57 protein-coding genes and 2 pseudogenes (2 of these 59 cut by a window edge) are annotated in these 54,253 nt (G+C 62.4%); 23 read left to right on the top strand and 36 right to left on the bottom strand.

All coding sequences use genetic code 11. The features are described from left to right. Positions 1–1,055 carry the 3' portion of a DUF2252 family protein gene (locus tag EFB14_RS13180; RefSeq protein ID WP_126825831.1) on the top strand. It extends 22 nt beyond the left edge of the window, so only the last 1,055 of its 1,077 coding nucleotides appear in the window; the start codon falls outside the window, past its left edge; it ends in the stop codon at positions 1,053–1,055. On the opposite strand, the gene EFB14_RS13175 is transcribed toward EFB14_RS13180, so the two are convergent. The 6 genes from EFB14_RS13175 to EFB14_RS13150 form a co-directional block, all read right to left on the bottom strand. After that, positions 1,037–2,134 carry a DUF1513 domain-containing protein gene (locus EFB14_RS13175; protein ID WP_125841795.1) on the bottom strand — a complete coding sequence of 366 codons (1,098 nt, stop codon included), beginning with the start codon at positions 2,132–2,134 and terminating at the stop codon, positions 1,037–1,039. The two genes, EFB14_RS13180 and EFB14_RS13175, sit on opposite strands and share 19 nt — an antisense overlap. A gap of 4 nt (positions 2,135–2,138) precedes the next feature. After that, positions 2,139–3,239: an imelysin family protein gene (locus EFB14_RS13170; RefSeq protein WP_125841797.1), complete on the bottom strand. Its 1,101-nt coding sequence runs from the start codon at positions 3,237–3,239 to the stop codon at positions 2,139–2,141. Continuing rightward, positions 3,239–4,777: a di-heme oxidoreductase family protein gene (locus tag EFB14_RS13165; RefSeq protein ID WP_126825828.1), complete on the bottom strand. Its 1,539-nt coding sequence runs from the start codon at positions 4,775–4,777 to the stop codon at positions 3,239–3,241. The genes EFB14_RS13170 and EFB14_RS13165 overlap by 1 nt, the downstream gene beginning before the upstream one ends. A gap of 45 nt (positions 4,778–4,822) precedes the next feature. Next, entirely contained in the window at positions 4,823–6,097 is a 1,275-nt protein-coding gene (locus tag EFB14_RS13160; protein ID WP_125841801.1) for an imelysin family protein, read from the bottom strand. Between the two features lie 212 nt (positions 6,098–6,309). Further along, positions 6,310–7,599: an RsmB/NOP family class I SAM-dependent RNA methyltransferase gene (locus tag EFB14_RS13155; protein WP_126825824.1), complete on the bottom strand. Its 1,290-nt coding sequence runs from the start codon at positions 7,597–7,599 to the stop codon at positions 6,310–6,312. 148 nt (positions 7,600–7,747) lie between these two features. Next, entirely contained in the window at positions 7,748–8,053 is a 306-nt protein-coding gene (locus EFB14_RS13150) for a septal ring lytic transglycosylase RlpA family protein (protein ID WP_245438239.1), read from the bottom strand. Between EFB14_RS13150 and EFB14_RS33410 the strand changes: the two genes are divergently transcribed. After that, entirely contained in the window at positions 7,986–8,333 is a 348-nt protein-coding gene (locus tag EFB14_RS33410; protein WP_245438242.1) for a hypothetical protein, read from the top strand. The two genes, EFB14_RS13150 and EFB14_RS33410, sit on opposite strands and share 68 nt — an antisense overlap. Positions 8,334–8,507: 174 nt before the next feature. Here the strand turns inward: EFB14_RS33410 and EFB14_RS13145 are convergent, their stop codons facing one another. Genes EFB14_RS13145 through EFB14_RS13135 form a run of 3 tightly spaced genes read right to left on the bottom strand, consistent with a single transcriptional unit; the run spans position 8,508 to position 11,233 of the window. After that, positions 8,508–9,377 carry an SDR family oxidoreductase gene (locus EFB14_RS13145; RefSeq protein WP_125841805.1) on the bottom strand — a complete coding sequence of 290 codons (870 nt, stop codon included), beginning with the start codon at positions 9,375–9,377 and terminating at the stop codon, positions 8,508–8,510. Beyond that, a complete protein-coding gene (gene queG, locus EFB14_RS13140; protein ID WP_125841807.1) occupies positions 9,377–10,528 on the bottom strand; it encodes a tRNA epoxyqueuosine(34) reductase QueG in 1,152 nt (383 codons plus the stop codon). The genes EFB14_RS13145 and queG overlap by 1 nt, the downstream gene beginning before the upstream one ends. Positions 10,529–10,540: 12 nt before the next feature. Then, the gene (locus tag EFB14_RS13135; protein ID WP_125841809.1) at positions 10,541–11,233 is read right to left on the bottom strand and encodes a glutathione S-transferase family protein; all 693 of its coding nucleotides are present in this window, start codon (positions 11,231–11,233) and stop codon (positions 10,541–10,543) included. A 235-nt stretch (positions 11,234–11,468) separates the two neighbouring features. Between EFB14_RS13135 and EFB14_RS13130 the strand changes: the two genes are divergently transcribed. Then, positions 11,469–12,266, top strand: a complete 798-nt coding sequence (locus EFB14_RS13130) for an undecaprenyl-diphosphate phosphatase (RefSeq protein WP_125841811.1) — start codon at positions 11,469–11,471, stop codon at positions 12,264–12,266. 233 nt (positions 12,267–12,499) lie between these two features. On the opposite strand, the gene EFB14_RS32875 is transcribed toward EFB14_RS13130, so the two are convergent. The 7 genes from EFB14_RS32875 to dnaN all read right to left on the bottom strand — a co-directional run bounded on the left by EFB14_RS32875 (position 12,500) and on the right by dnaN (position 17,545). Further along, a complete protein-coding gene (locus tag EFB14_RS32875) occupies positions 12,500–12,652 on the bottom strand; it encodes a hypothetical protein (RefSeq protein WP_008524876.1) in 153 nt (50 codons plus the stop codon). A gap of 281 nt (positions 12,653–12,933) precedes the next feature. Continuing rightward, the gene (locus tag EFB14_RS13125; RefSeq protein WP_125841813.1) at positions 12,934–13,914 is read right to left on the bottom strand and encodes a complex I NDUFA9 subunit family protein; all 981 of its coding nucleotides are present in this window, start codon (positions 13,912–13,914) and stop codon (positions 12,934–12,936) included. 112 nt (positions 13,915–14,026) lie between these two features. Beyond that, positions 14,027–14,314 carry a DUF1330 domain-containing protein gene (locus EFB14_RS13120; RefSeq protein WP_126825821.1) on the bottom strand — a complete coding sequence of 96 codons (288 nt, stop codon included), beginning with the start codon at positions 14,312–14,314 and terminating at the stop codon, positions 14,027–14,029. Between the two features lie 24 nt (positions 14,315–14,338). Further along, positions 14,339–15,046, bottom strand: coding sequence for an orotidine-5'-phosphate decarboxylase (gene pyrF / locus EFB14_RS13115; RefSeq protein ID WP_125841817.1), 708 nt, complete (start codon positions 15,044–15,046; stop codon positions 14,339–14,341). A 6-nt stretch (positions 15,047–15,052) separates the two neighbouring features. Next, complete coding sequence (locus EFB14_RS13110; protein WP_126825818.1) at positions 15,053–15,634, bottom strand: histidine phosphatase family protein; 582 nt, start codon at positions 15,632–15,634, stop codon at positions 15,053–15,055. A gap of 1 nt (position 15,635) precedes the next feature. Continuing rightward, positions 15,636–16,235 (bottom strand): phospholipid N-methyltransferase PmtA, encoded by a 600-nt coding sequence (gene pmtA, locus EFB14_RS13105; RefSeq protein WP_125841821.1) that lies wholly within the window; start codon positions 16,233–16,235, stop codon positions 15,636–15,638. Between the two features lie 191 nt (positions 16,236–16,426). Continuing rightward, positions 16,427–17,545 carry a DNA polymerase III subunit beta gene (gene dnaN / locus EFB14_RS13100; RefSeq protein ID WP_125841872.1) on the bottom strand — a complete coding sequence of 373 codons (1,119 nt, stop codon included), beginning with the start codon at positions 17,543–17,545 and terminating at the stop codon, positions 16,427–16,429. A gap of 261 nt (positions 17,546–17,806) precedes the next feature. Here dnaN and rsmI point away from each other — a divergent pair, with 261 nt between their 5' ends. The 3 genes and pseudogenes from rsmI to EFB14_RS13080 all read left to right on the top strand — a co-directional run bounded on the left by rsmI (position 17,807) and on the right by EFB14_RS13080 (position 19,702). Next, positions 17,807–18,724: a 16S rRNA (cytidine(1402)-2'-O)-methyltransferase gene (rsmI, locus tag EFB14_RS13090; RefSeq protein ID WP_125841876.1), complete on the top strand. Its 918-nt coding sequence runs from the start codon at positions 17,807–17,809 to the stop codon at positions 18,722–18,724. Beyond that, a pseudogene (locus EFB14_RS13085) lies at positions 18,714–19,081 on the top strand (YraN family protein). The gene rsmI and the pseudogene EFB14_RS13085 overlap by 11 nt, the downstream one beginning before the upstream one ends. A 117-nt stretch (positions 19,082–19,198) precedes the next feature. Beyond that, positions 19,199–19,702, top strand: a complete 504-nt coding sequence (locus tag EFB14_RS13080; protein ID WP_125841879.1) for a cupin domain-containing protein — start codon at positions 19,199–19,201, stop codon at positions 19,700–19,702. Between the two features lie 29 nt (positions 19,703–19,731). On the opposite strand, the gene EFB14_RS13075 is transcribed toward EFB14_RS13080, so the two are convergent. Continuing rightward, positions 19,732–20,742 carry a LacI family DNA-binding transcriptional regulator gene (locus EFB14_RS13075; RefSeq protein ID WP_125841881.1) on the bottom strand — a complete coding sequence of 337 codons (1,011 nt, stop codon included), beginning with the start codon at positions 20,740–20,742 and terminating at the stop codon, positions 19,732–19,734. Between the two features lie 338 nt (positions 20,743–21,080). Between EFB14_RS13075 and EFB14_RS13070 the strand changes: the two genes are divergently transcribed. From EFB14_RS13070 to EFB14_RS13050, 5 genes are all read left to right on the top strand, one after another. Next, entirely contained in the window at positions 21,081–22,067 is a 987-nt protein-coding gene (locus tag EFB14_RS13070; protein ID WP_125841883.1) for a sugar ABC transporter substrate-binding protein, read from the top strand. Between the two features lie 167 nt (positions 22,068–22,234). Next, a complete protein-coding gene (locus EFB14_RS13065) occupies positions 22,235–23,770 on the top strand; it encodes a sugar ABC transporter ATP-binding protein (protein WP_126825814.1) in 1,536 nt (511 codons plus the stop codon). Then, positions 23,754–24,776 (top strand): ABC transporter permease, encoded by a 1,023-nt coding sequence (locus EFB14_RS13060; protein WP_126825811.1) that lies wholly within the window; start codon positions 23,754–23,756, stop codon positions 24,774–24,776. The genes EFB14_RS13065 and EFB14_RS13060 overlap by 17 nt, the downstream gene beginning before the upstream one ends. A gap of 154 nt (positions 24,777–24,930) precedes the next feature. Then, the gene (gene gshB / locus EFB14_RS13055) at positions 24,931–25,875 is read left to right on the top strand and encodes a glutathione synthase (RefSeq protein WP_126825808.1); all 945 of its coding nucleotides are present in this window, start codon (positions 24,931–24,933) and stop codon (positions 25,873–25,875) included. Positions 25,876–26,043: 168 nt separating this feature from the next. Beyond that, positions 26,044–27,576, top strand: a complete 1,533-nt coding sequence (locus tag EFB14_RS13050; protein ID WP_126825806.1) for a YifB family Mg chelatase-like AAA ATPase — start codon at positions 26,044–26,046, stop codon at positions 27,574–27,576. Between the two features lie 200 nt (positions 27,577–27,776). Here the strand turns inward: EFB14_RS13050 and cysK are convergent, their stop codons facing one another. Then, positions 27,777–28,739 (bottom strand): cysteine synthase A, encoded by a 963-nt coding sequence (gene cysK / locus EFB14_RS13045; protein ID WP_125841891.1) that lies wholly within the window; start codon positions 28,737–28,739, stop codon positions 27,777–27,779. Positions 28,740–28,883: 144 nt separating this feature from the next. Next, entirely contained in the window at positions 28,884–29,501 is a 618-nt protein-coding gene (locus EFB14_RS13040; RefSeq protein ID WP_125841893.1) for a LysE family translocator, read from the bottom strand. 227 nt (positions 29,502–29,728) lie between these two features. On the opposite strand from EFB14_RS13040, the gene EFB14_RS13035 reads away from it, so the two are divergent. After that, positions 29,729–30,247: a Dps family protein gene (locus EFB14_RS13035; RefSeq protein WP_125841895.1), complete on the top strand. Its 519-nt coding sequence runs from the start codon at positions 29,729–29,731 to the stop codon at positions 30,245–30,247. Positions 30,248–30,281: 34 nt separating this feature from the next. On the opposite strand, the gene EFB14_RS13030 is transcribed toward EFB14_RS13035, so the two are convergent. After that, positions 30,282–31,181, bottom strand: a complete 900-nt coding sequence (locus tag EFB14_RS13030; protein ID WP_126825801.1) for a DMT family transporter — start codon at positions 31,179–31,181, stop codon at positions 30,282–30,284. A gap of 112 nt (positions 31,182–31,293) precedes the next feature. On the opposite strand from EFB14_RS13030, the gene EFB14_RS13025 reads away from it, so the two are divergent. Beyond that, the gene (locus EFB14_RS13025; RefSeq protein ID WP_126825799.1) at positions 31,294–31,758 is read left to right on the top strand and encodes an Lrp/AsnC family transcriptional regulator; all 465 of its coding nucleotides are present in this window, start codon (positions 31,294–31,296) and stop codon (positions 31,756–31,758) included. 95 nt (positions 31,759–31,853) lie between these two features. On the opposite strand, the gene dut is transcribed toward EFB14_RS13025, so the two are convergent. Further along, entirely contained in the window at positions 31,854–32,324 is a 471-nt protein-coding gene (gene dut, locus EFB14_RS13020) for a dUTP diphosphatase (protein ID WP_125841901.1), read from the bottom strand. Positions 32,325–32,414: 90 nt separating this feature from the next. On the opposite strand from dut, the gene EFB14_RS13015 reads away from it, so the two are divergent. Beyond that, on the top strand, positions 32,415–33,998 hold the full coding sequence (locus tag EFB14_RS13015) for a peptide chain release factor 3 (RefSeq protein ID WP_125841903.1): 1,584 nt from the start codon (positions 32,415–32,417) through the stop codon (positions 33,996–33,998). Here EFB14_RS13015 and EFB14_RS13010 read toward each other — a convergent pair whose 3' ends face one another. Then, positions 33,999–34,895 carry a LysR substrate-binding domain-containing protein gene (locus EFB14_RS13010; RefSeq protein WP_125841905.1) on the bottom strand — a complete coding sequence of 299 codons (897 nt, stop codon included), beginning with the start codon at positions 34,893–34,895 and terminating at the stop codon, positions 33,999–34,001. Positions 34,896–35,009: 114 nt separating this feature from the next. Between EFB14_RS13010 and EFB14_RS13005 the strand changes: the two genes are divergently transcribed. Further along, a complete protein-coding gene (locus tag EFB14_RS13005; protein WP_126825796.1) occupies positions 35,010–35,717 on the top strand; it encodes a glutathione S-transferase family protein in 708 nt (235 codons plus the stop codon). A gap of 46 nt (positions 35,718–35,763) precedes the next feature. Here the strand turns inward: EFB14_RS13005 and EFB14_RS13000 are convergent, their stop codons facing one another. Continuing rightward, complete coding sequence (locus EFB14_RS13000; protein ID WP_126825793.1) at positions 35,764–36,150, bottom strand: RidA family protein; 387 nt, start codon at positions 36,148–36,150, stop codon at positions 35,764–35,766. An 83-nt stretch (positions 36,151–36,233) separates the two neighbouring features. On the opposite strand from EFB14_RS13000, the gene EFB14_RS12995 reads away from it, so the two are divergent. Then, a complete protein-coding gene (locus EFB14_RS12995) occupies positions 36,234–36,761 on the top strand; it encodes an Lrp/AsnC family transcriptional regulator (RefSeq protein WP_125841909.1) in 528 nt (175 codons plus the stop codon). Between the two features lie 47 nt (positions 36,762–36,808). Here the strand turns inward: EFB14_RS12995 and EFB14_RS12990 are convergent, their stop codons facing one another. The 5 genes from EFB14_RS12990 to EFB14_RS12970 all read right to left on the bottom strand — a co-directional run bounded on the left by EFB14_RS12990 (position 36,809) and on the right by EFB14_RS12970 (position 42,074). Next, complete coding sequence (locus EFB14_RS12990) at positions 36,809–37,210, bottom strand: GFA family protein (RefSeq protein WP_125841911.1); 402 nt, start codon at positions 37,208–37,210, stop codon at positions 36,809–36,811. Between the two features lie 10 nt (positions 37,211–37,220). Beyond that, positions 37,221–38,753, bottom strand: coding sequence for a S10 family peptidase (locus tag EFB14_RS12985; protein ID WP_126825790.1), 1,533 nt, complete (start codon positions 38,751–38,753; stop codon positions 37,221–37,223). A gap of 134 nt (positions 38,754–38,887) precedes the next feature. Then, positions 38,888–40,171, bottom strand: coding sequence for a CynX/NimT family MFS transporter (locus EFB14_RS12980; protein ID WP_126825787.1), 1,284 nt, complete (start codon positions 40,169–40,171; stop codon positions 38,888–38,890). After that, positions 40,168–40,845, bottom strand: a complete 678-nt coding sequence (locus EFB14_RS12975) for a FadR/GntR family transcriptional regulator (RefSeq protein ID WP_125841916.1) — start codon at positions 40,843–40,845, stop codon at positions 40,168–40,170. Before EFB14_RS12975 ends, EFB14_RS12980 begins: the two co-directional genes overlap by 4 nt. Before the next feature lie 317 nt (positions 40,846–41,162). Then, a complete protein-coding gene (locus EFB14_RS12970) occupies positions 41,163–42,074 on the bottom strand; it encodes a pirin family protein (RefSeq protein ID WP_126825784.1) in 912 nt (303 codons plus the stop codon). Positions 42,075–42,324: 250 nt separating this feature from the next. Between EFB14_RS12970 and EFB14_RS12965 the strand changes: the two genes are divergently transcribed. Continuing rightward, the gene (locus tag EFB14_RS12965) at positions 42,325–43,137 is read left to right on the top strand and encodes a class II glutamine amidotransferase (RefSeq protein ID WP_126825781.1); all 813 of its coding nucleotides are present in this window, start codon (positions 42,325–42,327) and stop codon (positions 43,135–43,137) included. Positions 43,138–43,168: 31 nt separating this feature from the next. Here the strand turns inward: EFB14_RS12965 and coaBC are convergent, their stop codons facing one another. The 3 genes from coaBC to EFB14_RS12950 all read right to left on the bottom strand — a co-directional run bounded on the left by coaBC (position 43,169) and on the right by EFB14_RS12950 (position 46,100). Then, on the bottom strand, positions 43,169–44,374 hold the full coding sequence (coaBC, locus tag EFB14_RS12960; protein ID WP_126825778.1) for a bifunctional phosphopantothenoylcysteine decarboxylase/phosphopantothenate--cysteine ligase CoaBC: 1,206 nt from the start codon (positions 44,372–44,374) through the stop codon (positions 43,169–43,171). Positions 44,375–44,510: 136 nt separating this feature from the next. Continuing rightward, positions 44,511–45,260, bottom strand: coding sequence for an SDR family oxidoreductase (locus EFB14_RS12955; protein WP_126825775.1), 750 nt, complete (start codon positions 45,258–45,260; stop codon positions 44,511–44,513). A gap of 75 nt (positions 45,261–45,335) precedes the next feature. Beyond that, positions 45,336–46,100, bottom strand: coding sequence for an SDR family oxidoreductase (locus tag EFB14_RS12950; RefSeq protein WP_125841926.1), 765 nt, complete (start codon positions 46,098–46,100; stop codon positions 45,336–45,338). Positions 46,101–46,226: 126 nt separating this feature from the next. Here EFB14_RS12950 and EFB14_RS12945 point away from each other — a divergent pair, with 126 nt between their 5' ends. From EFB14_RS12945 to EFB14_RS12920, 6 genes and pseudogenes are all read left to right on the top strand, one after another. Then, positions 46,227–47,132, top strand: coding sequence for a LysR family transcriptional regulator (locus tag EFB14_RS12945; RefSeq protein WP_126825772.1), 906 nt, complete (start codon positions 46,227–46,229; stop codon positions 47,130–47,132). Between the two features lie 70 nt (positions 47,133–47,202). Continuing rightward, positions 47,203–47,343 (top strand): annotated as a pseudogene (locus tag EFB14_RS12940) (MFS transporter); the annotation flags it as partial. Further along, complete coding sequence (locus tag EFB14_RS12935) at positions 47,340–47,726, top strand: VOC family protein (RefSeq protein ID WP_125841930.1); 387 nt, start codon at positions 47,340–47,342, stop codon at positions 47,724–47,726. The pseudogene EFB14_RS12940 and the gene EFB14_RS12935, both read left to right, overlap by 4 nt. Before the next feature lie 91 nt (positions 47,727–47,817). Further along, positions 47,818–48,168, top strand: coding sequence for an ArsR/SmtB family transcription factor (locus EFB14_RS12930; protein WP_126825768.1), 351 nt, complete (start codon positions 47,818–47,820; stop codon positions 48,166–48,168). A 44-nt stretch (positions 48,169–48,212) separates the two neighbouring features. After that, positions 48,213–48,635, top strand: coding sequence for an SRPBCC family protein (locus EFB14_RS12925; protein WP_312894104.1), 423 nt, complete (start codon positions 48,213–48,215; stop codon positions 48,633–48,635). Next, on the top strand, positions 48,635–49,036 hold the full coding sequence (locus EFB14_RS12920) for a GFA family protein (RefSeq protein WP_125841936.1): 402 nt from the start codon (positions 48,635–48,637) through the stop codon (positions 49,034–49,036). The genes EFB14_RS12925 and EFB14_RS12920 overlap by 1 nt, the downstream gene beginning before the upstream one ends. 24 nt (positions 49,037–49,060) lie before the next feature. Here EFB14_RS12920 and EFB14_RS12915 read toward each other — a convergent pair whose 3' ends face one another. The 5 genes in view from EFB14_RS12915 to EFB14_RS12895 are tightly spaced (at most 23 nt apart) and all read right to left on the bottom strand, a layout consistent with a single transcriptional unit that may run on beyond the window. Then, on the bottom strand, positions 49,061–50,722 hold the full coding sequence (locus EFB14_RS12915; RefSeq protein ID WP_126825765.1) for a thiourocanate hydratase: 1,662 nt from the start codon (positions 50,720–50,722) through the stop codon (positions 49,061–49,063). Between the two features lie 23 nt (positions 50,723–50,745). Beyond that, positions 50,746–51,075: a TfoX/Sxy family protein gene (locus EFB14_RS12910; protein ID WP_125841940.1), complete on the bottom strand. Its 330-nt coding sequence runs from the start codon at positions 51,073–51,075 to the stop codon at positions 50,746–50,748. Between the two features lie 3 nt (positions 51,076–51,078). Next, entirely contained in the window at positions 51,079–52,176 is a 1,098-nt protein-coding gene (locus EFB14_RS12905; RefSeq protein ID WP_126825763.1) for a thiohydantoin desulfurase, read from the bottom strand. Further along, positions 52,157–53,437, bottom strand: coding sequence for a Zn-dependent hydrolase (locus EFB14_RS12900; RefSeq protein ID WP_126825760.1), 1,281 nt, complete (start codon positions 53,435–53,437; stop codon positions 52,157–52,159). Before EFB14_RS12900 ends, EFB14_RS12905 begins: the two co-directional genes overlap by 20 nt. Beyond that, positions 53,434–54,253, bottom strand: the 3' portion of a protein-coding gene (locus tag EFB14_RS12895; protein ID WP_125841946.1) for a dihydroorotase. 560 nt of this gene lie beyond the right edge of the window; 820 of the gene's 1,380 nt are visible here — the last part of the coding sequence; its start codon lies off the right edge, out of view; the stop codon is at positions 53,434–53,436. Before EFB14_RS12895 ends, EFB14_RS12900 begins: the two co-directional genes overlap by 4 nt.

The raw sequence follows: 54,253 nt of genomic DNA, 5'->3' as shown, positions 1-54,253 counted from the left end.
TCCTGGAATATGAGAACTGGCTCGCCGACCAGCTCGGCGATGATCTCGTCAAGGAGGATCTGCGCAAGAAGCACGAGAAGATGCGAAGCGACGATTTCGTCTTCCTGCGCGCCACCTATTGGCGTTGGTCCGAGACCATCCTTGATATCTGCCCGGATCTCAGCGGCGCGCCCGAGGTGCTGGCAATCGGCGATACGCATCTGGAGAATTTCGGCACCTGGCGCGATGTCGAAGGCCGGCTCGTCTGGGGCGCCAATGATTTCGACGATGCGGCGGTGATGCCCTATGCGCTCGATCTCGTTCGCCTGGCGGCAAGCGCCATCCTGGCGCGCGGCGATGATGGTCCCCCGGTCCGAATGATCTGTGAACTGATTCTGGGCGGCTATCGCAGGGGCCTTGAAAATCCGCTCCCCGTCATCCTCGAGCGCGACTACAAGTGGCTGCGCAAGGCGTTGGTCCTGCCGAATCCCGAGCGCCGCGAATTCTGGGAGAAATACGAAACGCTGCCTCCAGGCAAGAAGCCGGCGCCATCAGCCTATATCAAGGCACTGGCCGGCGCATTGCCGCCAGGGTCCGGCTCCTTCGTAGCAAAGCCGCGCACCGCCGGCACAGGCAGCCTCGGCCGGCCGCGTTTCGTCGCCTATGCCGAATGGCAGGGGGGGCCGGTGCTGCGGGAGGCGAAGGCGCTGGTGCCGTCCGCCTGGTCGCTTTGCCACAGGCCGCAGGATGTGGCCATCCATGCGGGCAAAATCGCCGCGGGGCGGGCGCGATCGGCCGATCCCCACTACAGCGTCTCAGGCCGCATCCTCCTTCGCCGGCTCTCTCCGAACAGCCGCAAAATCGAGATCGACAAGCACCCGGAAATCTTGCTTGCGCCGACGATGCTCGAGCTGATGGGCTTCGAAATCGCCAATTGCCATTCCGACGATCCGGAGGCGGTTGCGGCTATCCTGGAGGATCTGCGGGTGCGCGGAAGCGAATGGCTGCATGAGTCGGCAAGGGCGGCGGCAGCGAGCATCAGTGCCGAGCAGAAGGCCTATTCACGCGCCGGCTGAGAAATGCGCACGATATGCTGATCCCAGGCGACATCGCTGCGGGTCGACAGAAAATCGCCGTCATAGGAGGAGACGGCAAAGCCGTCTCTTGCCGGCGCGATGCCCGCAGCATCCGGAACTGTTGTCTCGGCCAGCACCTTGCCCGTCCTTGCATCGATGGTCACCGAGGCGCCGCCCTTCGGCGAGGTGACGCCGACGAGGCCATCGCGGCGATTGACGGCGATCGCTCCGACGTAATTGGCAAGTCTGCGCGTCGTCTCCTCCGGCAGGTCGACGAAGGAAAGATCCTCGCCCTTGGCGAAATGCCCAACAAGCGGCGGCAGATCCCTGCGGTGGCCTTCATACTGGCAGGCGAACCAGATGCGGCCGTTCCCGTCGAGATCGACATGTCGGGTGGAGAGTTCCGACCATTCGGCGGGCAGCACATGTTTTTCGATCAGCGCGCCGGTTGCCGCATCGATCAGAACAAGCGACGGCTGCATCGCTCCGAGATTGAGCTTGGTGCGGCCGAAATCCGGATGTGTCTCGATGCCGCCATTGGCGACGATCAGGAGGCGTCCGTCATCGGACACCGTCATATCGTGCGGACCGATGCCGTATGTCTCGAATTCGCCGATGCGCCTGAAGCGGTCGCTGGCGTCGTAGAGACCGATCATGCCGCGATTGCCGTCGAAGTCGTTCTCGCTGGCATACAGGATGCGGCCATCGGGCGAGAAGGCGCCGTGACCGTAGAAATGCCGGTCCTCCCGGGAGCTGATGACGATCGGTTCGCCCTTGTTCCGGGGATCGAAGATCATCGCATAGGTGCCGGGCCTGCGCGCGAAGGCGACCGTCTTGCCGCTGGCGGCGCTGAAAGCCATGCCGTGCGCCCGCGCGGGAAGGGCGACCTGATCGACGATCTCGCCGCGCTCCGTCACGGTCGCGACGGCAAAGGAGCCGTCCGCTGCGCGAATGCCCGAAGCATAGACCGCATCGGCCCGTTCGAGCGCCATCAGCGACTTTGGCGCCAAGGCCGCAAGGAAGCCGAGCCCCGCCGCCTTGACGAAGCTGCGTCGGTCGATCGCGGCACTTTGCATCATTGTTTCAGTCTCCGTCCGAAAAGGAAAAGCCGGCCGAAAGGCCGATGGCTGCGCCATATTCGTCGCTGATCTTGGTGATCAGGTCGCGGCTCTCGGCAAGAAGCGTATCGAGCTTGGCCTTCTCCGCATCGCTGGTTGCGACGTCGATGTCGGGGTTGAGCTTCGGCACGCTGTCGAGCAGCGATTTGAATTCCTCGTCGATCAAGGCGGCGACCGCCTGTTTGTCCGCCGGCAAAAGCTCGGCCATGCCGGCCTTCTGCCAGAGCGTGCGCAGGCCTTCGAGATTGGCGGCCATCGACTTCCAGGTGTTTTTCGAACGCCAGTAGATCGCCATGCGTGGGCGCGGCGGAGTGTCCTTGCCCTTGTAGAACTGTTCCAGCCGCTGGTCGCGGATATTCTCCGTGCCGTGGACGAGAATGCCGAGCAGCGCGGTGACGGCTTCCTTGTTGTCCATGAAATCGTTGCTCTGCGAGCCCGGATGTTTCCAGCTCGCCTGTATGCCGTCGGGCTTTTCCCAGGCGGCGACGACTTCGCCGGCCTCACGCTGGATATTGCCGGCGACGGCCTGGCCGTAAAGGCAGCGGAAGCCGCCCTTCTGCTTGATCAGATCGTCCGAACCATTGCCGTAAAGCACATATTCCAGCGCGGTCAGGCCCTGCAGCGCCACGCTCTTGCCGGCGATCGCATCGACCGTCGCATCCTTGGGATCGGCCTTGGCGATCAGCGCCTGTACCTGCTTGAGGCCAACGCCCTTGCGGTCGGGATAGAACAGGATGTGCTCGAAGAGATTGTCCTGGATGACGGGGCCGGTTTGGACGATCTCGATGATCGACCAGTAGCGGATCGTATCGTCGAAAGCGGATTTCGCCTTGTCGAGCGTCTGTTGTGTGCCGCCGTCACAAAGATCCTTCATCGCCGTCGTCAGCCGGGCGGCCGATTGTTGCATGTTGCGATAGCCGGGACGGATCACCTCGTCGACAGCGCGCTGCATGACGGCGGGAACGGCATCCTCGTTCAGCCCTGCCGGAGGAGCGGCGGTCTGGGCGGTCGCCGACGTGGCGAAGCCGATCAGAGTGAGGCAGAGCAAAGGGTGCCAAAGGCGCATCAAAGTGACTCCAGGAATGTAATCAGGGCCTCCCTGTCGTCTTTGGACAGGGAGGAGAAAGCGTTGCGGGCCTTTTCAGCTTCGCCGCCATGCCAGAGGATCGCTTCGGTGAGATCACGCGCACGGCCGTCATGCAGGAAAAAGCTGTGTCCGCTGACTGTCCGGGTCAGTCCTATACCCCATAGCGGCGGCGTGCGCCATTCACGTCCGCTTGCGAGGCCGACCTGTTGGCCGTCGGCGAGACCGTCGCCCATGTCGTGCAGAAGGAAGTCGGAATAAGGCCAGATCAGCTGGAAGGACTGCGCCTTGTCCGGCGTATCCCGGCGGGTGACGAATTTCGGCACATGGCAGGAAATGCAGCCGGTTTCGTAGAAGATCCGCTTGCCCCGCAGCGTTTCGGGGAAGCTCGCCTTGCGCCGCGCCGGAACGGCGAGATTTTCGGAATAGAAGGTCACGAGGTCAAGGATGGGCCCCGGCGCTTCTTCCGCGCCCAGCCGCTTCTGCACGCCGGTCGGCATATCGAGGCATTTTTCTTCCGCCTTGGTGCAGTCGCCCTGCGCATTCGGCTGATCGGGCGTCGAGATGCCGATATCGTTGGCGAAGGCGTCGGCGCTCTGGTCGCGCACCGTGGCGTTCTGCGTCTTCCAGCCGAAGCGCCCGAGCGCGATCTTTCCGCTGCGATGGTCGCGCACGATTGCCGCCTTGCCGGAGATGCCGTCGCCGTCGGCATCGTCGGGATCGGCATGGGCAAGGATATCGGCTTCCGGAATGGCCTCGATCAGCCCAAGACCGATCATGGCGGAGGCAACGCGGGGTGAAATCGTGGTGGCGGGATCGAGCGGACCGTAGGCGGGGTTCTCAACCGTATAGCTCGGCCGGCGCAGCGACACCGTCTCGCCGTCGCCGAGTGTCACCGGTTCCTCGCTGTAGCTGATAGCCATCTTTCCTTCGGCGGCAAGGCCGGGAACGGCGAGGTCCTGCAGCTGGTGTCCGTAGACCGGATCGGGGAAATTGACGACATCCGCCTGTGCTATCGCCTTTTCCTCCTCCGCTGTCTTGGCCGCGCGCGCCAGCCGCAGCAGCATCGAAGTGGCGCTCGGCCCCCCTTCCGGCGGCTTGCCACGGCCGTCATTGACATGACAGCTCATGCAGGAGCGGGCGTTGAAGAGCGGCCCTAGGCCGTCAGAGGCCCGCGTCGAAGACGGAGCGGAAACCCAGAGCTTGCGGAAGAGCGCGTTGCCGAGCCTGAATTGCTGCTCCTCTTCGAAGGGGATATTGGCCGAAATATGCGAAAAGCTGTCCTCGGTGACTGGATTGATCGAGGTCGCCGCACCCGCCTGCATCGCTTCGTATTGTTCAGCTTTGGAAAAATCCGCCGTCGGCCGCGTCACGTCGGCGACGCGTTTGAGATCGGCCTCGGAAAGATCCGCGCGTTTCGTCGGCAGATCGAAACCGGCGGCGATTGCTGCCGAAAAACCGGCAAGCATGGCGCAGAGCGCTGCGCTGGCGATCAATCGGCGAACCGGGGTATGCGACATTTCAGGGGTTCGGGCCGCTCCGGTGGGAGCGGCCCGCCTTTGTGCTTATTTGAAGACGGCGTTAGGATTATCCAAGCTGTCGGAACCTTCAAGCTGAACCGTGCCGAGATCGAGTGCGGCAATAACGCGCTGGATCGATTTCGTCTGGTCGATCAGCCCGTCGATGGCGGCCTGGACGATGGCGTTGCCTTCCTTGTTGCCCTCGGCGATCATCTGGTCGTACTTCTCGACCGTCTCGCCGCGCTTTGCCATGGCATTCATCGCATCGAGCGTCTTGTTGAGCTTGCCTTCCATCTCGGCATCGAGTGCCTTGTCCTTGGCAGCAACAAGATCGTGCAGCGACGGGCCGGCGAGCTTGGTGCCGTCGACGCGGGTATAGTCGCCCGTGTAGGCGGCGGCGATGCCGATCGCGTCGTTGAGATGCGAGTTGTAGGTATTGTCCGAGAAGCAGTCATGCTCTTCTTCCGGATCGTGCAGCAAAAGGCCGAGCTTCATGCGCTCACCAGCAAGCTCGCCGTAGGAGAGCGAACCCATGCCCGTCAGGATCGCGACGAGGCCGGCTTTCGGATCGGCTTCGACGTTCTTTGTCGCAGCGCCGTCCGGCTTCCAGTTGTCGGTCATTTCCTGCAGATCGGAAACGAGCAGGGTGGACGCGGACTTCAGATATTCGGCGCGACGATCGCAATTGCCGTGCGTGCAATTCTTGAGGTCGTAATCGGTTGCCGGGCGGTTGCCTGCGCCAGGCCCCGTGCCGTTCAGATCCTGTCCCCAGAGCAGGAATTCGATGGCGTGGTAGCCTGTCGCGACATTGGCCTCGATGCCGCCAGCTTCGGCAAGCGTGCCGGAGAGGAATTCCGGCGTCAGCTTGGAGGCGTCGACATCCTTGCCGTCGATCTTGATCGTCTTGTTGGCGATGACATTCGCCACATAGAGAGAATTTTCGTCGCTCTCGGTGCCGTAGGAGGAGTCGACGTAGTCGATCAGGCCTTCATCGAGAGGCCATGAATTGATCTTGCCTTCCCAGTCGTCGACGATCGGATTGCCGAAGCGATAGACTTCCGTCTGCTGGTAGGGGACGCGCGCCTTGATCCAGGCGTCCCTGGCGGCTTTCAGCGTCTCATCGGTCGGCGCTTTCAGGAAGGCATCGATGGCGGCGTCGAGCGCCTTGGCCGTCGTCAGCGAGTCCTCGTATTTGGCGTGCGCCACGTCGGCATAGTGTTTCACCACGGCGGCAGCATCGGTCTCGGCATGCGCGGGAAGGGCGAGCAGGGCTGCGGGGGCGATCGCCAGCACGGCCGCGCGGAATGTGTTGAGCTTCATGATCCTCTCCTGTGACGGATTTTCCGTCTAATCGGGCCTCGTCTCTTCGCCCAAAAGCAAACTGGTGTCAAATACTCTAGTTTGGAATAATTTTAAGATCGGACAGGGCATTGCAAACCAGCCTCTTTGAAGGGCATCTGTTTGAAAAGATGGCAGCAAGCGCGCCGCACTTGGCGCTCAGCGTCACCACTGCGCGGCATCACTATCCCGCGTCAGCCCTTGCGCTGCATGCGGCAGAAGAAGAAGCCGTCCGTATCGGTGGAGGCGGGCGTCAGCGTCACCGTCAGGCCGTCGGAAGAATGCGGACGCGGGGCGTCCTTGCCGAACAGGCCATCCCAGGCGGGCAGGGCGTTGACGATCTCGAAGTCGGGATTGTCGGCCGTGAAGCGGCGCACCTGTTCCTCGTTTTCTTGGGGCAGCACCGAACAGGTGACGTAGATCAGCTCGCCGCCTGATTTGACGAAGCCGCTTGCCTGTGCCAGCGCGTCTTGCTGCTGGGCGGTACGCTCGTCGAGATTCTTCGCCGTCAACCGCCATTTCGTATCGGGGCGGCGGCGCCACGTGCCGGTGCCGGTGCAGGGCGCGTCGACCAGTACCTTGTCGCAGCGTCCGGCAAGGCCGGAGAGCCCCTTGGCGTCGTCATGGACCTGGACATTGCGGGTGCCCGCCCGCTTCAGCCGCTCGATGATCGGCGCCAGCCGCTTGCGGTCGGCATCATAGGCGTGAACCTGGCCCTTATTGTGCATGGCCGCCGCCATGGCGAGCGTCTTGCCGCCGCCGCCGGCGCAATAGTCGAGGATCTGTTCGCCATCCCGCGCGAGCACCAGGTCGGCGACGATCTGCGACCCCTCGTCCTGAACCTCGAACCAGCCTTTCTGGAACGAAAGCTCGGCTGTCACGTTGGGGAGACGCGAGGCGCCTTCGCCGGCGGCAATCCGGATGCCGTAGCGGGCGATCTTCGCGGCATGCGCGCCGGCTCTTTCGAGCGCCTTGACGGCCTTGTCGCGGGAGGCCTTCAGGATGTTGGCGCGCAGATCGAGCGTCGGGCGGGCGGCAAGCGCTTGTGCCTCGGCGAGCCACTCGGCACCGAAGGCCTGTTCGAAGGAGGGTTGGACCCATACGGGAATATCGCCGCGGATATGCAGCGGGGCATCGTCGAGCGAGCGGCTTTCGAAGGCCGAGGCGGCATCGGCCGAAAGCGGCGGCGGCGCGAACTTGTCATCCGCCAGTTCGGCGGCAAGGCTCTCGGGTGTGAAACCCCATTGGCGGAACATGACGGCGTGGGCAACGGCGGCAGCACTGTCGTCATCCATCAGCCAGGCATGGGAAAGACGCATGCGCAATGCGTCATAAACGATGTTGCCGATCGCGGCGCGATCGCCGGAGCCGGCAAAGCGATGCGCAAGGCCCCAGTCCTTCAGCGCGTCGGCGACGGGCCGCTTGCGGGCATCGATGTCCGCGAGCACAGAAATCGCCCCTTCGAGGCGGCCGCCCAGACGCATTCACATGTCTCCTGTTGCCATGGCATGTGAACGATCGCGCGATTGGTCGCGGGCGGAGTGTTCACAAGTCTCAACCGCGTGGTAACCGCGATTGACGGCAAGAGCAAGCGCCGTAGAGGCGCGGGCCGGATGTAAGAGGCGCGTGGCCTCAGCTGATGACCTGGTAGCAGACCTTCGCCGTGCCGGAGCTTACCATGCCGATATTCTGCGCGGCGGCACGCGACAGATCGAGCACGCGGCCGCGGATGAACGGACCGCGATCGTTGATGCGAACGACGACGGTGCGGCCATTGTGGCTGTTGGTGACCTTCACCTTGGTGCCGAATGCGAGCGAACGATGTGCGGCAGTCAAGACGGCAGGGTTCATACGTTCCCCGGAAGCAGTTTTGGAGCGAAGTGCGTACCATGAAGCACCGCCACAGCCATTTGCAGCAAAACCTTCCGCCGGAAGCAAGGAAGAACAGGCTGCAATAGTTGCGGCAGCGATAATAGAACGGCTTATTTTCTTCAAAACGGAGTGTCCCTCAACTATTGAACTCATGCCCTTGCAGGCGGCGGGGCTTAAATCCGTCGAAAAATGGCAAAAAAGTGCCACGGTCGATCACGGAATGTTACATTATGTAATACTCGTGATATCGTTGATTAAATATAGGAAATCGGCGCCGATGGCAGGACGTGGAAAAAACGTAATAGAATCAGCTAAAATTCGAATGAATTTTCCGAACGAATGGTAAACATCTCGGGCGTCACAAATATCACGAAATTTTTTTGCGGAACTTGCCATATTTGCTGCCACATTTCAGCAAATTCAGAGGCCGTTAACTATATTCGAGGCGAAAATCGCTCGCATAAGCCGGAAAAGTAGGAATTTCCTACTCTTTTATGTGGGGGTCGATGGCTTCTCGCCTTCAGCCGCGCCAGCGTTCGTCCCGCCACAATTGGGCAAGCGACATCAGATAGTCAGGGAAGGAGAATTTGAAGCCGGCGGCTTTGAGTTTCGCATTCGAAACCCGCTTGTTCTCGCCGTAGAAGGAGCGCGCCATCGGTGTCAGCTCGGCAGTTTCGAAGGCCTGTTCCAGCGGCGGCTCGACGTCCATCAGGCGCGCCGCCTCCACGATCACATCCTGCGGCGGGCCGGGTCGGTCGTCGGTGACATTATAGATGCCGCCAAGGCGATGCTCCGACAGGAAGCGTGTCGCCGCGCCGATATCCTCGACGCGGATGCGGTTGAACACCTGGTCCTTCTTGATCAGGCGACGTGCCGTGCCCTTTTCCAGATTGCAGAAGGCATTGCGCCCAGGCCCGTAAATGCCGGAAAGGCGGAGTACCGCGGCCGGCACGCCGCGCTTTTCTCCCATTGCCAGCCAGCCGTCCTCGGCCTCGAGCCGTTCCTTCGACCGTCCGGAAACGGGCACGCAGGGCGTTTCCTCAGTGACCCATGTGCCCTTATGGTCGCCGTAGACGCCGACGGTCGAGAGGTAACCGATCCATTCGAGCCTGGGCAGCAGGGCTGCGCCGTCTTCGCCGAGCAACCGCAGCAGCGGGTCGGCCTTTCCCGGTGCGATCGATTGCACGAGATGGGTGACGTCAGCCAAAGCCTCGCGCAACCTGTTTTCCAAGGTCTCGCCGTCGAAAAGGAATGCCTCGATGCCGTCACGGCTCAGCGTTTCCATCTTCTCTGCCGAGCGCGTCGTGCCGGAAACGCGCACGCCGTCGTCGGTGAAGGCCTTTGCGATCGCCGTTCCGGAAAAACCGCAGCCAAAGATCATCACATGCATCAGCCCACTCCCGCCAGCCGCCATTCGTTCAACACGCCGTCATCGCGCTCATCGGCCCTTTGTGCGGCAAAGGCCACGAATTCGCCAGCCTCCATCAGCCGCGAAAGCGCCCACACCGCCATGCCGCGCACCACGGGCGAGGGGTCGGCGGCGAGCAGCCGACATTGCGCGATCAATTCCGGCATGCCGGAATTGCCGGCGGCGATCAGCAAATTGCGGATAAAACGGTCGCGGCCGATCCGCTTGACCGGCGAGCCGCTGAAAAAGGCGCGGAAGGCGGCATCGTCAAGTGTCAGCAGAAAGGCGATCGACGGTTCCTTCAGGTCTTCCCGCGCCTTCAGCTTCATCTCCGAGGCGGAGCTTGCGAACTTGTTCCAGGGGCAGACGGCAAGACAGTCGTCGCAGCCATAGATGCGATTGCCGATCAACGGCCGCAGGTCGGGATCGATCGGCCCTTTGTGCTCGATGGTGAGATAGGAGATGCAGCGTCGCGCATCGATCTGATAGGGCGCGGGGAAGGCGGCCGTCGGGCAAATGTCGAGGCAGGCGCGGCAGGAGCCGCAATGATCCGTCTCCGGCGCGTCGACGGCAAGATCGGCCGTGGTGAACATGCTCCCGAGAAACAGCCACGAGCCGTGCAGGCGGCTGACGAGATTGGTGTGTTTTCCCTGCCAGCCGAGGCCGGCTGCCACGGCCAGAGGCTTTTCCATGACGGGTGCAGTATCGACGAAGACTTTCACGTCGGCGCTCGCGCGCGCCGCAAAGCGTGTGGCGATCTCCTTCAGCCGGCCTTTGATGACGTCATGATAGTCGCGGTTGCGGGCATAGACCGAGATCGCGGCTTTGTCGGGCTTGTCGAGAATGCCGCGCGGATCTTCCTCCGGGGCGTAATTGAGGCCGAAGACGACGACGGATTTCACGTCGCTCCAGAGCGTGCGAGGATCTCCGCGCCTGTCGCGCGTCTCCGCCATCCACTCCATCGTCCCGTGGCGGCCGGCATCGATAAACTCGCCGAGCCGTTGCCCTGCCTCAGGGATCGCATCGGCGCGCGTAATGCGGCAGAGATCGAAGCCGTGAGCGGCGGATTCTGCCTTTACGAAGGCGGACAAATTGTCGCGGCGCTTGCTCTCTTTGTCATTCGGTTCGGGCATGAAGAGCCCTCGTCAGAAATCCAGATCGGCGTAATGGGAAACCGGCGTCAGGCCGCGCACGCGCTCGGTCAGCATCGGCCGGAAGGAGGGGCGCGATTTCAGCCGCTGGTACCAGTCCTTGACGACAGGCGCATCCGCCCATTCGATCTCCCCGAGGTAATCGAGGATCGAGATCGAGGCGGCGGCGGCAAGGTCGGCATAGCTCATCCGCTCGCCTGCCAGCCACTGCCGTGAGCCGGCAAGCCAGGTGAGGTAGCGCATATGCTGGCGGATATTCGCGCGGGCCGTGCGCAAAATCTTCGAATCCGGTGCTCCACCGCCCTGATCGGCAGTCATCTGCAACTTATAGACACGCTCGCGGGCAAGCGGCTTCGTCACGTCGTTTTCCATCTTCTGCATGAACCATTCGGTCAACCGGCGGATTTCCGCCCGCTGGAAAGGGTCCTCTGCAAGCAGCCGCCGGTCGCGCTTCAGGACGCCATGCGTCTCGTCCAGATATTCGGAAATGACGCTCGCGCCGCAGAGCGCGCGCATGCTGTCGTCGACATAGACCGGCAACGTGCCGGCGGGATTGAGCGCCAGGAAATCCCGGCGTTTCTCCCATGTCTGCTCTTCGATCATGTCCGCGTGGTAGCCGTATTCCGCCAGGATCAGCCGGACGAAGCGAGATGCGGATGACATGGGATGATGATAAAGGGTGGGCATCGATACTCGGGCTTTGTGATTGCTGTTACAGGACTGTGTGGCAGCTCAGTTATAGCGCCCTAGTCATGACTCATTGGTTGAAGCTATAGGAGCTTGGCCGGGCCAACACAAGCGAATCGGGTCTCACACCATCTGACAGGGACGAAACACGCTTCTTGCGCACGAGGATAAACGCAGCGCCTGATCGGCTCAAGCGCTGTTCAAATCCGACCGACTTTTAAACCGGAGACAATTTATGGACTATATAAATGCTGCAATCCTCGGTGTCGTCGAGGGGATTACCGAGTTTCTGCCGATCTCGAGCACCGGCCACCTTATCATTGTCGAGCAATGGCTCGGACACCGGTCGGACATGTTCAACATCGTCATTCAGGCCGGCGCCATCCTTGCCGTCACCATCATTTACTGGCGTCGCCTGCTGGATCTGGTGCTTGGCTGGCGCGAGCCTCAGAATCGAGATTATGCCGCCAAGCTGATCGTCGCATTTCTTATCACCGCAATTCTGGGTCTTATCGTCAAGAAGCTCGGCTTCGAACTTCCGGAGACCGCGACGCCGATCGCCTGGGCGCTCATCATCGGCGGTATCTGGATGATCTTCGCCGAATGGGCTGCCGCCCGCAGGCCGCCGCATAAGGAGATCACCTGGCTCGTCGCCATCCTGGTCGGCATCGCCCAGATCGTCGCCGGCATCTTCCCGGGAACCTCGCGGTCCGGCGCCACGATTTTCGTTGCCATGCTGGCGGGCACCGGCAACCGCGCAGCGGCGACCGAATTCGCCTTTCTCGTCGGGATACCGACCATGTATGCCGCAAGCGGCTATGAATTGCTGAAGACCTTCAAGGACGGCGGAGCGGCAGGCGAAGACTGGACCGCGCTCGGTATCGCCTTCGTCGTTTCCACCGTGGTCGCTTTCATTGCGGTCAAATGGCTGCTCGCCTACATCAGAAGCAACCGGTTCACCCTGTTTGCCATTTACCGCATCATTCTCGGTGTCCTGCTGCTCGGTATGGCCGCAACCGGCTTGATCGCCTGAGACATCCCCGCCACATTGCATTCGCGCAACTCCCGGCGCGAATGCAATTGTCCGGCCGGACGCCGCGCACAGACACGCGATGAGCGGCAAGCCGATTTTCAGATAGGCATATTTGAGAAAATACGCATCGCCGTTTTTCAAGCAGGCTGAGCGTTGATGAAGCACCTTGTTTCAGGTGTTTCTAAAGACTGTTCGTCTCAGGCAAAACGCCGGCGCAGACGGCCGGCCTTTTTTCAGTGGCTGATCGAAGCCGTCGAGCAAGGATCGACGCCGTAGGCCGGCGAGCAATCGCCCTTCACCGCCGCGACCGAGCCGGGCGCAACGAAGGAGCCTGCAAGGATAACCAGCGCCGCACACGCAAATAAAAGCGCGATTGACTTGCCCATCGAGAAATGCCTTTCACAGTGATTGCCGCACGCTATCGCAGGCGTTGAGTCCAGCCGAAGACGCGCGGGTTTGGTAGTCAGTGGAATGGCAAATAGCAATAAACGTTCCTGCTAAATTTGGCGTTAATTCCACAAAATTTCCGATGCGTCTTTTATGCAACGCCGCCTCAAGGTGGGGGCAGAAAATCATGCCGAACTTGCGCCGGCGTTGCGTGATGCCACACGAAAAAAAACGCCGCCCGCGTTTCCGCGAGCGGCGTGTTTCGTTGTCTGAAATTTGGTCACGCAGCCTTTCCGGTACCGGTATACTGGCCGTGCGGGCGATAATGCACGAGGTAGGAGCCGAGCACCGATGCCGGCATTGTGGGCGTGATGCCGAGGCCCTGCAGCGTGCGGCCTTCCGCCTCGGCTTCCCTGGAAACGATATTGTCGTGCTTGAGCAGGCGCACCTGGTCCGGCGTGATCGGGGGCGTGATGAAGGGGATCATCGAGGCGATGCTGCCGATCAGCGAAGCGATGCCGAAGGGCAGGGACACCAGCGGGTTCTTGCGGCTCGTCACCTTCAGCATCGTCTCGAGACATTCGCGGAAGCTCAGCACTTCAGGCCCGCCAAGCTCGTAGACCTTGCCGACGGCGACTTTGCCATCGACGGCACGGCCGACGGCCTCGGCAATATCCTCGACATAGACAGGCTGGAATTTCGTCTTGCCGCCGCCGACCAGGGGCAGGACCGGCGACATGCGCGCCATGTCGGCGAACTTGTTGAAGAAGCTGTCTTCCGGTCCGAAGACGATCGATGGGCGGAAGATCACCGCATCGGGCTTGATGGAGAAGATGGCGGTTTCGGCGCGGCCCTTGGTGCGACCATAGTCCGAAGCGGATTTGGGGTCGGCGCCGATCGCCGAAATATGGACGAGCCCTGCGCCGGCGTTGCGTGCCGCCTCGGCGACCGCGCGGCCGCCAAATTCCTGCACGGCGTCGAAGGTGTTGCGGCCGGTTTCGTGCAAAATACCGACGCAGTTGACGACGTAGCTTGCACCCTCGACGGCGCGGTCGATCGAATTGCGGTAGCGCAGGTTCGCCTGCACGAAGGAGATCTGGCCGACATTGCCGAGCGGCTGCAGGAAGCCTGCGAGATCGGGACGGCGCACGGCGACGCGGATGCTATAGCCGCGCTTGGCAAGGGCGCGAACCACGTGCCTGCCCACGAAGCCCGACCCTCCGAACACGGTGACGAGCGGCGGCAGGTTGGCAAGGGTCATGGCAGGCTCCTCGAAAGGCTTTGGGGGATGCTGTATCGGCACTCGTCTTAGCCCAATCACGGCGCGACGGGAAGGCCCATCGCGCCGTCAGTTTTGTCGGACGTGAGACCGTTCAGGCGCCTTCGACGACGACCATTTCCGCATCCGCCACTTCCTGACGGATTTTAGCGGCGATCTGGTATTCCGGCGAATTGTAGCAGTCGACGGCGTGCTGCATCGAAGGAAATTCGATCACGACGTTGCGGGCGCGCGCCTTGCCCTCGAGCTGGGTGAAGGCGCCGCCGCGAGCCAGGAAATTAGCGCCGTATTTTTCGAAGGCCGGCTTGGCCGCCGCCACGTAATCCTTGTAGCGTTCGGCATCGTGAACGTCGACGCGGGCGATCCAGTATCCCTTGGCCATGCTCTTCTCCCTGTTGAATTCTTGTCAGCGGTTTGCCGGCCAGAGCGCCGTCACCATCTCGTTGAGGACCGCGCGGGCGGCATCCCGCGGCTCGGGCGCCTTGACGATCGGCCGGGCAACGACGAGATGCGTTGCTCCCGCCTTCAGCGCGTCGAAAGGGGTCATCACCCGCTTCTGGTCGCCCTTGTCACTGCCGGCCGGACGAATGCCGGGCGTGACGATCGCCATGTCGGGTCCGATGATGTCGCGCACCTCGGCCGCTTCGGCCGCCGAGCAGACGATGCCGCCCATGCCGGCAGCGCGCGCCTGTTCGGCGCGGCGCAGCACCAGGCTGTGCGGATCTTGGCTATAGCCGGCGTCGATGAGGTCGTCGGCATCCATCGAGGTGAGCACGGTGACGCCGAGCAGGCAGAGACCGGAGCCGGCCGCCGCCGCGACCGCCGCCTTCATCGCCTTCGGATAGGCATGCAGCGTCAGCATCGACATGCCCATCTTGGCGATGTTCTCGACACCCGATGCAACGGTATTGTCGATGTCGAGCAGCTTCATGTCGAGAAAGATTTTCTTGCCGCTTGCGGCAAGATCGCGGGCGAATTCCAGCCCGCCAGCAAAGACCAGCTGATAGCCGATTTTATAGAAGAGAATGTCGTCGCCGAGCGTGGAAACCAGTCTTTCCGCTTCGCCGATCGTTGGAACATCCAGGCCGACGATCAACCGCTCGCGTGCGTCCATCTCAAGTCACCCCTGCCAGTCTTCGATGGGTGTCCAGTCGCACGATAGACGGCGATCCGCAAGGCCGAAGGCATAAAGATTGCCGCCGCCGCCAGGCTGGTCGCGGTCGCGGGTGATCGGCCCGCTCGCCAGATGGCATTTGAGCAGCGTACCGACGCCGCCATGGCCGACGAAAGCGATCGGCGCTGCCGGATCATGCGTGGCAAGAACTGTGTTGACGGCCTCGACGATACGGCGTTGCGCGTCGATGGCGCGCTCCCAGCCCCTGAAGCTTTCCTCCGGATGGGCAAAGAACCAGTTGGCGGCCTCCTCGAACTGCGGCGGCGGCAGGAAGCCGGTGGCCGAGCGGTCGTTTTCATGCATGCCGTGCACGATCTCGATCGCCACGCCGGAAGCGTCCGCCAGGATTTCGGCCGTTTCGATCGCTTTCGTCTCGTCGCTGGAGACGATACGCCGCAACTGCCTGGCCCAGCCGCTCTCGGCCGCCTTGCGGGCGCGTACCGCGCCGATATCGGAAAGCCCCCATTTCGGCACGGGCACGTTGGCGTCGATCTTGACCTGCGGATGGGTGATATAGAGCCCGAACATCTCAACCGCGCCTGTAGATCCAGAGCTGCGCCGGCGGAATGTTGCGCATGACGAAGTCGTAGTGCTGAATATGGTAGCGATCGGGATTGGCGGCGATCGGTGAGATCGCGCCATAGGAGATCTGCATCACCGGCCGGCCGGCCGGCAGACGATCGAGCAGGCTTTCGAGCAGCGAGACGCGCTTCGCCATCGGGAAATTCAAAAGCGGAATGCCCGAGACGACAGAATCGAACATGAGATCGCTGAAGCTGCCAAGAGTAGTCTGAAGATCGAAGGCATCGCCGTTGATGAAATGGACGCCGGGATAGGTCCGCTTGAGATGTTCGTGGAAATCCGTCGAATATTCGATCGCGACGAGATTTTCCGGCCGAACACCGCGGCCGAGGATCGCCTTGGTGATGGCGCCCGTACCCGGTCCGAGTTCGAGCACCGGCAGCCCGGAATGGAGGTCGATGACGCTTGCCATGCGCTTGGCGGTGATCGAGGAGGTCGGTACGATGGAGCCCACCGTCTTCGGCCCCTGCATCATACCCCTGAAGAAGCGGATCTCGTCGTCGAACCTCTTGCCCAGACGTTCCTTTACCTTGACACGTAAGCTCATTCTCCACCCATCCGCATATTGACCGAATGTCTTAATATGCGCGTTGTCGCTCCCGGGACAAGGTTTTTCGCAATAAGAACATCGACATCAACAGCTCATGCAGCCGCGGGCGGAACGCGGCCTGAGATCGCGGTCGATGGGCGTGTGCGGTTTTTTCGCTGAAAAATGGAAAGCAGGAGCATTCGCTCCCGCTAGACTCGCATCGGCATCAGTACGTAGAGCGCATCGTCGCCGGCGGTGTCGCGGATCAGTGTGGGCGAACCGGCATCGGCAAGCAGGAAGATCGCTTCTTCGCCGGAAAGCTGCGCCGTGATGTCGAGCAGGTATTTGGCGTTGAAGCCGATTTCCATTGAATCAGTGTCGTAGCCGACGGCGACTTCTTCCGTCGCGCTGCCGGAATCGGGATTGTTGACGGTCAGCATCAACTGGCCCTCGGAAAGCGCCAGCTTCACGGCGCGGCCGCGCTCGGAGGAGATTGTAGAGACGCGGTCGACGGCCTGGGCGAAAGTCGTGCAGTCGACGCGCATTTCCTTGTCGTTGCCTGTGGGGATGACGCGCTGGTAATCGGGGAAAGTGCCGTCGATCAGCTTGGAAGTCAGGACGATCGAGCCGATCGTCATGCGGATCTTGGCGTCGGAAACCTCGAGGGTGACAGTCGCTTCCGGATTGTCGACCAGCTTCTGCAACTCCCCGACCGTCTTGCGCGGAATGATGATGCCGGGCATGCCTTCGGAGCCGGAGGGCGCATCGACATCGGCGCGCGCCAGACGGTGGCCGTCGGTGGCGACCGCTCTGAGTTTCAGGTCGCCCTTGCTCTCGATCGTATGGAAGAAGATGCCGTTCAGATAATAACGCGTCTCTTCGGTCGAGATCGCAAACTGCGTTCGGTCGATCAGCATCTTCAGATCGGTCGCCTTCAGCTTGAAGGAATGCGTGAAGGTGCCGGCGGTCAGATCAGGGAAGTCCGATTCCGGCAGGCACTGCAGCGAGAATTTCGAGCGGCCGGACTGCACGGTCATCGAGCCGCCGTCGGTGCTGGTGGCAAGCAGCACTTCCGAACCGTCGGGCAGCTTGCGCACGATATCGTAGAGAAGATGGGCAGGAACAGTGGTGGCGCCGGCCTGCTCGACGCTGGCAGGCGTCGCCTCGGTGATTTCGAGGTCGAGGTCGGTGGCCTTCATGTCGAGGTTCTGGCCGTCGGCCTTGAGCAGTACGTTGGACAGGATCGGGATCGTGTTACGACGTTCGACCACGCGGTGGACGTGGTTCAGCGATTTCAACAGGTTTGACCGCTCAATAGTAATACGCATGGGATGCTACCGCTTTCGACCGTGACTATCCGGGCGCATCGAGCACCCGAAGAATGCGTTCCCGACCCTGAGATCGGAGGAGTGGACGGGCAAAATGGCAGACTTCAGCATTGGATTGCAAGAGGCATGGATGGCCGAGTGTCCGCATTTGCGGTTTTCCGGAGCAATCCTCACAGAAATCCGAACCCTTGCCGAAGCAGCATCGCTCGCCCATAAAGGCCGATGAACCGGCGAGGCGCCGGCGGGACGAAAGCAAATGGCATGAATGAGGAAACGACAGCGGAAACCGCCGGCCGGCGAAGCTTTCGCCTGCACAATGCAACGATACCGGCACGGCCGCTCGAGCCGGCGCTCTATCTTGTCGCAACCCCCATCGGCAATCTCGGCGACATCACGCTGCGTGCGCTCGAAACGCTCGCCGGCGCCGACGTGCTCGCCTGCGAGGATACGCGCGTCACCCGTGTCCTGCTCGATCGCTACGGCATCCAGAATCGCCCGTTTTCCTATCACGAATACAATGCCGACGAAGCCGGTCCGCGGCTGATACAGGCGCTGGAGGCAGGCCGGTCGGTGGCGCTGGTTTCCGATGCCGGTACGCCGCTTGTCTCAGATCCGGGCTATCGTCTGGCGCAGCAGGCGATCGTGGCGGGTTATCGCGTCGTTCCCATTCCCGGCGCCTCGGCGCCGCTCGCAGCCCTGGTCGGATCCGGCCTGCCGAATGATGCCTTTCTTTTCGCCGGCTTCCTGCCGGTCAAGGACAAGGCCCGCCGCGACCGTCTCGGTGAAATGGCCGCCGCGCCCGCGACGCTGATCTTCTTTGAATCGCCGCATCGCATCGGCGCAACACTTCTCGCCGCGGCCGATGTGCTCGGGGCCACGCGCCAGGCTTCCGTCTGCCGTGAGCTGACCAAGACCTATGAGGAATTCCGCCGCGGCACACTGGCGGAGCTTGCCGCGCATTATCAGCAAGTGGAAAACGTCAAGGGCGAGATCGTCCTCGTCGTCGGTCCGCCGGAGCCGGTGGAGACTGATGAGGCCGATGTCGAAGCCGTGCTGGCCGATCTGTCGAAATCAATGCCGACGGCCAAGGCAGCAACGGAGGCAGCCCGCCTTACAGGCCTGCCACGCAAAGTGCTCTATCAGCGTCTGCTGGAGATGAAGGGCGCCGATGGGCGATAGCGATCTTACAGCCGTCAGGAGAAAGGCGCAGCGCCGGGGTCGCATATCGGAATATGTCGCGGCCGTCTTCCTGATGCTGAAGGGCTATCGCATCCTGGCGCTGCGTCACCGCACCCGGCTCGGCGAGATCGATATCGTTGCCCGCAAAGGCGATCTTGCTGTCTTCGTCGAGGTCAAGGCCCGCCATGGCGAGGCTGCGGCCGTTGATGCCGTGTCCGCCATGGCACAGAAGCGGATACGGGCGGCAGCGATCTGTGGCTCGCCCGCCAGGCGGATCGGGCACGCCTTTCCCAGCGCTACGATATCGTGGCGATCATGCCCGGCCGTTTGCCGCGGCATTTTCCGGATGCCTTCTGATATATTTGCGATCTGGCCCGTTTCGGATCGTTAAGATTTTAGTTCCGGCTTGAACGAGCTCCTTACGACTCTCTGTTATCCACCGGCTTGGTAGGGATAGAAATTGGGGGTTGTTTCATGGCCTGGAAGCTGATGCTTGCAAGCGCGGTCGCCATGGCTGCGCGCTCTGTGCCTTATGTCGCGCTGAAGCCGGCCGGAAAATCCTTCGTCGCGCATGCAAGCGACCGCCTACCGCTCAAATCCACGCCCATCAATCCGGATTGGATCATCAGCGGCAATCCGCAGGCGCGCACTGCCGAACATTCGCGCGGTCATGACGAGGCATCGCTGACGGCGATCTGGGATTGCACGGCTGGCGAATTTCGCTGGTACTTCGGCTGGGACGAGACGGTGATGATCCTCGAAGGCGAGGTGCATATTACCGCCGAGGACGGCACGAAACGAACCCTCGGCGTCGGTGACGTCGCCTTTTTCGCCGGCGGAACCTGGGCGAGCTGGCGGGTCGACAACTACGTCCGCAAGGTTGCTTTCCTGCGCAAGCCTTTCCCCAAGCCCTTGGCGATCGCCTATCGTCTCCGAAACATGCTGCGCAACGGCGGCAACCAGGGCATCGCCGCCTGAAAATTGCCGCCGATATCGATCGTCATCTGCTAATCGGGCTGGGGCGGAGCGGTTGTTTCCCCCGTTAAAAACTCGCAGGCGAACAGGATTGGCTTGTCGAGTTCGGGCGCAGTCTGCTTGTTCAACAGGATCGCCACTGCAGCCGCGGCCATCTCCTCAATCGGCTGCTTTACCGTCGCCAGGCGTGGCGTTGTCATGCTTGCAAGCGGGATACCATCGAAGCCGACGATGGAAAGGGCCGCGGGGATGGGGATTCCCAGATCATGCGCCGCCCGCATGCAGCCGATCGCCTGCTGGTCCGAACTTGCAAATATCGCCGTCGGCCGCTCGCTGCGCGCCCGCGCCAGAAGATAATTTCCCGCGGAGCGGCCGCTCTCGTAATCGAAAGCCGCCTCGGCAATCAGCGGCGCTTCCGCCGCTCGGGTGCCGCCGTCCGTCTGCTCCATGGCGTCGAGGTAGCCCCTCAGGCGATCATTGGCGGGGACGGAGTGTTTGGGCCCCGAAATGAAGCCGATGCGGCGATGGCCGAGCTTCAGAAGATGCTCGACGCCAAGACGAACGCCGCGGCGGTGATCGGCGGCAATGCCGGAATATCCCGGCATAAGGCGGTCGACGACGACGATCGGCAATCCTTTCGGCAGCTTCAGTGTATGGAAATCGTTGCTGGGAACGAGAATGATGCCGTCCACCTTCCGGCTTGTCAGCTGTCTGATTCGGTCAGCCTCCTTGGCCGCATGATCGAAGGAAGTCATGACGATGATGTTGCAGCCGTGATTTGCCGCCGCCTGTTCCGCGGATTGGACCAGTTCCGCAAAGAACGGATTGGTCAGATCGGGAATGACAATGCCTATGAGGCGGCTGACTTTGCTGCGCATGCTTCTCGCGGAGGGATCCGGCATATAGCCGAGTTCCGTGATGATCCCGCCGACGCGCGCCCTCAATTCCTTCGTCACGGAGGGATGATCGTTCAGAACCCTTGAAACGGTTCCTGTGGAAACTCCCGCAAGCTTGGCAACGTCTCTAATTCCGACCTTCGACATAACAGAAACATATGCCCTTCATTTTTGCCTTCGGAAGACACCCTAGGGGGGGTGCCTTGTCCAAGCTCCAGCTAACGGCCTCCGCAGCCCTAGTCAAAGGGTCGCATTCAATTTGGCCGCCGGTCTTTCATAGCATGAGCACGGCAGGAGGCTCAATGGAAACGGTTCATCGAGCATCTTTTCCGTACATGCCGGATATGGCGATTTCGGCGGCGGTTTGGCGCTTCATCGCCAGCTTGACAATTTTTGAAGGCGTGCTACCCAGATGGTGTTGGAAACGGTTCATTGCCGAGGGCAACTCAGATGAAACTGAGCCCAGAGCCGTTCGGGAGGAAAAAATGTCCAATTCTATGAAGCATGAATCCGTCTTGATCAGCGCGCCGCGTCGCGCGGCACTGAAGCTCGGGCTTGCCGGCACTTTGGTGCTTGCGCTCTCCTGCGGCGTGTCGCCCGCCTTTGCAGCCAGCAAGCCGAAGGTCGGCCTTATCATGAAGTCTCTGTCCAATGAGTTCTTCAAGCAGATGAAGGCGGGTGCCGACAAATATGCGGCCGAAAACAAGGACAAGTTCGACTTCAAGGCCGTCGGCATGAAGGATGAACGTGACTTCGCTTCGCAGGTCGATGCTGTCGAAAACTTCGTGACGCAGAAATACGATATCATCGTCGTAGCACCCGCCGATTCCAAGGCGATGGCAACGCCTCTGGCAAAGGCTGTGAAGGCCGGCGTCAAGGTCATCAATATCGACGTGCCGCTCGATGCCGATGCGAAGAAGAAGGCCGGGATCGATCTCGCTTTCTTCGGTCCTGATAATAAGGAAGGTGCGAAGCTTGCGGGCGATGCGCTGGCCAAGGATCTCGGACCTGGCGCCAAGGTCGTCATCCTCGAGGGCAACCCCGAGGCTGACAACGCCAAGGAGCGCAAGGAAGGCTTCGTGGATTCCGTCAAGGCAGGCAAGCTTGAGCTTCTCGACAGCAAGACCGCCCATTGGGAGACGGAAGAAGCCAATACCGTCATGACGAACTTCCTGACGAAGTATAAGGATATTCAGGGCGTTATGGCCGCCAACGACTCTATGGCCCTCGGCGTCGTCAAGGCTCTCGATGCGGCCGGCCAGGCCGGCAAGATCAAGGTTGTCGGCTTCGACAACATCCCGCCGGTGCAGCCGCTGATCAAGGACGGCAAGATGCTGGCGACAGTCGAGCAGTATGGCGCGCAGATGGCGGTCATGGGCATCGACTATGGCATGCGCGAACTGGCCGGCGAAAAATTCACCGGCTGGGTCAAGACCGACGTCAAGCTCGTCACGAAAGCCGACCTCAAGTAGTCGATATTGCCGACAGCAAGGCAAAGGAGGCGCCGGCCATGGGCCGGCGCCAACCGCGGCAACCGATTCAGGCGTTGATCGCTCCGGATGAGGCTCGTTCTCGCGGGTCCGGGATGCGCGCTTTCAGGCGCGCAAAGAACGCTGCAATATTTCGAATTGAATAGATCATGCATGAGGTCGACGTGTCAGACGCACCAGATGACGACATCCTGAGACTGGAAGGGATCGGCAAGCGCTTCCCTGGCGTCGTGGCGCTCAAGGATGTTTCGATACGGATTGGCCGCGGCAAGGGGCACGTCCTTCTTGGCGAGAACGGTGCCGGAAAGTCGACCCTGATCAATCTGCTCGGCGGCGTCTTCAGGCCGGATGATGGTCACATCCTATTTGATGGCCAGCCTTACCATCCGGGCTCGCCGTTGGAGGCCTTCAAGGCCGGCATCCGTGTCATTCACCAGGAGTTGCATCCGCTTTCCAACCTGACGGTTGCCGAAAACCTGCTCTTCGAACATCTGCCCCGCCGATATGGCCTGGTGAACTACAAGGAAATGAACAAGAGGGCGGCCGAACTCCTGGAAGAGGTCGGCCTTGACGTGCTTCCGACAATGCTGGCGAGCCGCCTCAGCGTCGCGCAGCTTCAGTTGGTCGAAATCGCCAAGGCGCTCTGCTACGAAAGCAAACTTCTCGTTCTCGACGAACCGACAGCCACCCTGACCTCCAAGGAGGTCGATCGACTCTTCGAAATTCTGAAGCGCCTGAAGCAGCGTGGCGTCACCACGCTCTATATCTCTCACAGGCTGGAGGAGATCTTCGAAGTCGGCGACGATGTGACGGTGCTGCGCGACGGCCAGCATGTGATAACGCGGCCGCTATCCGGTCTTGGTATTCCTGATATCGTCGAACTTATGGTCGGGCGCAAACTTTCGGATCATGGCCACTTCCGCGGCGACAGCGCGGTGTCAGGAGAGGCGCTCGGCGTTTCCGGCCTGAAGGTAACGCGCAATAGCGCGGAACTGTCATTTTCCGTTGCAAAGGGGGAGATTGTCGGCATTGCCGGCCTTGTGGGCAGCGGCCGAACGGAGGCGGTGCGCGCCATATTCGGCGCCGATGCCAAGGTTGCCGGCGAAATCCGCCTGAATGGCGAGCCGGTCGAGATCAATTCGCCCAAAGATGCCGTTGCCGCCGGCCTGTGCCTGGCAACCGAAGACCGCAAGATGCAGGGCTTGATGCTCGACATGAGCTGCGCTGAAAACACCACCATAACCGATCTCGCCAAGATTTCCCGCAACGGTCTGATCATGGGGAAGGCGGAGGATGATCATGCACAGCGCCTCGTGCGTGAGCTGCGGATCAAGACTCCCTCCATCCGTCAGGCCGTCAGGACCTTTTCCGGCGGCAACCAGCAGAAGGTCGTCATTGCAAAATGGCTGTTCCGCGGTCCAAAGGTCTTGATTTTCGACGAGCCGACCCGTGGGATCGACGTGGGTGCGAAGGCCGAGATTTACGAGCTTCTGTGGAAGTTTGCGGCCGAGGGAAAAGGCGTTCTGGTCGTCTCTTCGGATCTGCCGGAGCTCATGGGCATTTGCCATCGCATCATCGTTTTTTCCGACGGCAAGATAGCCGGCGAAATAACTCGGGAACAATTTGACGAGAGCAGGATCCTTTCGCTCGCCTACAAGGAGTACAGCCGTGTCCGCCAACATTGAAAAACAGACCGAGGCGAAAGCGTTGAGCTTCTGGGACAAGCTGATCCGGATCTCGATGAAGGAAGCGGGCGTCGCCATCGCGCTTGTTCTGATCCTCGCATTTTTCTCGGCGACGGCGCCGTATTTCGCGACGCCGGAGAACTTCCTGAAGATCTTCGTGCAGATCGCCATCAACACCGTGCTTGCTGCGGGCATGACCTTCGTCATCCTCATCGGCGGCATTGATCTTTCCGTCGGGTCTCTGCTTGCCCTTTGCACTGTCATTGGTGCGACGATCATGATCGATCCGCAGTTTTCTCCGTGGCAGGCGATTGTTCTGGCATGTCTGGCGTCGATGGGCACGGGCGCCGCCCTCGGCGCCATCAACGGCTGGATTTGCGAGAAGTGGAAGCTTCCGTCCTTTATCGTCACCCTCGGCATGCTGAACGTCGCAAGCGGCCTGGCGCGCGTGGTGAGCGACAATTCCACGATAACAGGACTGCCTCAGCCTTTCGTCGATTTCGGCAACCTGATCTTTTGGGGCATCTTCCCCTCGATCTTTATGATCGCGATCGTCGTCGTCCTCATCGGCTGGTTCGTGCTGCGCTACACCGTCTTCGGGCGCTTCGTCTTCGCAATCGGCACCAATGAAGAGGCTGTCCGCCTGTCGGGTCATCAGCCGAAGAGATACAAGATCGCGGTCTTCACGATCTCCGGGCTGACGGCCGGTATCGCCGCCATGGTCTATTTGCTCCGCCTCAATGTCGGCAGCCCGGTCGCCGGCATCGGCTATGAGCTGAACGCCATCGCCGCCGTCATTATCGGCGGAACCAGCCTCTCCGGCGGCAAGGGCTCGATTGTCGGCACACTGGTCGGCGCCTGCATTCTGCAGGTTCTGTCGACGGGATTGCAGCTCCTGGGCGCCGACGACAATATCAAGCCGATCGTTATCGGCGCCGTCATCGTACTCGCCGTCATTCTCGACAGCTATCGTGGCCGGTTGATGCGGATCCTCGAAACACGTTGATCGGTGAATGCATGTTCCGGGGCGCCGACATGCATGAAACAAAGAGCTAAAGCGCGTCGCACGAGCCAATTTCGATGCGACGCGGCCCTTGATTGGCCGTTGCGTTTGACGCCTGCCCGACCTACATCTGTCCGGCACTCAGCGAGGGACGGAAATGGCCAAGATCACCAATGTAGCGGTCCAGATGGACCATGTCGCAGGCATCAATATCTCAGGCGATTCCACCTTCGCCATGAGCCTGGAAGCCCAGGCGCGCGGCTACAGGCTTTTCCATTACACCCCCGATCGCCTGAGCTTCCGTGACGACAAGCTCTTTGCCAGCGTCGAGCCGATGGTGCTGCGCGACGTCAAGGGCGATCACTACGAACTCGGGGCCCCCGAGCGTGTCGACCTCTCGACCATGGACGTCGTGCTGCTGCGCCAGGACCCGCCCTTCGACATGGCCTATATCACCTCGACGCATCTGCTCGAGCGCATCCATCCGAAGACGCTCGTCGTCAACGATCCGGCCTGGGTACGCAATTCGCCGGAGAAGATCTTCGTCACCGAATTTGCCGACCTGATGCCGAAGACGCTGATCACCAAGGATGCCGCCGAGATCCGCCGCTTCCGCGACGAGATGGGGGATATCATTCTGAAGCCGCTCTACGGCAATGGCGGCGCCGGCGTCTTCCATTCGACCCGCGACGACCGCAACCTCTCTTCGCTGCTGGAGATGTTCGGCCAGCTCTTCCGCGAGCCCTTCATCGCCCAGCAATATCTGCCTGACGTGCGCAAGGGCGACAAGCGCATCATCCTCGTCGACGGCGAATTCGCCGGCGCCATCAACCGCGTGCCGGCCGAGCACGACAGCCGCTCCAACATGCATGTCGGCGGCCGCGCCGAGGCGACCGAGGTGACGGCGCGGGAACAGGAAATCTGCAACCGCATCGGCCCGGCACTGAGGGAGCGCGGCTTCCTGCTCGTCGGCATCGATGTGATCGGTGATTACATGACGGAGATCAACGTCACATCGCCGACGGGTATCCGCGAGGTCAAGAAGTTCGGGGGCGCCGACATCGCGAGCCTGCTTTGGGATGCGATCGAGCGCAAGCGCTGAGCCTGCCGCCATGCGTCGCTTCGCCTGTGACCGGGTACAACCTGGTCGCGGCGAATGTCCGAATACGTTCCTTGATCGTTCTTGTTTTATTCTTTTTTCCATGCCAGATTGCAACCGCTGGCCCGAGGGCCGGGGGCGGTATAAGAGTTTGCGGGACAAGGGGGCGATATGGTCGCGCGTGTCAGTACGGTGGCATTCCAGGGCATCGAAGGTGTGCCGGTTGAAGTCCAGGTCATGGTCGCGCCCGGCAAGGTCGGAATGCAGATCGTCGGCCTGCCCGACAAGGCGGTTGCCGAAAGCCGTGAGCGCGTGCAGGCGGCCCTTCACGCTTCCGGTCTGGCACTGCCGGCCAAGCGCGTGACCGTCAATCTGGCGCCGGCCGACCTGCCGAAAGAGGGCTCGCACTTCGATCTCCCGATCGCGCTCGCTTTGATGGCAGCCCTCGGCGCCATTCCCGCCGATGCGCTGTCGGATTTTGTCGTCGTCGGCGAGCTCAACCTCGATGGAACGATCGCCGCCATATCAGGCGCGCTGCCAGCTGCGATCGGCGCCAATGCGCTCGGCAAGGGGCTGATCTGCCCGGCCGAAAGCGGCGCCGAAGCCGCCTGGGCGGGCGCCGGCGTTGACATCCTCGCACCCCGCAGCCTGATCGCCCTTGCCAATCATTTCCGCGGCACGCAGGTGCTGTCGCGGCCGGAGGCGTCGATCCGCGCCAATGCCGCAAACCTGCCGGATCTTGCCGAAATCAAGGGCCAGGAAAGCGCCAAGCGCGCGCTCGAGGTCGCGGCCGCCGGCGGCCATAATCTTTTGATGGTCGGCCCTCCGGGCTCCGGCAAGTCGATGCTGGCGGCCAGGCTGCCGTCGATCCTGCCGCCGCTTTCGGCCGCCGAGCTGCTGGAAGTGTCGATGGTTCATTCCATTGCCGGCCAGCTCACCGGCGGCAAGCTTTCCGACCGCCGGCCCTTCCGCACCCCGCATCATTCCGCCACCATGGCCGCCCTCGTCGGCGGCGGCCTGCGCGCCCGTCCAGGCGAAGCCTCGCTTGCCCATCACGGCGTGCTTTTTCTCGACGAGTTTCCCGAATTCACGCCGCAGGCGCTGGACGCGCTGCGCCAGCCGCTCGAAGGCGGAGAATGCGTCATCGCCCGCGCCAATCACCGCGTCTCCTATCCGGCGAAGTTCCAGCTGATCGCGGCGATGAACCCCTGCCGCTGCGGCATGGCCGGCGAGCCGGGCCATACCTGCGCCCGCGGCCCGCGCTGCATGAGCGATTACCAGGCCCGCATCTCCGGCCCGCTGATGGACCGCATCGATATCCGCATCGACGTGCCGGCCGTCTCCGCTGCCGATCTCATCCGGCCGATGGCCGCGGAGGCTAGCGTCGACGTCGCCCGCCGCGTTGCCCGCGCCCGCGAGATCCAGCAGGAGCGCTTCGAGAGCGCTGGCGCAAAAGGCATCGGCACCAATGCGCGCTGCTCCACCGCGATGATCGAGAAGATGGCCGAACCCGACGCCAGCGGCCTGCAGCTGCTACGCGACGCCGCCGAAAAGATGAAATTCTCCGCCCACGGCTATCACCGCGTCCTCAAGGTCGCCCGCACGCTGGCCGATCTCGACGACAAACCGACCGTCGGCCGAATGCATCTCGCCGAAGCGATTTCCTATCGCATCGCCGGTGAAAGGCTGACGGCGGCGGCGTAGGAGATGGGGGTGTCGAAGCGCCTCCTCTAGCGTCATGCTCGGGCTTGTCCCGAGTATCTGCATCAGGTGCAGCAGATCCTCGGCACAAGGCCGAGGATGACGCCGAATGAGGAGCGAGGTTCGTCAACAAACTGGGGCGCCGAAGCGCCCCAATACCCTACGGAGATGAGCGACCGAGAGACACCCGGCCAAACCCTACCTTAGCTCCCCAGCCCCTCGAACAGCGCCGTCGAAAGATAGCGCTCGGCGAAGGACGGAATGATGATGACGATATTCTTGCCGGCATTTTCGGGGCGGCTGCCGACCTTGATCGCGGCGGTCAGCGCCGCACCCGAGGAGATGCCGACCGGCACGCCTTCGAGCCGGGCGACGAGGCGCGCCTGTTCGAAGGCCTCGTCGTTGGTCACGGTGACGACTTCGTCATAGATGCCGGTGTCGAGGATCTTCGGTGCGAAGCCGGCGCCGATGCCCTGGATCTTGTGCGGGCCGGGATTGCCGCCGGACAGGATCGGCGAGTCGGCGGGTTCGACGGCGATGATCTTGATCTCGGGCTTGCGGCTCTTCAGCACCTGGCCGACGCCGGTGATCGTGCCGCCGGTGCCGATGCCGGAGACGACGATGTCGACCGTGCCGTCGGTGTCGTTCCAGATTTCCTCGGCCGTCGTCTTGCGGTGGATTTCGGGATTGGCCGGGTTTTCGAACTGCTGCGGAATGACGGCATCGGGAAGGGAGGATGCCAGTTCCTCGGCCTTGGCGATGGCGCCCTTCATGCCCTTTGGTCCCTCGGTCAGCACCAGCTCGGCGCCGAGCAGCGCCAGCATCTTGCGGCGTTCGACCGACATGGTTTCCGGCATGGTGAGGATCAGCCGATAACCCTTGGCGGCAGCCGCAAAGGCGAGCGCGATGCCGGTATTGCCGGAGGTCGGCTCGATCAGCACCGTCTTGCCGGGCGTGATCTTGCCCTGCGCTTCAAGGCTTTCGATCATCGCGACACCGATGCGGTCCTTGACGGAGGCGATCGGGTTGAAGAATTCGAGCTTGCCGATCAGGTTCGCCACCACGCCCTTTTCCCGCGCCAGCTTGTCGAAGCGTACGAGCGGCGTGTCGCCGATGGTCTCGGTGATCGAGGAATAGATGCGGCCGCGGCCGGGCTTGTGCGACATGGGTGTTCTCCCTTTGAAATCCTGACCCTGAATCGGGGAGGAGAATAGGGTCAAAGGTTGAAGGAGACCAGTCCGCGTTCATCCCGGCAAAGCGGTTCGGGGAGAAAATAAGCTTTGAAAACCGGTTCTTGCCGAATGTTTATTTCAGGCCGCCCGCGTGGCGATGAAGGCCGCCGTGCCAGCGAGGATGCCGGCCGCAACCCGGTTCAGCGCCTGTAGGGCGCGCGGCTGCTTCAGCATCGTGCGAGCCCGAGAGGCAAGCAGCATGTAAGGCACCAGCACGACGATCAGCACCACGAAGGTCACGGCGAGCAGGAGCGCATAGTCTCGCAGGCCGATATTGCCGATATCGATCAGTGTCGGCGCCAGGGCGACATAGAAGAGCATCGTCTTCGGATTGCCGAGCGTCACCAGCAGGCCGGAGAGGAAGGACATGCCGATATTGGTGGATTTGCGCGCCGCGATATCCTGCGGCAGCAGCCCCGCTGTCCAGAGTTTCCAGGCGATGTAGGCGAGATACAGAGCGCCGGCGATCTTGATGACGATGAAGACCTCGGTGAAGGTCTGCGCCACGAAGGCAAGGCCGAGAATGACCGCTGTGAGATAGGTCATGTCGCCGAGCACCAGGCCGAGGCCCATGAAGAAGGTCTCGCGGAAATTTGAGCCGAGCGCGCGTGCGACGATCGCGGTGATCCCGGGGCCTGGAATGGCCGCGGCGATGAATAGCGCTCCGGCATAGGTGATCAGGGCGGTGAGGCTCATCTTCATATCCATAAGGTCTGCACGACCTTTCTATAGGCGCGAGCCGCGGCCTCATCAATGCGCCGGCGCTGATCGGTCCATAACCATAAAGAATAGGTCCGCTGAACCATGATCCAGTTGGAAAGCGAGCCGGCCCCACTATCTCTCTTACGCGTGCCATCAGTGCGGCGCGTCGCGGCTTCCCGGCCGGCGGCATTAAAGATTTTTCATCGCCAAGGAGCAAATGAATGTCCCATACCCCAGCCGAAACCCGCAGGCTTTCGCCGCTCAAGACGCCTTCCAGCCTGTCGACCAACGCCGTCACCGATATTTCGGCGGCGCTGACCGCGCTGCTCGCCGATGTCTTCGCGCTTTATATAAAAACCAAGAATTTCCACTGGCACATGTCCGGCCCGCATTTCCGCGATTATCATCTGCTGCTCGACGAACAGGCTGAGCAGATCTTCGCTATGACCGACGACATTGCCGAGCGTGCCCGCAAGATCGGCGGCACGACGCTGCGCTCCATCGGCCATATCGCCCGCCAGCAGCGCATTCTGGACAATGACGCGGACTTCGTCACACCGGAGGACATGTTGTCCGAACTGCGCGAGGACAATGTTCAGCTCGTTTCGCTGCTCCGCGAAGTGCACGGTCTCTGCGACGAGCACAACGATGTCGCGACCGCCAGCCTGATCGAGAACTGGATCGACGAAGGCGAGCGCCGCACCTGGTTCCTGTTCGAAATGACGCGCCCGCAGAGGTAGTGTCGGCAACCGGGCGCTTCAGAACGCCCGGTTCTCAGCTCTCCAGCGCCCGCGGACGCAGCCAGCGCGGTGTCCAGCCGAGATTCATGCCGGCTGCGGCAAACAGGATGATAACAGCACCTGCGATCTGCATCGGCTGCAGCGCGTGGCCGAAGGCCAGCCGGTCGACGAGGAATGCGGCGATCGGATAGATGAAGGACAGGGCGCCGGTCAGATGTGTCGGCAGCCTCTGGATCGCGCCGTAGAGCAGCACATACATCAGCCCGGTATGGACGACGCCGACGGTCACGAGGATCGCCCAGCCCCCGATATCACCGGGCGGGTGGGAAAAGTCTGTTATCGGCGCCAGCATCAGCATGCCGGTCGCGACCTGGATGAGCGCGATCAGATGCGGCGGCGTGCCTTTCAGCCATTTCGTGGCAAGGGCTGCGAGCGCGTAGAAGAAGGCCGCACCCAGCGCCATCAGGATGCCGAAGCCGTAGTCACCCGATACGCCGCCCGTCTGGGGTTTCGCCTGAACGATCGCCATCATCCCGGCGAAGGCGAGTGTCAGCCAGAACAGCTTGGCGGCGGTGATCTTCTCGCCGAGAAACAGCGCGCCGAGCGCGAGCAGCATGAAAGGCTGCGTGTTATAGACTGTTGTGGCGATCGAGATCGTCGCATGCGAGTAGGAGGCAAAGAGCAGCAGCCAGTTCAAGACGATGGCGATGCCCCCGAAGATGGCAATGCCGAAGGCGCGCAGCGTGATGATGCCGGGCCGCAGCAGCCCGAGAGCGCCGCAGATGACAAGCAGGGTCAGCGCGCCGAACAGGCAGCGCCAGAAGACCACGCCGCTGACGGGCTGTCCCGACATGACGACGAACCAGCCGATCGTCCCCGAGATCAGCATCGCTGCCGTCATTTCCGCCGTGCCTTGTCTGATGTCACTGTTCATGATTACCTCCGCCTTTGATGGCATAAGAATATTGCGGAGCGAGGCGGTTTTATATAGGTATAAGAAGGAGCATAATCGATATTGCCTAATCATAAGAGGAAAATAGATCACCGTGGCTAATGATGTGCTGTCGCTCGACGAAATCGATCAGGCCATTCTGGAGGCGCTGGCCGGCAATGCGCGGATATCGCTGAAGGAGCTGGCACAGCAGGTGGGCCTGTCCTCGCCGAGCGCCGCCGAGCGCTTGCGCCGGCTGGAGGAGCGCCGCGTCATCAAGGCCTTCACGATCGATCTTGATCCAGCTGCCGTCGGCTATCCCCTGCAGGCGATCGTGCGCGTCCGTCCGCTGCCGGGACAGCTGCACATTGTCGAGCGCATCATCCAGGAAATTCCCGAAATCGTCGAATGCGACAAGGTGACGGGTGAGGATTGCTTCATTGCCCGCCTGGTCATCCGCTCGATGGCGGAACTAGACGGCCTCCTCGACCGGGTTGCCGAAAGGGCGGAGACCAACACCTCGATGATCAAGGCCTCGCCCGTCAAGCGTCGCCTGCCGCCGCTTTCACGGAAAATGTAAATCTTGGCTGAGCGAACTGCTGGTGAAGCCACCATCGGCGGCGGCATCGCGGGGAAATTGATCGAAGCCTCGCTCAAGCGCGAGGCGCTGTGCCATCAGACGCCGGTGGAGCCGAAGCCGCCTGCGCCGCGCACTGTTTCGCTGGCCTCGGCAATCTCCGCCACCCGAGCCTGGGTCACGGGCGCGATCACCATCTGGGCGATGCGCATGCCGCGCTCGATGACGAAGGGTTCCTCGCCGAGATTGACGAGCAGTACCTTCACCTCGCCGCGATAGTCGCTGTCGACGGTGCCCGGTGAATTCAGGCAGGTGATGCCGTTCTTGAAGGCAAGGCCGGAGCGCGGCCGCACCTGTCCTTCGAAACCCTCCGGGATCTCGAAGATGAAGCCGGTCGGCACCAAGGCCCGTTTGCCGGGCAGAAGCGTCAGCGGGGCCGCGTCGTCAACGGCGGCGCGCAGGTCCATGCCCGCCGCTCCCTTGCTTTCATAGCCAGGCAGGTCGAGGCCTTCGCCGTTCGGCAGGCGGATGAGGTTCAGCGTCGGGCGCGTGTCGTGATGAATGGTCATCGCCCATTACTTTGCGCCCGAATGCCCGAGGTCAATTGCAAAGCCGGCCTTTAGTCGCTAGTTAAGCGGCAATTCCACAGGATTCACACTATGGCCGAAAGTCTCGCCGAGGCGGTCTCCCGCCGCCGCACATTCGCTATTATCGCCCACCCGGACGCGGGTAAGACGACGCTCACCGAAAAGCTGTTGCTGTTCGGCGGCGCCATTCAGCTGGCCGGCGAAGTCAAGGCGAAAAAGGATCGCATGCAGACGCGCTCCGACTGGATGAAGATCGAGCGCGAACGCGGCATCTCCGTCGTCACCTCGGTGATGACCTTCGAATATAACGACAATGTCTTCAACATCCTCGACACACCTGGCCACGAGGATTTCGCCGACGACACCTATCGCACGCTGACGGCAGTCGACGCCGCCGTCATGGTCATCGACGCCGCCAAGGGTATCGAGCCGCGCACGCTGAAGCTCTTCGAAGTCTGCCGCATGCGCGATATCCCGATCATCACCTTCATCAACAAGATGGACCGTGAAAGCCGCGATCCCTTCGAGATCCTCGACGAGGTGGAAGAGAAGCTGGCGCTGGATACGGCGCCGATTACCTGGCCGATCGGCCGCTCGAAGACCTTTTGCGGTTCCTACAATATTGCCGCCAACACGGTGCGCGGGTCGGATACAGAGGTCGAGGGAACGCCGGTCAACGGTCCGCAAAGCGTTGCCGGCAGGCTGCCGGAAAACGAGCGCCAGGCTTTCGTCGACGAGACCGAGCTGGCGATCGAGGCCTGCCGCCCGTTCGACCGCCAAGCCTTCCTGGAAGGCCATATGACGCCTGTCTTCTTCGGTTCGGCGCTGCGCAATTACGGCGTTCGCGACCTCATCAACGCGCTCGGCGAGTTCGCGCCGCCGCCGCGTGACCAGGTAGCCGATACCAGGACCGTGCACGCCACAGACGACAAGATGACGGCCTTCGTCTTCAAGATCCAGGCCAATATGGACCCCAACCACCGCGACCGCATCGCCTTTGCCCGCATCTGCTCCGGCAAGCTCGAGCGCGGCATGAAGGCAAGGCTTGCCCGCACCGGCAAGCAGCTCGGCCTGACGGCGCCGCAATTCTTCTTCGCCTCGCAGCGCCAGCTCGCCGATACCGCCTATGCCGGCGATGTCGTCGGCATTCCCAACCACGGCACGCTGAGGATCGGCGATACGCTGACCGAGGGTGAATCGCTGGTCTTCCAGGGTGTGCCGAATTTCTCGCCGGAAATTCTGCGCCGCGTGCGGCTGGAAGATGCGATGAAGGCGAAGAAGCTCAAGGAAGCCCTGCAGCAGATGGCCGAAGAAGGCGTGGTCCAGCTGTTCTCGCCGGAAGACGGCTCGCCGGCGATCGTCGGCGTCGTCGGCGCCCTGCAGCTCGACGTCTTGAAGGAGCGGCTGATGGCCGAATACGGCCTGCCTGTCTCTTTCGAAATGTCGCGTTTCTCCGTCTGCCGCTGGATCTCTGCCGATCAGCCGGCCGATCTCGAGAAATTCCTCACCGTCAAACGCGGCGATATCGCCCGCGATCTCGACGGCGATCCGGTCTTCCTCGCCCAGGATGGTTTCTCGTTGCGCTACGAGGCGGAACGCCATCCGGCAATCAAGATGGTCGCCATCAAGGAATATCACGCCGCCAAGGCGGCGTGATCATCGCTCGGCCAGCTGTTCCGCCAGAAAATCGACGACGGCGCGCACCGCCGGCAACTGGCCGCGCCGGTGCGGCATCAGGATCGTCGTTTCGATCCTACCCGCCGTCCAATCGGGCAGGAGCCTCACCAGCCGCCCGGCTGCCAGCGCCTTCCGGCAGACAGATGTCGGTAGGCAGGTGATGCCGAGTCCGGCAGCGGCCATCTCCATCAGCATATGCGGCTCGTCCGCCGCCATGACGGAATGCAGCGTGATGAGAGCCTCATCGCCGTTGTCGGAGAAGAGCCGCCACTGGTTTTCTGTCAGGCTGGTCATGATCGTCGCATGCTGCGCCAGTTCTTCCGGCCGCTGCGGTTGCCCGTGTGAGCGGATATAATCCGGCGAAGCAAGAACGAAGAACGGGTGATTGGCAAGCCTCCGCTGCACCAGCGCGGAATCCGGCAGCGGCGCCCGATGACTGCGCAGTGCGATGTCGAACCCTTCCTGCACGATATCGACGAAGCGATCGGTCACGTGGATGGAGAGCTTGAGCTTCGGGTATCTCGCCACCAGTGCCGGCAAATGCTCCGTCAGCACGAACTGCGCCGTCGGCACCGAAGCCGTGAGGCGAACGGTACCGGCGGGTTCGGCCAGATGCCGCCGGACGATGCCTTCTGCCATCTCCGCTTCGATGATCGAGGCCTGGGCGTGCTGAAAGAATTCACGGCCGAGTTCCGTCAGCGCAAAGCTTCGCGATGTGCGCTGGATCAGCCGGACGCCGAGCCGTCCCTCCAACTCTGCGACCCGTTTGCTGACCGTCGATTTCGGAATGCCGAGATGTCTCGCCGCGCCCGTGAAGCTGCCGCTGTCGACGGCCTGCACGAAGAGATGGAGGTCATTGAGGTTGAAGAGCGCCATCGTCATCTTCCATATATGTAGACATTGCGGTGCATTTGTAGCGTCTACCGCATGATTGTCTACGTGTGCACATTGATCACGTTCAACAGGGTTCAATTCTGAAAGGAACGATTGATGTCACCCATATTGTTTTACGGCGTGCCGGAGGGCTGCTCCTTCGGCTCCATCGTTGCACTGGAATGGTCCGGCGTGCCCTACCGCCTCTGCCGCGTCGAGATGCCGGAGGCAGTCTCCGGTGCGGACTACGCCAGGATCAATACCGTCGGGGAAACGCCATCTCTGCTGCTCGAAGACGGCAGGACAATCAGCGAAAGCATGGCAATCCTTCACCATATCGGCGCCCGCGCGATCGGAAACGGTCTGGGCTTTGCGCAAGGGTCTGCGGATTTCGATCGTCTGAACCAGATGCTCGCCTTTCTCAACACCTCATTCTTCAAGGCCTTCGGCCCGCTCTGGTATGCGTTCGAGCATCCGCTGGCGCCGGAGGAGAAGCAGGCTCTTATGGCCTATGGCATCGCCGGCGTCGAAAAAGCGCACCATACGCTGGAGCGTCTGCTCGGCGGTCGCGAATGGCTTCTTGGCAAGGGTCCGAGCCTTGCGGACGCCTATTTCGTCGGGATCGCCCGCTGGAACGATTTCCACAAGGTCGTCGATCGCCGGCAGTTCCCTGGCCTCGATCGCCTCTATGAGCGCATGCAGCAGGAGGCGGCCGTCCGTTTCGCCCATGCGATCGAGCATCGGCTCGAGGCAAAAAGCAGCGGCGGTTTCCGCGGTGAAGTCGATCTGGCCGAGGCGCTCGGCTTGTTGAAACAGGCTGCCTGAACATCGTGGCGGCCGCACCCCTGCAGTGCGGCCGCCGGCTTGCCTGTCATCCGGCGGCGATGATTTCGATCTCTACGAGCCAGTCGTCGCGCAGCGTTTCGACGACGATGGCCGTGGTCGGCACGGCGCGGCCGCCGAGCGCTTGGAGGCGGGCATTCTGGTTCGCCTCCACAAAGGCGCCGTCGCGCAGATAGCTCGTCAGCCGCACGACATTGTCGACCGTCATCCCGGCGGAGGCGAGGATGTCGCGCAGATTGGACCAGATGAGTTCGAGCTGCCCTTCCAGATCGGGCGCCGCCGTTCCCTGCTCATCGAGACCCATCGTGCCGCTGACGAAGAGCAGGCGGGATGGATGCCGGACCTCCAGCGCATGAATGTAGTCAGGGCTCGCCGGATAGACCCCTGTTGCGGGATCATGCGCGATCATCTCCATGAGATTTCTTCCCTCCGCCGAATTTTCTATGAGATCAGGCCAGTATGGCCGATTATTCTTCGGCGGGAAGGGTAGGGGGTCGAATGGGAAAAAATACAGACGATCTTCGGCAGAAGCGTCGGCAGCAGCCGATCATGGATGCTTTCGACCGAAAGATATTAGCCGAACTCGCTGGCGACAGCGGTCAGAGCTATGCCAGGCTGGGCGAAGCGGTCGGGCTCTCGGCGCCGGCCGTGCATGAACGCGTGCGCCGCCTCCGGCAATCGGGCGCCATCAAGGGCGTGCATGCCGCGCTGGATGGATCGGCCCTCGGCAAGCCGCTGCTCGCCTTTGTGCATGTGGAAGCGGCCGGCTGGGGCAAGAGCGAACGGCTGATGCAGGTGCTGCGTTTTCCCGAAGTCGAGGAGATGCATTCGGTCGCCGGCGACGCCAGTGTGCTCTTCAAGGTGCGCACCGCCAGTCCCCAGGCGCTGGAGGCTTTTCTCTCGCAGATCCACGCGGTTCCCGGCGTCACCGGCACCCGCAGCTACATCGCGCTTTCTACCTATCTGGAGCGTCCCGTGCAGGCCGGCGTTACCGAGATCTGGCCGGATATGCCTTTGCCGGAATAGTCGGACTGCGGGGCGTTCGTTACTGCGTTCCAGGCACAGTTGTCTCCTCAGTCCTCGCCATCGAACCGCGGCAGCGGCTCGATAGTCTCCACCCAAGACAAAGCCGATCGGCACCATATCTGTTTCTTCGGCGTCAGTTCCCGCCGTTGGTCGATGCTGCCGACGCGAATGCCGATCGCGCCGCCGTCGCCGTCCGTGCGATAGAGCGGCGATCCGCAATTCGGGCAGAAGAATTGCCGGCTGAGACCGCCGCTGTCGCCATATTTCCCGTAGCCTTTCGGCTCGCCGGCGACGAGGCTGAAACTTTCCTGTCGCGCCGGCGCGGTGACGCGATAGGCAGAGCCCGTCAGCCGTTGGCAATCGGTGCAGTGGCAGATCGAGATTCCCTCCGGATCGATCTCCGCCTGATAGCGGACCGCGCCGCAATGGCATCCTCCCGTGATATGCATCGGCAATTCCTCAATCCGCCGGCTGCGCGGCCGGGCGCGCGGTGTAGAAGGCCCTCGCATCCGCCGTGAAGGCGGCTCGCTGATCGGCTCTCGTATAGAACATATGCCCGCCTCGATAAAGCTTGAGCCCGACGCGGGCGCCGGCGAGCGAAGACGGCAGATGGTCGACCACATAGCGGCTGACGCTGTAGGGCGTCACCAGATCGCTGTAGCCATGCGCGATCAGCAGACGGAAAGCCGAGTTCGAGGCGAGCAGCTGTCGGATGTCATCAGTGGCGCTGGCTTGCAGGCGCGATCCGCCGCCACGCCCGCCGCCCCACTCCCAGCGCCGGCTGATATCGCCGTCGAGCAGCGTATAGGTCATCTCCGTCTTGAAGCCGAGTTCGTTGCGGGCATAGTCGGCAAAGGCGCCGCCATAGGCGCGGGTGAAGCCATCGAGGATGGCGTCGTCTCCGCGGTCGTAATCGGATTCCGGATAGGGATCGGGGGCGGCAAAAGCGGCGTCGTAAGGGCTCGTCACCTCACCCTTGCCGGCGTCCGCATGCTTGACGAAGGAATTGCCGAGGAAGCCGCGGTTGCGGGTGACGATATCCTCAGGAATGCCGGTCAGTCGGGAAATCCTGCCATAGAAGGCGTCGGCAGCGGCGCCGATTGGCGGCGGCCCGGCCAGCGTCGTCAGATAGTCTCCGAGCGCGAAGGTCTCGGCCTCCCTCTGCTTCTGCTCGTCGAAGGCGTTCTCCCGGTCGAGCTGGGCTGCGGCCAGCGACGGTAGCTCCAGCGCGGCGCCGAGCGCGAACTGATCGGCATTGAACATCAGCTGGCCTTCAAGCAGAGGGGAAAGCATCACCGCACCGGCCACAATGATGCCCTGGCTTTCCTGCAGCGTCGAAGCGACTTTGGCGGCGCGGAAGCCGCCATAACTTTCGCCGAGGAGATATTTTGGCGAGCCAGAGCGATTGTTGTGCGCGACATAAAGGGCGATCGCCTTGGCGATGCTCTGGGCGTCGGCGTTGACGCTGTAATAGTTGGAGGCGTCGTCTGTCTTCACCGTCCGGCTCCAGCCGGTGCCGATCGGATCGATCAGCACGAGATCGGTGAAATCGAGCCAGCTTTGCTTATTGTCGATAAGCTCCGCATTGGCTCCGTCGCGTCCATCGGGTCCGAAATCGAGCACCTTCGGGCCGACCAGCCCCAGATGCAAGAAGGCGGAAGCGGCACCCGGCCCGCCGTTGAAGGCAAAAGTCAGCGGCCGGCCCGGCGCGCCATCCCGCGCGACATAGGCGGTGTAGAAGATCGCGCCGGTCTGGGCGCCGTCCTGGCCGAAAAGATCCAGCGTGCCGGCGGTCGCGGTATAGGCGATCTTCCGGTCGTCGATCGTCAGCTCATGATCGGTAACGGAATCGGCCGGCAGCAGCTTGAGCACGCCGTCGCGTGCGCCGTTTTCAACATTCGCGCGGGCGGGCGTGCTTTCTTGCGCATGGGAGAGGGCCGGTGTGAGCGACGCCGCAAGCGCGGCAAGCAGAAACAGGGATCGGAAGCGCAAGATGTCTCCTCCGGCGGTGGGGTATGAGAGGCTGAGATAGCGTAGCATCGGCGGCCGGCGACGGGCATCAAGAGATGGTGATGGGCCAGTGAGTGGGGAAGGGTGCGATCCGCTGAGCGGGTGGCTCAGTCCGCTTACTTGACCGCGCGCACACTCACCTCCAGCGCCCGGCCGGCTTTCCAGCCGTTGATCGCCGCCCCGAGCCCGAGCGCGACGAAGAGAACCGCGCACCAGGAAAAGCTTCCGGTCCAGCCCCTGATAAGGCCAACGATGAGCGGGCCGACGGCGGCGAGGAGATAACCAACGCATTGCGCCATACCGGAAAGATGGGCGGCGACATCGGGATCGCGCGAGCGCAGCACGATCGTCGTCATGGCGGCGGCGATCAGCCCGCCCTGGCCGATGCCCTGCAGCACCGCCCACAGCCAGACCATCGAAAGCGGTGCGAAGAGCAGGCCGAGCAGCGCGGTGACGGCAACGCCGCAGAGGCTTGCATTGATCAGCCGCTGGTCCCGGCCGCGCACGGCGATATGCGGCACGATAAGGCAGGACGCTGCCTGCACCATCACCGACAGCGAAACTATCGCACCGGCGGTGACGCCGTCGATCCCGCGTTCGCGTAAGATCGGAACTAGCCAGCCGAAAACGCAATAGGCAAGCGCGGATTGTAGCCCCATGAAAAGCGTCACCTGCCAGGCGAGCCGGTCCCGCCAGAGGCCTTCGACACGAAAGCCGTTTCGCCTTGTCTGGCTGCCGCTACGAAGAACCTGAGGCAGCCAGATGAGGCCGACGATCAGCGCCGGCAAGGCCCAGGCAGCGAGCGCGCCTTCAAGGGAGCCGCCGAGTGCGTATTCGATCGGCAGCGTCAGCCCGGCCGCACTTGCCGCGCCGGCGCAGAGCGCCATCGTGTAGAAGCCGGTCATCAGCGCGGCACGCGTTGGGAAGTCCCGCTTCACCAGCCCCGGCAGCAGCACGTTGGCGACGGCGATGCAGGCGCCGGCAAGCGCCGTGCCGATGAAGAGCAGCGGCACGGAGGAAAGCCCGCGCAAAGCAGTGCCGAGCGCGAGCAGCAGGAGAACACAAAGCAGCGTGCGTTCCGAACCGATGCGCTGGGCAAGGCGAGGCGCAAGCGGCGAGAAAGCGCCGAGGCAGACGACCGGGAGAGTCGTCAGCAGGCTGGCGCCAAGCGGGCCGAGGCCGAGTTCGGAACGGATTTCCGGCAACAATGCGGAGGCGCTCGAGAAGACCGGGCGCAGATTGAAGGCGATCAGCACGAGGCTCGCGCCGAGCAGGAAACGATCTGCCCCACCCCGCACCGACGTTGCCTGCGGCTGCGGAAGGCTGCCGGCCTCTGCGTCTACAAGCAGTTCGTCGGCCGCCTCAAGCATGCTGGTGGCATGGTTGGAAGGCGTGTTCATGAGAGGAGCATCCGCTCAAGCGCGGCAAGCACCGGCGCCATGAAACGGCGCACCGCCGCATCCGCCTTGTTGGGATCGCCGGTTTCGATCGCATCGACGATATCGGCATGCGCCTGCATGTCAGGTTCGGGAATGTCGTTGCCAAGCGTCGCGGCGATGGTATCGGCGATCGAGGTGGAGAAGAAATCGTAGATCTCGATCATCGCCCGGTTGCCGGAAGCGGCAATAACGGCCTTGTGGAAGGCAAGGTCGCGTTCGATGAAGGCTGCCCGATTGCCGCCATCATAAGTGCCACGTTCCGCAAGCAGCCTGCGAAGCCCGGCAATCATCTCCGGTGTCTTGCGCATCGCCGAGAGCCGGGCGGCCTCGACGTCGAGCGCCAGGCGGGCCTCGAACTGGTCGCGCAGGCTGGCGCGCCGCGCCATCGTCAATGGCCGGCCGGCATCGCGGGTCGAGCGGACATAGGTTCCCGAGCCCTGCCGTGTTTCGAGATAACCCTGAGAGACGAGAACCCGCACCGCCTCGCGCACCGTGCCTCGGCTGATGGAAAGCATGGCCGAAAGCGAGGCTTCGTTCGGCAATTTCTCGCCGACCGCCCAGCGTTTGCCGAGAATGTCGCTGCGGATCGCCTCGATCGCCTCGTCCGCGAGATTGGTCTTGCTGAGCGCTCGCATCCCATTACTCATTAAGTCATCAGATGACTTAATGAGTAATGGGATTACGATCTTCCGTCAACGGCTGAAATCCAGGCAATAAATAAAAAGGGCCGCCTCAGCGACCCTTTCCATGAGTTTGGCCTCGAACTGGCCTGGACTGTCGATGCAGCCCTAGGAAGGCGGGTTTTAGAGCGAGGGCTGCCTCGCCTTCATCACCTCTTCCATGCCCGTTACGAGGTCCGAAATCTCATTAGACATTGGATCACCTTCCTTTCGTTCTGTTGCTGATAGGCCAAAGGTAGGCCGATTCTTCGCAGATGCAAGAAAAAATGCGCTCAATGTGCCGCCTTGATGAAGGTGCCGTTCTGCAACTCATGCATGGCCTTCATGATTTCCTCGCGTGAGTTCATTACAATCGGGCCGTGCCAGGCGACGGGCTCCTCGATCGGCTTGCCTGAGACAAGAAGGAAGCGGATGCCCTGGTCGCCTGCCTGCACCGTCACTTCGTCGCCGCTGTCGAAGACCACGAGCGTGCGGTTGCCGGACATGTCACGGATGTTCAGCTCTTCGCCGTTGACTTCCTTCTCAACGCGCACGCCGAAGGGTTTCGATGCATCGCGAAAGGTGCCGGAGCCGGCGAAGATATAGGCGAAGGCGTTGCGGTAGGTATCGACCGGCAGGCGTTTCTTCTTGCCTGGTGGTACCGAGACGTCGAGATAGATCGGCTCGGCGGCCACACCATCCACAGGACCGGCCTTGCCCCAGAAATCGCCGCAGATCACCCGCACGGCCGTGCCGTCATCATCGACGACGACAGGAAGGTCGGCGGATTTGATGTCCTGATAGCGCGGCGCCGTCATCTTCAGCGAGGAGGGCAGGTTCGCCCAGAGCTGGAAGCCGTGCATGCGGCCGGCGAAATCGCCCTTCGGCATCTCCTGGTGCATGATGCCGCTGCCGGCCGTCATCCACTGGATGTCGCCGGCGCCGAGCAGGCCGCGATTGCCGAGGCTGTCGCCGTGCTCGACGGTGCCGGCGAGCACATAGGTGATCGTCTCGATGCCGCGATGCGGATGCCAGGGAAAACCGCGGATATATTCCGAAGGATTGTCGTTGCGGAAATCGTCCATCATCAGGAAGGGATCGGTCATCGCGGGATCGCCGAAGCCGAAGACGCGGTGCAGCTTGACGCCGGCGCCTTCCATGGTTGGCGTGGCGGTACTCTCATATTTGACGGGGCGGATCGACATAGCGTCCTCTCAAAGGTTCAACTTGGCGTCGACTATAGCCGCCCGGCCGCCGGGCGCGAAGTCCGCGGCGCGGGCAACGCAGTGTTCACAAAAGAACACAGCGTTTCGCTGAATTTGAAGAGGCCGGACGTTAAGAAATCGCCATATTGCGCTTGCAAACCGGCCGAACGTTAAGCTGTTATTAGCCGCGACGTTCGACAATTTATAGCATGCCCGCCGGTGCGGCGGCGGGTTCCGGAGCAAGAAAGCCATGTGTCGCTGGGCAGCCTATCGCGGAGACCCCCTCTATCTCGAAGAGCTGGTATCTTCGCCCGCCCATTCCCTGATCGAGCAGTCCCATTGTGCCACCCGCGCCAAGACCGCGACGAATGGCGATGGCTTCGGCATCGCCTGGTATGGCGACAGGCCCGAGCCCGGCCGTTACCGCGATATCCTGCCGGCCTGGTCTGATTGCAATCTGAAGAGCCTGGCGCGGCAGATCCGTTCGCCGCTCTTTCTCGCCCATGTCAGGGCCGCGACCGGCGGCGGCACCCGGCGCGACAATTGCCACCCCTTCACCCATGACACCTGGTCCTTCATGCATAACGGCCAGATCTCCGGCTTCGAGCGCCTGCGCCGGCCGATGGAGGCGATGCTCGACGACGAGCTGTTCAATGCCCGCGGCGGCACGACCGATTCCGAGCTGATGTTCCTGCTGGCGTTGCAGTTCGGCCTGCGCGAGGCGCCGATCGCCGCGATGGCTGAGATGATCGGTGTCGTCGAGGAACTGGCCGAAAGCATCATCGGCTCGATCCTGCTGCGCTTCACCGCTGCCTTCTCCGACGGCAAATCGCTTTATGCGGTCCGCTATGCCACCGATCGCAAGGCGCCGACACTCTATGCCTCGCCCGTCGGCGCCGGCTATTGCCTCGTGTCCGAGCCGTTGAACGACGATGTCGATGCCTGGGCGGAAATTCCGGACGGCAGCGCCGTCACCGTCGGCATGAACGGCATCGATGTCGCCGACTTCCGGCCGGAAAAGCGGACTGCCGCCAAACCGCAGCGCGTGGCTATTTCGGCATGAGTCGCTGGTGATTTAGCAGAGCCGCTCTGGACTAGCCGAGCTGCCTGGCGATCAGCGCCGCGAGTCTTTCGGCAACCTCTTCCTTCGCCAGGTCAGGCCATTGCTCGACGCCGTCGTGGCGGACGAGTTTGACGCTGTTGCGGCTGCCGCCCATGATGCCGGTTGCGGGAGAGACGTCATTGGCGACGATCATGTCGGCGCCCTTCCTCTCGAGTTTCGCTTTCGCATTGCTTTCCACATCCTGCGTCTCGGCGGCAAAGCCGATCACTAGTTTCGGCCGCATCGTGTGATGGCCGACGGTCTTCAGGATGTCGGGATTTTCGGTCAGCGCCAACGTCGGAATCGATTCGCCGGGGTGTTTCTTCAGCTTCTGGTCGGCGGCCGAGGCGACACGCCAGTCCGCCACCGCCGCGACCATCACCGCGACGTCGGCCGGCAGCGCCGCAAGCACGGCATCGCGCATTTCCTCGGCCCGCTCGACATGCACGACGCTGACACCGAAGGGATCGGCAATCGTCACCGGTCCCGACACCAGCGTCACTTCCGCACCGAGCTTTGCAAGGGCTGCGGCGATCGCATGCCCCTGCCGGCCGGAGGAACGGTTGGCGATATAGCGCACCGGATCGATCGGCTCGTGCGTCGGTCCCGAGGTGACGATCGCCTTTCGTCCCTTGAGCGGCTTTTCTCCACCGTCGAACAATGCTTCGGCGGCGGTCACGATTTCGAGCGGTTCCGCCATGCGGCCGAGCCCGGCTTCGCCGCCTTCCGCCATCTCGCCGGCCATTGGCCCGACGAAACGAATGCCGTCCGCCTTGAGTGTTGCCGCATTGCGCCGGGTCGCCGGATGCGCCCACATGGCCGGATTCATCGCCGGTGCGGCAAGCACCGGCCTGTTGGTCGCCAACAGCACCGTCGAGGCGAGATCGTCGGCAAGCCCGTTCGCCATCTTCGCCATCAGGTCGGCCGTGGCGGGCGCGATGAGCACGAGGTCGCAGTCGCGCGCCAGCCTGATATGGCCGACATCCTGTTCGTCCTGCCGCGAAAACAGATCGAGGAAGACGTGGTCCGCCGCCAGCGCACCGATCGCAAGCGGCGTGACGAATTCCTGAGCGCCCTTGGTCATGACAGGGCGCACGCTCGCGCCGCGCTCGCGCAGCCGGCGGATCAGATCCAGGCTTTTATAGGCGGCGATGCCGCCGGAGATGATGAGGAGGATGCGTTTGCCGCTGAGAGCCATGGCTTTTCTACCCGTCGCCTTATTGACTGGCCCTGACCCTAAGGCTTTGGCGGAGAACATGCAATCGCGGGAACGGCACCCATCGGCCGTAGCCGGCGGGTGCCGCTCCATTCATGTCGCTGTCAGTTTCCTGGGCTCAGAGATTGCTCATCCCACCGTCGATGATCAGTTCGCTGCCGACGATATAGGCGGCCTCATCGGAGGCGAGAAAGACGATCGTCTTGGCGACTTCGCCGGGGGTTCCGAAGCGGCCGACGGGGATCTGGGCTTGGATCTGCGCGGTCATCGCCTTGGAATCGGCTTCCGATGCGCCGAGCTTGCTGTAGAGCGGCGTGGCGATCGGGCCTGGGCTGACGGCGTTGACGCGGATGCCGCGGCCAATGAGTTCGCCCGACAGCGTCTTGGCAAGTGTCAGCAACGCACCCTTCGTTAGGGAATAGACGCTGGAGTTCGGCATGCCGATATGAGCGTTGATCGAGGTGTTAAGCACGATTGAGGCCTGTTTAGAAAAGATCGGCAGCAGCGACTGGATCAGGAAGAACGGCCCCTTGACGTTGATATCAACCGACTTGTCGAAGGCGGCTTCGCTCCACTGTTCCAGCGGCCCGAATTCGGCGACACCGGCATTGACGAAGAGGATATCGAGCGTGTCGAAAGCTTCTTTCACCGTGTCGGCGACGGCCTTCTGGCCGGCCGCATTGCCGGCATCGGCCTGGATGACGATCGCTTTGTCGCCGAGTTCGCGACGGGCTGCTTCGACGCTTGTGGCACTGCTGCCGGTAACGACGACACGGGCGCCCTCGGCGATGAATTGGCGGGCGGTTTCGATGCCAATGCCGCTGGTGCCGCCGGTGATGAGGGCTGTCTTGTTCTGAAGACGTGACATGATGAAGCTCCTTCGATGGGATAGTGGGCCGCAGCCCCGTTGTTGATCAATGGGAGGAATCGCGCCGGGCCTTTGTCAGGTGCGGGTAATCGAAGCGCCACCGTCGACCAGCGATGCCGTGCCGGTGACGAAGCTCGCATCGTCCGAGGCGAGGTAGAGAACCGAGCGGGCAAGCTCTTCCGGGGTTGCGACGCGTTTCAGCGCATGCAGGTTCGTCACGAAGGCCTGCTTATCAGGCGTATCGTTCATGTCCCGATACATATCGGTATCGACGGCACCCGGCAGGACGGCATTGACGCGCACGCCTTGCTGGCCGAATTCGGCGGCGAGCGCCTGCGTCAGGCCGATCAGGCCGGCTTTGCTGGCGGCATAGGCGGCGACGCCGGGAAAGGCGAAGCTATAGCCCACGAAGGTCGAGGTGAAGATCACCGAGCCGCCGCCATTCTTCACCATTTCTCCGATCTGGTGCTTGGCGGCGAGGAAGGAGGCGGTGAGATTGATCGCCAGTGCCTCGCTGAAGCCTGCTTCCGAGACAGCGGTGCTTGGACCGGCTTCGCCAAGCGTGCCGGCATTGTTGAAGGCGATGTCGAGCTTGCCGTAGTTCGTCACGGCGGCGGCGACCAGCGCCTTGTGATAATCTTCCGAGCGCACGTCACCGGCAATGGCGATGGCGTCGCTGCCCTCTGCCTTTATCTCCGCGACGAGGCTCTCGAGTTCGCGCTCGCGGCGGGCGCCGACGACGACCTTGGCGCCTTCGGCGGCGAAGAGCTTTGCCGTGGCGCGGCCAATGCCGGAGCTTGCGCCGGTGACGATCGCGACCTTGTTGTTCAAGCGGTCCATGGTTCCATCTCCTGCGTTTGAGGTGAGGCGGCCCTTGCCGCCCCTTTCGATGAAGGGAAGATGGCATTTTCCATTCGTTCGGATTAGTCTCCTGATCGGGGAACTCGAATTCGGAAAAGCCGAACGATGATCAGGATCGAAGGTATTGCGGCTTTCGTCGCCGTGGTCGAGGCAGGCTCGGTCAGCGAGGCGGCCCGACGGTTGCGGCTGTCCAAATCGGTCGTCAGCGAAAGGCTGGCGGAACTGGAGAAATCGCTCGGCGGCATGCTGCTGCACCGAACGACGCGCAAGCTCACCTTGACGGAGGATGGCACGGTCTTTCTGGAGCGTGCCACGCGCATCGTGCGCGAGATCGAGGAAGCCGCGGCCGACATGGCGGAGCGGCGCGGAACGCTCTCCGGCCCGATCCGCATCGCCGCCCCCGTCACCTTCGGCCGCATGCATCTCGGTCCGGCGCTCTATCCTTTTCTTGCGGAGCATCCCGATATCGAACTGACGCTCGATATCGATGACCGGCGCGTCGACGCATCCTCGGACGGCTACGACGCCGTCATCCGCAATGGCCCGATCGCCGACAGCCGGCTGGTCGCCTGGAAACTCGCGGAGAGCCGCCGTCTTCTCTGCGCTTCGCCGGATTATCTCGCCCGCGAGGGAATTCCCTCGTCGCTGGCCGACCTGAACGGTCATCGCGGTCTCTTCTACACCAATCGCGGCGTTGCCGACTGGCGCTTCCAGACGCCGGAGGGTGCGATCGTCGTTCGCGCGAAACTGGCGCTCGGTATGAACAATGGCGATATGCTCCGCGATGCCGCGATTGCGGGGTTGGGCATCGCGCTGCTGCCGGCCTTCATCGCCGGCCCGGCCATTCGCGAGGGCCGGCTTGCCGAAATCGATGTCGGCCACAGACCGGAGGCCGAGTTCATCTATATGGCCCATCCCGAGGGCCGAAATCCTTCCGCCAAGCTTCGCGCCATCGCCGATCACCTGAAGAAGAGTTTCGGCGATCCACCCTATTGGGATCCGGCGGGTTAATTCATGAACCGAGCAGGCTCATCAGGTTCTCGGTGACCGGCGAGCGATGCGCCACGGCCCGCAGCTTCTCTCCAGCCTCATGGGTTCGGCGGGCCGCTGGTTCTTCGCGGTTGAAGACTGGGCCGCCGTTGTTATCTTCACGCTTGCCCTGCTGGCGCTGGCCCTTGCCTCCGCATGTTTTGCCCAGCATTTCGCGAGGAGAAAAGCATGATCCGCATCGACCGCCTTGACCATCTGGTGTTGACCGTCGCCGATATCGCGACCACCTGCGATTTTTATGCCAGTGTCCTCGGCATGTCGGTCGAAACCTTTGCGGAAGGCCGCAAGGCGCTAAAATTCGGCACGCAGAAGATCAACCTGCACCGGGCCGGCCACGAATTCGATCCCAAGGCGAAACATCCAATACCGGGTTCCGGCGATCTTTGCTTCATTGCAGTGACGCCGCTAAACGAAATCATCGCTCATCTCAGGGCCTCCGGCATCCCGATAGAAGCCGGACCGGCCGAGCGCACCGGCGCGACAGGGCGCTTGCGCTCCGTCTACATCAGGGACCCCGACGGCAATCTCGTCGAAATCTCCAATCCTATTGTCTGACCGCGTTCGAGAATTTTCAGCATAGCCGCTTGACGGACGATTACGCGCCCATTATTTAACCTATAAGTTAATTAACTTGCCGGTTAATACAATGCAAGATGATGTACTCAGCCGAACCTTTTCAGCGCTTGCCGATCCGACCCGCCGGGCGATCATGGCGCGTTTGGTTTTGGGCGAAGCCTCGGTCTCGGAACTCGCCGAACCCTTCGATATGTCGCTGGTCGCCGTGTCGAAACATCTGAAGGTGCTTGAGGGAGCCGGCCTGATCTCGAAGGGCAGGGAGGCGCAATGGCGCCGCTGCCGATTGGAGGCAATGCCTCTGAAGGAACTCGACGACTGGCTGGAGACCTACCGGCGCTTCTGGAGCGAAAGCCTCGACATGCTGGAATCCTATGCAGCAAACCTAAAACAAAGGAGGAATGACAATGAACGTGACGAGTGAAGCAAAAGCTTCCGGCCTGAGCCGCGAGATCCTGCTCGTCAGGGATCGACGCCCCGCGTGATCTCGTCTTCAGCCTCTGGACGGAGCCGAAGCACCTGCTCCACTGGTGGGGGCCGCATAATTGTTCGGCCCCCTCCGTCTCCGTCGATCTGCGTGAAGGCGGCGCCTGGCGGCACTGCATTCTCGGTGCCGACGGCAAGGAATATTGGAGCCGGGGCACCTATCTCGAGATCAGCCCGCCCGAACGGCTGGTCTTCACCTTCGCCTGGGAAAATGAAGATGGAAAGTCCGGGCACGAGATGCACGTGACCATCGAATTGGCGGAAAGCGGCGAAGGCACGCGCCTCGTCTTCCGCAAGCGCGAACTGCCGAGTGATACTGAATTCAAGCTGCAGTCGGAGGGCTGGGTCGAGGCGCTGGAGAAAGTTGCCGCCTATGCCGAGGCGCAAGCCAAAGGGAGCATGTGATGAAGAAGATCTATCACGGAAGCTGCCACTGCGGCGCCGTCACCTACGAGGCGAGCCTCGATCTCTCGGCAGGTACCTTCCGCTGCAACTGCTCGATCTGCAGAAAGAAACGGAACTGGCTCGCCGTCGCAGCACCCGAGGATTTCCACCTCACCGGCGGCGCCGACAATATCGGCGAATACCAGTTCGCCTCCCGCAAGCTGCATCATCTCTTCTGCAAGACCTGCGGCATCAGTTCCTATGCCTGGGGCGAAAACGAGAAGATCGGCACCTTCTACGCTGTTTCGGTCAATTGCCTGGATGATGCCAGCCCCGACGAATTGATCGAAGCTCCGATCGCCTTCGTCGATGGTCTCCACGACTGCTACGACGCCTCACCAGAGGAAACGCGGCATCTTTGATGCGGGGAGCTATTCTTCCCCGCGTCAGCCAAGCCGGATATAGGGCACGTCCTTCTTCGCGACCTCATCCAGCGCCTCCTCGTAACCGGCATCGGCATACCGCATGACGCCGAGTGCCGTATCGTTGGTCAGCGCATGGTCGAGCCGTTCGTCGGCGGCATCGGTGCCGTCGGCGATGACGGTGACGCCGCAGCTCGTCATGTAGCCGGCATAGCCGCCGCCGCCGGAATGGACGACGACGAGATCGGCCATCGAGGAGCAGAGCATCATCGCATCGATCAGCGGCCAGTCGGCAATCGCGTCGGAGCCGTCCTTCATCCGCTCGGTCATGATGTTGGGATGCGCCATGGCGCCGGCGTCGAGATGATCGCGGGAGAAGGCGACCGGGCCTTTGAGCGTGCCGTCTGCGACCAGCGCGTTGACACGTCGGGCCAGCGCTGTGCGTTCGCCATGGCCGAGCCAGGCGATGCGTGCCGGCAGCCCCTCGAAGGGCACGTGTTCGCGCGCCAGCCGGATCCAGTTGGTGATGATCTTGTTGTCGGGGAACATCTCAAGCAGCAGGTCGTCGATGCGGGCGATATCGCTCTCCTCGCCCGACAGCGCCATCCAGCGGAACGGGCCGATCGCCCGGGCGAACAACGGCCTCAAATAGGCTTCGGTGAAGATCGGGATATCGAAGGCATTGGCGACGCCGCCTTCGCGGGCCTGCGTGCGGATCAGATTGCCGTTGTCGAAGACTTCGGAACCCTTCTTCTGGAATTCCAGCATTGCCGTCACATGTTCGACGATCGAGGCGCGGCTTGCCGCCATCAATTGCCCCTGGCCGTCGTCCCGCAGACCCTTGACCTGGTCGAGGTTCATGCCCTTCGGCACGTAGCCATAGACGAGATCGTGCGCCGAAGTCTGGTCGGTGACGATGTCGGGTACGATCCCGCGTCGCGCAATCTCGGGATAGACCTCCGCCGCATTGCCGACGAGGCCGACGGAAAGCGCCCGCTTTTCCTTCACCGCGGCGCCGATCATTTCAAGCGCGGTGTCGAGATCGGGTGCGATCTCCTGGAGATAGCCGATCTGCTGGCGCTTACGTGCCCGCTCCGGGTCGATGTCGACGCAAAGGATGGCGGCGCCCGCTATGCGGCCGGCGAGCGGTTGCGCCCCGCCCATGCCGCCAAGGCCGGCCGTCAGCACGAACCGGCCGGCGAGATCGCCGCCGAAGCGACGCTCGGCGATGCGCATGAAGATCTCGTAGGTGCCCTGGATGACACCTTGGCTGCCGATATATTGCCAGGCGCCGGCCGTCAGTCCGCCCCAGCAGATCAGTCCCTTGCGTTGCAACTCGTAGAACACTTCGGCTTTGGCCCATTGCCCGACGATATTGCAGTTCGCCATGATGACGAGCGGCGCTTTGGCGTGAGTCTTCACGAGGCCGATCGGCTTTCCGGACTGGATGAGCAGCGTCTGGTCCTCTTCCATCTCGGTCAGTGCCTTGACGATGCCCTCATGCGCCGCCCAGTTCCGGGCCGCCTTGCCGAGCGCGGCATAGACCACGAGATTGTCAGGATCTTCACCGACCGACAGCACGTTTTCCAGAAGCCGCAGCAGCGCCTCCTGCCGCCAGCCCTTGGCGCGCAGCTCCGGTCCGCCGGGGATGGGAAATTTCGGATGACGCGGATTGGCCTTCGGCATGGGATATCCTCCTCGATCTCTCGTTATTTTGCCGGCAGGCTTTCCACATGAGCGAGCGCAGCATCAAGCAAGCGCCGTCTCAGGGCGTCGTCGCCGTAAACCTCGGCATTGGCCCGCACCCAGCCATGCATGACACGTTCGCCTGATAGCATCTGGATCACGCCCGGCAGCGCCAGCGCCCAGCCATCATTGCCCTTGCCGAGACGGACCAGCATGCCGTCATTGCGCGCGCCGCAGAGAAGGTTGCCATTCAGCATGAAAGCCCAGCCGCCGAACATGGATTTCTCGGCAAGGCCTGGCCGGTCGCCGAGTTCTTCGCGCAGCAGTTCTTCGAGACCGTGATCGCGCGCCATGGCTCAGGCCTTCGTTGCCAGCGCATAGCGTGCGATCTCGATCCCCATCGCCTTTTCGACGACGGGATAAACGGTCGGATCGAGCACGCTTGCCGAGAGCGGAATAATATCCATCGGCACATGCAGGATGAAGACATACATGCCTTCCCGGAGCTGGCCGACGCTGAGTGGCTCGCCCTCCTGGGAAAGCGTAGTGATCACGGCCGGGAAGGTCGCAAGCCGCCCGCCATCCGCATCGTCCACCGCCATGTATTCGTTCATCACATGCAGCATCACCGATTTTCCGCCCGAGCCGACGGTGATCGTGCCGATGTCGAAGGCTTCCTTGGTGTAGACGACCTCCTTCCGGGTGATGATGCCTTCGGCGAGGATATGTCCGCCCGTCGTCTTGCAGATCGCGTCGATAACGGCAGATCCGCCGCGCTTCTCCGCGGCGATGATCGCCTCGCCGAGCGTAAGCGCCATCGAGATGCCGCCGAGTGCTGCATGGCTGCGGACATAGGAGGCTCGGAGCGGATTGCGGCAGCTGGCGATGAAGCCGCCGGATTGGTCGGCAGCGGCGCGCAGCACCGGCGAGATCTTCGCCGTCGCGCCCTTCACCACCAGTTCGATATAACGGTTCTCCGCCCGATTACCGCCGACAGCCGTCTGGATCATCGGCTCGGGCGAACCGGCCATGCCGATCGATCCCATGTCGCCCGTGGGATGCGCGCGGATATCGCCGACCGCGTCGACCACTTTGGTGCCAAGGATCGCCGATGGCAGCCAGCCGTTCAGCGTCGAGGATTTGCCGTTCTGGCCGATGATCAGTCCGGAGAGTTTCTCGCCCAGCGCATCCTGTAGCAATTGCACGGCCTTCACATAGTCGATGCCCTGCATTTCCCAAGGGGTGGTGGAGGCCGGCGCGCCGATCGCGGCTGCGGTGGCGATCCACTCCTCGTCCCGCAACTCGTCGATCGACACCAATTCGGGCTTGCCGACATTGACGGCCGCAAGCCCAAGCATCCGTCCGTGATCGGCCCAGCCGCCGCCGCCGGCGGCATAGACGGAGCCGCCTTTAACCGCAGCTTCCACGTCTTTTTCAACGAGTATGCGTCCCATTCGGCGTCTCCCGGTTCGAGCTTTTGTCCATCTCGCGCACCGCCTCGAAAAGCACAGCGGCGCCGAGCGCGATATCGTCATTGTCAGCCCATTCATCGGCGGAATGGCTGCGGCCTTCCCGGCAGGGCACGAAGATCATCGCTGCCGGCGCCACCTTGGCGATCCAGGCCGTGTCGTGCCCCGCGCCGGAGGCCATCCGCCGATGTTTTGCGCCGACACGCTCGCAGGCAGCCTCCAGGGTCGAGAGCAGCCCGGCATCGCCAGGCGTCGGCAGATTGTCTGAAACCCGGTTCGGCGGACGGATCGTGACGTCGCAGGCGGTGGCGAGCTTTTCGACATGGCCGTCGAGCCAGCGGCAGAAAGCGTCCATATCGGCGCGGATCTCGGCCCGCCCGTCGATCAGGAGCGCCACCTTCGACGGCACGACATTGGCGGCATTCGGCTCGATCCGGAATTCGCCCACCGTCGCCGCGAAGTGCCCCGGCGTTTTTGCCAGCTCGGCGGCGGCATTTCGGATATCGAGCACCAGCTGCGATGCCGCCACCAGCGCATCCGCCCGCCGGTCCATCGGCGTCGTGCCGGCATGGTCGGCCCGCCCGTCGACAGTGATCTCGATGCGGGTAATGCCTGAGATCGCGGTCACGATGCCGATATCCTCCTTCTCGGCTTCGAGCACCGGCCCCTGCTCGATATGAAGCTCGAGAAAGCCTGCGATATCGGGTCTGTTTTGTTGCATCAGCACATCCGGTCGGCCGCCCACCTGCGCGATGCCCTCGGCCAGGTCGCGCCCGTCGCTGACGCGTGAAAGCCAGGCCTCCGGCAACTGCCCGGTCATGCCGCGGCTGCCGATGCAGGACACACCGAAGATGCTCACCTCCTCGGCAAGGAAGTCGACGATCTCAAGGTCGTGGTCGAGCTCGATGTTCTGATCACCAAGCGCGCGCGCCACTTCCAGCGCCGAAGTCACCCCGGCAATGCCGTCGAAGCGGCCGCCGTCCGGCACCGTGTCGGAATGCGAGCCGAGCATGATCGTGCCGAGCCACGGTTTGCGGCCCGTGCGCCGGCCGATCAGATTGCCGGCCGCATCGATCCGCGTTTCAAGCCCCGCCGCCTTCATCCGCGCTTCGATATAGGCCCGGCCTTTCATAAAAAGCGGCGAGAAGGCCCGCCGCGTCCAGGGATGCCCCGGCTCGGTAATCCCGGCCAGCGCCTCGATATCCCCAGCGATCATGTCAGCATTGACGGGAAGATTGCGGCTCATGCGGTGGCTCCTGCAATGGCCTGCCGCGCCAGCGGCCGCACGAAACGACCGATGCCGGGCTCGGCCAGCACCTTTGCGCCTTGGGCGATCTTTTCGCCGCGCAGATAGGTGGCGGAAACGGTCCAAGGCAGGCGGATGCCGTTATAGGGGCTCCAGCCGACGACGTTGTTGCCACTCGCGGAGGCCTCATAGACGCTCTCGTGCGGCTCCAGCACGGTGATGTCGGCATCCCTACCCGGCGTCAGCGCCCCCTTGATGTGGTCGAGCCGGAAATGCCGCGCCGGATTCTCCGCCATCAGCCTTGCTGCCCAGGTCAGCGGAATGCCGCGTTCGATGGCCCCCTTCACGAAAAGCGGCACCATCACCTCGAGGCCGGGAACACCGGATGCGTTGGCGAGCATATCGGGATTGGTTTTGCGGTTTTCTGACCAGCTGACATGATCGGTCGAGACCAGCCAGACATCGCCCTCGGCCACCTTTCGCCAGAGTCTCTCCACCTCGGCGCGCGGCCGTATGGGCGGATTGATCTTCGCCTTGCCGCCCAGTCGCTTCACGTCGCTTTCCTCGTCGAGCGTCAAATAATGGATGCAGCATTCGACAGTGGCCTCAAAACCGTCGCGGCGATAGGCGCGGGCGATATCGTAGCCGCGCCCGAGCGAGCAGTGCACCACATGCGAGGGGCAGCCGGTATTGGCGCCCGTCTCGAAGATCGTGTGCATGGCCAGGAGTTCGGTAATCGCAGGCCGCGACAGCCCGTGCGCCCGCCAGTCGGTGATGCCGCTCGCCTTCACCTGCTCCATATAGGTGCGCACCGCC

This window comes from Rhizobium fabae, assembly GCF_003985135.1.
GTDB lineage: Bacteria > Pseudomonadota > Alphaproteobacteria > Rhizobiales > Rhizobiaceae > Rhizobium > Rhizobium pisi.
This window is presented reverse-complemented; position numbering and strand designations above follow the sequence as displayed.

What these genes read in the sequence shown, in the direction of transcription:
- EFB14_RS13175 (WP_125841795.1), bottom strand. Translation starts at nt 2,134, where the DNA reads ATGATGCAAAGTGCCGCGATCGACCGACGCAGCTTCGTCAAGGCGGCG.
- EFB14_RS13170 (WP_125841797.1), bottom strand. Translation starts at nt 3,239, where the DNA reads ATGCGCCTTTGGCACCCTTTGCTCTGCCTCACTCTGATCGGCTTCGCC.
- EFB14_RS13165 (WP_126825828.1), bottom strand. Translation starts at nt 4,777, where the DNA reads ATGTCGCATACCCCGGTTCGCCGATTGATCGCCAGCGCAGCGCTCTGC.
- EFB14_RS13160 (WP_125841801.1), bottom strand. Translation starts at nt 6,097, where the DNA reads ATGAAGCTCAACACATTCCGCGCGGCCGTGCTGGCGATCGCCCCCGCA.
- EFB14_RS13155 (WP_126825824.1), bottom strand. Translation starts at nt 7,599, where the DNA reads ATGCGTCTGGGCGGCCGCCTCGAAGGGGCGATTTCTGTGCTCGCGGAC.
- EFB14_RS13145 (WP_125841805.1), bottom strand. Translation starts at nt 9,377, where the DNA reads ATGCATGTGATGATCTTTGGCTGCGGTTTTTCCGGAACGGCGATCGCA.
- queG (WP_125841807.1), bottom strand. Translation starts at nt 10,528, where the DNA reads ATGCCCGAACCGAATGACAAAGAGAGCAAGCGCCGCGACAATTTGTCC.
- EFB14_RS13135 (WP_125841809.1), bottom strand. Translation starts at nt 11,233, where the DNA reads ATGCCCACCCTTTATCATCATCCCATGTCATCCGCATCTCGCTTCGTC.
- EFB14_RS13130 (WP_125841811.1), top strand. Translation starts at nt 11,469, where the DNA reads ATGGACTATATAAATGCTGCAATCCTCGGTGTCGTCGAGGGGATTACC.
- EFB14_RS32875 (WP_008524876.1), bottom strand. Translation starts at nt 12,652, where the DNA reads ATGGGCAAGTCAATCGCGCTTTTATTTGCGTGTGCGGCGCTGGTTATC.
- EFB14_RS13125 (WP_125841813.1), bottom strand. Translation starts at nt 13,914, where the DNA reads ATGACCCTTGCCAACCTGCCGCCGCTCGTCACCGTGTTCGGAGGGTCG.
- EFB14_RS13120 (WP_126825821.1), bottom strand. Translation starts at nt 14,314, where the DNA reads ATGGCCAAGGGATACTGGATCGCCCGCGTCGACGTTCACGATGCCGAA.
- pyrF (WP_125841817.1), bottom strand. Translation starts at nt 15,046, where the DNA reads ATGGACGCACGCGAGCGGTTGATCGTCGGCCTGGATGTTCCAACGATC.
- EFB14_RS13110 (WP_126825818.1), bottom strand. Translation starts at nt 15,634, where the DNA reads ATGTTCGGGCTCTATATCACCCATCCGCAGGTCAAGATCGACGCCAAC.
- pmtA (WP_125841821.1), bottom strand. Translation starts at nt 16,235, where the DNA reads ATGAGCTTACGTGTCAAGGTAAAGGAACGTCTGGGCAAGAGGTTCGAC.
- dnaN (WP_125841872.1), bottom strand. Translation starts at nt 17,545, where the DNA reads ATGCGTATTACTATTGAGCGGTCAAACCTGTTGAAATCGCTGAACCAC.
- rsmI (WP_125841876.1), top strand. Translation starts at nt 17,807, where the DNA reads ATGAATGAGGAAACGACAGCGGAAACCGCCGGCCGGCGAAGCTTTCGC.
- EFB14_RS13080 (WP_125841879.1), top strand. Translation starts at nt 19,199, where the DNA reads ATGGCCTGGAAGCTGATGCTTGCAAGCGCGGTCGCCATGGCTGCGCGC.
- EFB14_RS13075 (WP_125841881.1), bottom strand. Translation starts at nt 20,742, where the DNA reads ATGTCGAAGGTCGGAATTAGAGACGTTGCCAAGCTTGCGGGAGTTTCC.
- EFB14_RS13070 (WP_125841883.1), top strand. Translation starts at nt 21,081, where the DNA reads ATGTCCAATTCTATGAAGCATGAATCCGTCTTGATCAGCGCGCCGCGT.
- EFB14_RS13065 (WP_126825814.1), top strand. Translation starts at nt 22,235, where the DNA reads ATGCATGAGGTCGACGTGTCAGACGCACCAGATGACGACATCCTGAGA.
- gshB (WP_126825808.1), top strand. Translation starts at nt 24,931, where the DNA reads ATGGCCAAGATCACCAATGTAGCGGTCCAGATGGACCATGTCGCAGGC.
- EFB14_RS13050 (WP_126825806.1), top strand. Translation starts at nt 26,044, where the DNA reads ATGGTCGCGCGTGTCAGTACGGTGGCATTCCAGGGCATCGAAGGTGTG.
- cysK (WP_125841891.1), bottom strand. Translation starts at nt 28,739, where the DNA reads ATGTCGCACAAGCCCGGCCGCGGCCGCATCTATTCCTCGATCACCGAG.
- EFB14_RS13040 (WP_125841893.1), bottom strand. Translation starts at nt 29,501, where the DNA reads ATGAGCCTCACCGCCCTGATCACCTATGCCGGAGCGCTATTCATCGCC.
- EFB14_RS13035 (WP_125841895.1), top strand. Translation starts at nt 29,729, where the DNA reads ATGTCCCATACCCCAGCCGAAACCCGCAGGCTTTCGCCGCTCAAGACG.
- EFB14_RS13030 (WP_126825801.1), bottom strand. Translation starts at nt 31,181, where the DNA reads ATGAACAGTGACATCAGACAAGGCACGGCGGAAATGACGGCAGCGATG.
- dut (WP_125841901.1), bottom strand. Translation starts at nt 32,324, where the DNA reads ATGACCATTCATCACGACACGCGCCCGACGCTGAACCTCATCCGCCTG.
- EFB14_RS13015 (WP_125841903.1), top strand. Translation starts at nt 32,415, where the DNA reads ATGGCCGAAAGTCTCGCCGAGGCGGTCTCCCGCCGCCGCACATTCGCT.
- EFB14_RS13010 (WP_125841905.1), bottom strand. Translation starts at nt 34,895, where the DNA reads ATGGCGCTCTTCAACCTCAATGACCTCCATCTCTTCGTGCAGGCCGTC.
- EFB14_RS13005 (WP_126825796.1), top strand. Translation starts at nt 35,010, where the DNA reads ATGTCACCCATATTGTTTTACGGCGTGCCGGAGGGCTGCTCCTTCGGC.
- EFB14_RS13000 (WP_126825793.1), bottom strand. Translation starts at nt 36,150, where the DNA reads ATGGAGATGATCGCGCATGATCCCGCAACAGGGGTCTATCCGGCGAGC.
- EFB14_RS12995 (WP_125841909.1), top strand. Translation starts at nt 36,234, where the DNA reads ATGGGAAAAAATACAGACGATCTTCGGCAGAAGCGTCGGCAGCAGCCG.
- EFB14_RS12990 (WP_125841911.1), bottom strand. Translation starts at nt 37,210, where the DNA reads ATGCATATCACGGGAGGATGCCATTGCGGCGCGGTCCGCTATCAGGCG.
- EFB14_RS12980 (WP_126825787.1), bottom strand. Translation starts at nt 40,171, where the DNA reads ATGAACACGCCTTCCAACCATGCCACCAGCATGCTTGAGGCGGCCGAC.
- EFB14_RS12975 (WP_125841916.1), bottom strand. Translation starts at nt 40,845, where the DNA reads ATGCGAGCGCTCAGCAAGACCAATCTCGCGGACGAGGCGATCGAGGCG.
- EFB14_RS12970 (WP_126825784.1), bottom strand. Translation starts at nt 42,074, where the DNA reads ATGTCGATCCGCCCCGTCAAATATGAGAGTACCGCCACGCCAACCATG.
- EFB14_RS12965 (WP_126825781.1), top strand. Translation starts at nt 42,325, where the DNA reads ATGTGTCGCTGGGCAGCCTATCGCGGAGACCCCCTCTATCTCGAAGAG.
- coaBC (WP_126825778.1), bottom strand. Translation starts at nt 44,374, where the DNA reads ATGGCTCTCAGCGGCAAACGCATCCTCCTCATCATCTCCGGCGGCATC.
- EFB14_RS12955 (WP_126825775.1), bottom strand. Translation starts at nt 45,260, where the DNA reads ATGTCACGTCTTCAGAACAAGACAGCCCTCATCACCGGCGGCACCAGC.
- EFB14_RS12950 (WP_125841926.1), bottom strand. Translation starts at nt 46,100, where the DNA reads ATGGACCGCTTGAACAACAAGGTCGCGATCGTCACCGGCGCAAGCTCC.
- EFB14_RS12945 (WP_126825772.1), top strand. Translation starts at nt 46,227, where the DNA reads ATGATCAGGATCGAAGGTATTGCGGCTTTCGTCGCCGTGGTCGAGGCA.
- EFB14_RS12935 (WP_125841930.1), top strand. Translation starts at nt 47,340, where the DNA reads ATGATCCGCATCGACCGCCTTGACCATCTGGTGTTGACCGTCGCCGAT.
- EFB14_RS12930 (WP_126825768.1), top strand. Translation starts at nt 47,818, where the DNA reads ATGCAAGATGATGTACTCAGCCGAACCTTTTCAGCGCTTGCCGATCCG.
- EFB14_RS12920 (WP_125841936.1), top strand. Translation starts at nt 48,635, where the DNA reads ATGAAGAAGATCTATCACGGAAGCTGCCACTGCGGCGCCGTCACCTAC.
- EFB14_RS12915 (WP_126825765.1), bottom strand. Translation starts at nt 50,722, where the DNA reads ATGCCGAAGGCCAATCCGCGTCATCCGAAATTTCCCATCCCCGGCGGA.
- EFB14_RS12910 (WP_125841940.1), bottom strand. Translation starts at nt 51,075, where the DNA reads ATGGCGCGCGATCACGGTCTCGAAGAACTGCTGCGCGAAGAACTCGGC.
- EFB14_RS12905 (WP_126825763.1), bottom strand. Translation starts at nt 52,176, where the DNA reads ATGGGACGCATACTCGTTGAAAAAGACGTGGAAGCTGCGGTTAAAGGC.
- EFB14_RS12900 (WP_126825760.1), bottom strand. Translation starts at nt 53,437, where the DNA reads ATGAGCCGCAATCTTCCCGTCAATGCTGACATGATCGCTGGGGATATC.